This window comes from Enterococcus sp. AMC1157 (genome assembly GCF_058216555.1).
In genome coordinates, this window is record NZ_CM177099.1 from 288358 (window position 1) to 346028 (window position 57671).

Below are 57671 nucleotides of genomic sequence, written 5' to 3' on the forward strand. Positions count from 1 at the left end.
TCAGCACCAGCTTCAACAGCTTGATCAAATTTTTTGATCGTTGTACGCATTGTGCTCAATTGAGATGAATTTTTTGTGTTAGCGACTTCGCTAGTACGTACACGTTTAATTGCAGATTCAATGTTTGGCATTTGTTTCACCTCCGAATAAAAAGTTATTATACGAAAAACGTATAAATCAACACTAGTCATTATACATAAACAAAAGGGTCATTGCAATAATAAGTCGTAAAGAATTTTTACTTAACAGAAAAAAATTACTATTTACAGTAAAACCAGAGTGAAAATTTCAGCTGCTCTATCAAAAAAAGTTTTTCTTGTCTATTTTTAATTCGAATAACTAAAGATAAAACCTATAGTGAAAGAATCGAAAAAAAGAATCAAAAACCTGTAAATAAAGGTTTTTGATTCTTTAGAAATTTACATGAAAAATGCCGAATAACCGATTAAGATAATTCCCAATACGATACGATACCAACCAAATACAGTAAAATCATTTTTCTTAATATAATTCATCAAGAATTTAATCGCAATAATTGAGACAATGAAGGAAACAAAGGTACCGACAAATAGAATAATAATTCCTTCCATATCAAAGGTATTACCATCAATGATAAATTTGCCCACTTTTAAAAGACTAGCACCAAACATTGTTGGAATTCCTAAGAAGAACGAAAACTCCGCTGAAACAAAACGAGAAGCACCAATAATAATTCCGCCAAGAATAGTTGCTCCAGAGCGAGAGGTACCAGGAATAAGAGCCAGCACTTGGAACATCCCGACCATTAATGCAAATCGATAAGTAATGTCATTAAGATTGGTAATTTTTGGTTCACGTGTCTTATTTTTTTTCTCAACAATAATAAAGGCGATTCCGTAAACAATCAACATAATTGCGACGGGTAAAAATTTATGGAAATGTTCATCTAACCAATTATCTAAAGGTAAGCCAATAATCACAGATGGAATAATCGCTACGACAACTTTAAACCATAAGGACCAAGTATCTTTTTTCTCTTCTTTCGATTTTGAAAGAGCAAAGGGATTCAATTTATTAAAATATAATACAACAACGGCCAAAATAGCTCCTAATTGAATCACCACATTAAACATCGTCATAAAGGCTTCGCTAGCATTCAATTTGATAAATTCATCAGCCAAAATTAAATGACCAGTACTGCTGATTGGCAACCATTCAGTAATTCCTTCAATAATTCCTAGAATGATTGCTTTGATAGTATTCTCAAACATTTTATACATCCTTTCATTTCTTAATAACATGAATAAGTATACCTTTTCTGGTTTAGATTACCAACATTTTTACAAAAAAAAAAAGCAAACCTTTGTGTTTGCTTCTTGAAATGCTTAGTTTATCCATTCTATAATCATAAATAACTAACTTAACTTAAGAAATTTTTAGCAATTTCTTTTCCTTGGGCCTTATACAACACTGAACCAACTTCCTCACAGTTGAATCGTCCATTTTCATAAGTTAAACGAGTCACCGAGCCATTGTCCAAGTCCATACGAATGTTGTTTTCTTCTTTTACTAAATTTAATAAAAAGGCAATCGTTAAACCATGAGAGACAATCAAGGCATTTCCTCCACCATTTTTTTCCACTCGATGAGCAATATCTTCGAACCCTGTTAAAACACGATTTCTTAATTCCTCGTATGTTTCCGCCCAATTGGCTGTGTCTGCTTGATAAATGGCTTCACATATTTCTTTAAAACTGATATCTTTTTCTACCATCTGATCATAGTCAGGAAAATCTAAGATTCGTGGCAAGACGCCCCACATTTCGGCATCATAAGCTCCTTCTAACGAACCAAAACACCATTCGCGAATTCGTTGATCTACTCTGTAAGGCAATTCTGCACCTTGAGGATGTTCACTTAAGAGAATTCGCATGGTTTCGATTGCTCGACCACTGTCACTAGAAACAGCTTCGACAAAATCTATATCTTTTAAGCCATGGGATAAATCTTGAATTCCTGCGACTCCGAATTTTGTCAAAGGTGTATCACACCAGCCTTGCACACGTTGTAAAGTATTAAACATAGTTTTGCCGTGTCTGACGATATACAGTTCAGTTTTTGTCATCTTTTTTCCTCCTAATGATTAAAAAATGGGTTCGTTTGCTTTTCGTGTCCAATTGTCGTAGCAGGACCATGACCTGGATAAACAGTTAATGAATCATCTAAGGTAAATAATTGAGTTTTAATACTTGCTAAGAGCTGTTCTAGGTTCCCTGTATAAAGGTCGGTTCGACCAATGCTACCGTTAAAAAGAGCGTCGCCAGCAATCACAAAGTCATCAAAAATAAAACTAACACTACCAATGGAATGACCAGGTGTTGGAACCACTTTAAAGTGGATTGTTCCAATAACATACTCTTTCATTTCCCATTCAAATTCTGCAGGTCTAGCCGTAATCATTAGTGATCCAGATAAATTGAGTTGAGAATCTTGTAACCAAGTCTTTTCTAAGGGGCTAACATAGACAGGAACTTGGTAAAAATCTCGTAATTCATCCACAGCGCCAATATGATCGAAATGCGTGTGGGTGAGTAGAATAGCCACAGGTGTACTTTCGGTTTGTTTGATTGCTTGGAGGATCTTTTCACTGTCTGCTCCAGGGTCAACAATCAGTAAATCATGCTCAGTCCAGACAAGGTAACAATTTTCTTCAATGGTTCCAGTTGTAATTTTTGCGATGTTCATAGAAAACCTCCTCTATTTGTTCTTAAGTCAAGTATAACTGATACCAACAATTCTCACAAAAAAAATATCGGAGTTTAGCAGAAAGAGTGAGAGTTTTTCTAAAATCTGATTAAAGTTTTCTTCCGAAAATAAAAATTGCATGAAAATTGAAGCAAAAGAAAATATTTGTCTACATGATTTTGATATACTACCTCTAGATAGGAGGGATTCAGTTGAAAAAAGTCTATTCCATATTTATTATAAGTGCTTGTCTTTGGTTATTTACGGCTTGTAGAAATAGTCCGGAAGTAATTGATACAACGGAAGCATTAGTTGTTGAGAGTATTGAACTTTCTAAAGTTGATGGACCAACCAATGTACTTTTTGTTCAAAAAAATAATAATGGATTCCCTCAAAGTCAAGGAGTGTATGATTATCACAATGGCGATTTGACGATTGTAAAACAATATATTCCTAAACGTCAGCAAAAAGAATACCCTTCGCTTCAAGAAATACAGCTTAATCCAATTAAAACGGATTTTGAAAATACCTTTACTGAGATAGTATGGGCCAGTGATCCTTATCAAGTCTACGAGGAAACTCAAAAAGACACATTACTTGCAATTGATGAAGAGAAAATTGAATTTTATTATCAAGAGTTCCAGAAAATTTTCTATTTTGATAAAGAAGACAAAACAATTGTTAGAGATGATAATTATGTAGAATATACCGTCCAATATGACGATTAATTAGGAGCAGAAAATTGATTTTAATCAATTTTTCTGTTCCATTTTTATTCTTTTATTCGTTACTAGAATAAAAGGAGGAAAAAACTATGGAAATTTTTTTTAAGCGAATTGAGAGTTCGAATATTTTGTATGTCTTGTCATTATTAGGAATCGCGATGGTGATTGATTTTTTTAGTGGGATTATCGTAGCTTTCATCAAAAACGAAGTCACTTCTAAAATTGGCATACATGGGATTTTGCGGAAGATTGCAAGTATGGTTTTACTGGTATTTTTCTTACCAATAGCTTACCTTTTACCGAGTCATTCTGGTGTCTTAATGCTTTATGTATTGTATACTGGCTATTTACTTTTAGAGATTCAATCCATTTTAGAAAATTACCAAAAACTGGGAATTCAAATTGAATTTTTTGTGACAGTGCTTGAACAGTTAAAAGAGCTACTAAAGAAAAAGTAAAGCCTATACTTTTTTTGGTAAAGCTCTATAATAAGAAGTTGAAGAAGGTGAGATTCATGCATAGAGGAAAAATAGCGGTTCGAAAATTAGTAGAATTTATTTTACGTAAAGGAAGTATTGATAACCGTAAAGTCAGTAACCACACAGCACAAGAAGGTGCTCGTATTCATCGTAAGATTCAAAAAGAGAGTGGTGATGGCTATCAGAAAGAAGTATTTCTCAAAATAGAAACAAAAGTAAATAAAGATACGATTATTGTTGAAGGTCGTGCAGATGGAGTTTTTGAGAAAAATGGAAATTGGATAGTAGATGAAATTAAAACTTCCGAAGTGCAATTTGAAGACTTACCAAAAGACCAAATCGAGCTCTTTTTTTATCAGGGGATGGTTTATGCTTATATTTATGCTTTAGATCACGAATTGGATGAGATCAATGTGCAACTAACCTATTATCAAACGGTAGAAGAGTTGATTACTAGAGAAGTACGTCATTTCTCATTAGCCTATTTAACTACTTTTTTCAAAGAGTTACTGGAAGAATACCATAAGTGGTTATTGTTCCAAGAAAATTGGCGTAGAATTAGAAATACAAGTTTACAAGAGCTGCTGTTTCCATATGGTGAATATCGAAAAGGCCAACGTGAATTAGCAGTGGCCGCCTACAAAACGTTACGTAATCAGCAACGTCTATTTGTTGAAGCGCCCACAGGTACAGGGAAAACAATTTCCACTTTATTTCCAGCCTTTAAAGCTCTAGGTGAAGAAAGAGCTGATCGTGTTTTTTATCTGACCGCCAAAACGATTACTCGACAAGTTGCAGAAGATGCTATTACTGCTTTGAGTGAAAAAGGGGCGCAAGCCAAAAGTGTGACCTTAACAGCCAAAGACAAAATTTGTTTTTTGGATGAACGAAAGTGCAATCCGGATGATTGCATTTACGCAAATGGTTATTACAACCGGATCAATGAAGGTTTATGGGATTTGCTCAATCATGAGAATCAATTTACCCGACCAATTATTGAAGAGTATGCCAAAAAACACCAATTATGTCCTTTTGAATTATCTTTAGATGTTAGTTTATTTTGTGATGTCATCATCGGTGATTATAATTATTTGTTTGATCCGACAGTCTATTTGCGCCGTTTTTTTGAAGAACCCGAAGAGGAATATTATTTTTTAGTTGATGAAGCACATAATTTAGTCAATCGATCAAGAGAAATGTACTCAGCGACCCTACAACAGTCAGTTTTTAAAGAGTTGAAAAGAGAATTACCAGATCAGTATAAAAAATTTCATCGAGTGATTAATAAAGTCAATCGTGAATTTAATTTGATTAAAAAAATTGCTGAAGAAGATGGTTGGACCTATCATCATCAACAACCGGCAGCAGAAGGGCTTTTGGATCAGTTGTTTAAATTTAGTGAGGTTACTAAAGAATGGTTAGCAGCTAACCCAGAAGACGCTGCCCAAGAAAAAGTCTTGTCTGTTTATTTTGACAGCCTACATTTTTTAAAGATTAGTGAATTCTACGATGATCATTATGAAACAACCATTGAAATTACATCCTATGATATGTTAATCCGTCAATTTTGTATTGAACCGGCACCATTTTTAGAAAATCGTTTGGATAAAGGAGTTAGTAGTTTGCTTTTTTCTGCAAGTTTCAGCCCGATTTCTTACTATCAAGATACTTTAGGTGGTGGAGAGGAAGCCTTGCGTTATCGTTTGGAAAGTCCTTTTCCAATTGAAAATCAACGAATTTTGGTGGCTAACTACATTCAAACCACCTATCAAAAACGGCAAGAAAGTTTGCCTTTAATCATTGAAGCGATTATGTCGATGGTAGTTGAAAAAACAGGAAATTATTTAATCTTTTTTCCTTCATATCAATATATGGATGACGCGTATGCCTTATTCAAGGATTTATTTCCTCAAGTTAAAACAATTATTCAAGATTCAAAAATGAACGAAAGTGAGCGAGAGGCTTTTTTAACTAATTTCGTGGAAGCCCCTACCGAAAACTTTGTTGGATTTTGTGTTTTAGGAGGGATTTTTTCAGAAGGAATCGATTTGAAAGGCAGTCGATTGATTGGAAGTGCGATAGTAGGTGTCGGACTCCCTCAAATTAATCATGAACAAGAATTAATCAAAGAATATTTTGATGAACGCAATCATCAAGGCTTTGAATACGCCTATCAATTACCCGGGATGAATAAAGTTCTACAAGCTGCTGGACGAGTAATCAGAGATTTAACTGATCAAGGAGTTGTTTTATTATTAGATCAACGATTCACCTCTCCAAGATATCGACAGTTGTTTCCACCACATTGGCAACAAGCCAAGATTTGCTACAAACCTCAAGAATTGGTCAAAGAACTAAAATTGTTTTGGCAAGAGAAAAACCATCTGTAATTGACCACAGATGGTTTTTAGTTTAGCGATAGTTTGTAAATTGTAATTCAATCGGTAAATCAAGTTTTCTCAATAATTGAATGACTTCTTGTAAATCATCTCTGTTTTTACCTGTTATGCGGATTTGATCGTCTTGAATTTGTGCTTTGACTTTAATTTTAGAATTTTTAATCGCAGTAGTTACTTTCTTAGCATTTTCTTTATCAATCCCACTAACTAAATCAGCGTGTTGTCGAGCTTTGGCACCTAAAGCATGTTCGGTTTCTGAGAAATGGATATTTTTAGTAGGTACGCCACGTTTCACGAATTTCCCCATCAGTACATCTTTGATTTGTTCTAACTTAAAATCATCATCCCCCACAATGGTTAATTTCTGATTATCAAATGAGATGTCTACAGTCGAACCTTTAAAGTCAAAACGATTTTTTAATTCTTTTAAGGTCATTTGAATTGCATTTTTTACTTCTTCCATATTCATTTCCGAAACTACATCAAAACTGGCATCTTTTGCCATAAGTATTTCCTCCTTTAAAAATTTCATTACTGCTAGTATATCATTTTTCTTTCAATGAATCGCTGATTTTGTGGATTGCAATTTCAAAGATTTACAAATGCCTAGAAACAAGGTATTATTTCAATAGAACAAAATGAGGAGGGAATGAGATGAGCGAAACAAGAACACAAGAAGAAGTGGAAGAAATTAAAGATCGCATCTTAACTGCCTTGGAAACAGTTATTGACCCGGAATTAGGGATTGATATTGTTAATTTAGGTTTGATATATGACGTTGCTTTTGATGGCGAGACCGGTGAGTCTATCATCAAAATGACACTGACTACCATGGGTTGTCCTTTAGCGGATGTTATTACTGAAGAAATTCATGACGCACTAAAAGATGTACCAGAAGTAGAAAAAATTGAAGTAAAATTAGTGTGGTATCCAGCTTGGACGACTGATAAAATGAGTCGTTATGCACGGATTGCTTTGGGGATTAGATAGAATAGGCTTTAAATGAAAGACTTTCTAACTTGTTTTTTACAAGTTGAAAAGTCTTTTTTACTAATATAACTGGAATGGAGTACCATGAATAATCGAACGAATCAATTATTGAAGTTTTTATCTAAGGGTTATGCAGGCATTTTGAAGGCAAATCTAGTTGGAATTTTTTTGCATGGATCTTATGTTTTAGGAAGTTACAATGAACAGATAAGTGACTTAGACTATTTAGTTGTGGTTCATCAAAAGCTAAAAGATTTTGAAAAAATTGAATTAATGGACTATACGTTAGAAAAGCTACTTCTTTTGGCTCCCAATAAAGGACGGAATTTCATATCTTGGAACTGACTAAGACACAAGGATCTAAGTTTCCTATGTCTTTTGATTTTCATTATTCAAATATGCATAAATTTAGCTATTTGGAGAATAGGCAAGATTTTATAAATAGCATGCAAGGTCAGGATGAAGATTTGGCTGCTCATATCATGATAACTAGATTATATGGTGAAATATTGATAGGTACTCCGATTAAAAATGTATTTGGCACAGTTGATAGGGAAATCTTTTTGAAAAGTATTTTTTCAGATATTAGTGATGCTGAAGCAAATATAGTAAAAGAACCTATGTATTTCATTTAAAATTTATGCAGAGTCTTAGCCTTTAAATCAGACAATTTGGTTCTTTCGAAAAAAGCTGGTGGACAATGGGGATTAAAGAATCTACCCATAAAATATAAAAAGCTCATTAAGTTAGCATTAGCTGATTACACGGGTGATTCATTAGTTTCTGCTAGTTATAATACTGAGGAGTTAAAGAAGTTTGCCAGAGATTTGATTGCATTAATTTTTGATGATTCTAAAGAATGATGAATGATTTTATTGATTTTGTCTATTGATAAAGATAAACTAATAAAAAGAATCTACAGCATTATCTTGTGGACTTTGTTGCTAAGAAAGCAGCGTGGAAAATTGAGGAGGAGTAATAGATGTTAGAAACAAATTTTGTTGATTATAATTTTGAAAATCCTTTTATGAATGCTTCAGGTGTTCATTGTATGACTCATAAGGAAATGGACGAATTGTCTGAATCTGTGGCAGGTGCTTTTGTAACGAAAAGTGCAACGATGGAACACCGTGATGGGAATCCTGAACCACGTTATTTCGATTTATCATTAGGAAGCATCAATTCTATGGGTTTACCGAATTTTGGTTTGCCGTATTATTTGGAGTATGCATTGGATCGTCAAGAAAAATTTGAAACACCTATGTTTTTCTCGATTGCCGGAATGAGTGTAGAAGAAAATATTGAAATGTTAAAAGTAATTCAAGAAAGTGACTATAACGGAATCACTGAATTAAATTTATCTTGTCCTAACGTTCCTGGAAAACCTCAAGTTGCTTATGATTTTCCGCTGACAGAAGAAATCTTAACCAAGGTGTTTAGTTTTTTTACAAAACCTCTAGGAATAAAATTACCCCCTTACTTTGACTTAGCTCATTTTGATGAAATGGCAGCTGTTTTGAATAAGTTTCCACTAACTTACGTGAACTCTGTGAATTCAGTTGGAAATGCACTTTATATTGATGTTGATGAAGAGTCAGTGGTGATTAAACCCAAAGATGGTTTTGGAGGTTTAGGTGGCGAATATATCAAGCCAACTGCTTTGGCAAATGTTCGTGCCTTTTATACTCGCTTAAATCCAAGTATTAAAATTATCGGTACTGGTGGAATTAAAAACGGAAAAGATGCCTTTGAACACTTACTATGCGGTGCAACAATGTTACAAATTGGAACAGAGCTGCATAAAGAAGGTCCAGCAATTTTTGAACGTATTACTAGAGAGTTACAAGAAATTATGACTGCCAAAGGATATACTAGCGTTGATGAATTCCGTGGAAAGTTAAAATCAATTACCGATTAGAGAGGATAGTAATATGGAGTTTAGAAGAGCCGAGCTAACTGATTTACCAGAAGTAATGAAAATAGTAACAGATGCGATTCATCTTTTAGGAAGTCAAGGATCCCCTCAGTGGCAAGCTGGGTACGGTCCTGATGAGGAAAAAATCAGAACTGATATCGTAAATCAGGAATTATATGTACTAGTTAAAGAGGAAATATTAGGAATAATCGCTTTAGTGTCGGGCGTGGATCCAGTTTATTCAGCAATCAAAAATGGTAGTTGGATTGGCAATGGACCATACGTTTCCTTGCATCGAGTGGCAGTTGCTATTAAATCTTCTGGTAAAGGAGTTGCTAAACAACTATTGCGTCACTCTATTGATGAATGTATCAAAATTGGAATCATCGACATCCGAATTGATACTCATGAATTAAATATTGGGATGCAAAAAGCTATTTTAGCGTGTGGTTTTGAATTCCGAGGTGAAGTATGTTTCCCTATTCCTCATGGAGAAAGAAAAGCCTATCAATTTATTCCTAAATAAGAATAGCTTACACGGATTTGTCCTTGGTAGTTTCATTTTTTTCTACTAAAACATAATCTCAGTCTTGTCACCGGTTAAAAGTCTTTTTAAGATAAGAAACGAAAAAAACGCTTAAAAAAGAAAAAGATTACTAAAAAATAATTTAAAAATATTATTGAGAGATATGAAGCAATGATAGAACATCCTGAGATTAATGAATGAACGTTTTTTTATCTAGAAGAAGAAACAATTCTAAAAAGAGAGGAGAATAATATGGAATTTAGAAGAGCCGATTTGACTGATTTACCAGAAGTAATGAAAATAGTAACAGATGCGATTCATCTTTTAGAGAGACAAGGAACACCTCAATGGCAAGCTGGGTACAGTCCTGATTAGGAAAAAATCAGAACGGATATCGTAAATCATGAGTTGTACGCACTGGTTGAAAAAGAAATATTAGGAATGATTGCTTTAGTTCAAGGGATTGATCCATTTTATACAGCTATCAAGAATGGTAGTTGGTTAGGCAATGACACCTATGTTTCTTTACATCGAGTAGCAGTAGCTATTGATGCATCGGGTAAAGGCATAGCAAAAAACTTTTGCATTATTCTATTGAAGAAAGTATAAAACATGGACTGACAGATATTCGAATTGACACCCATGAATTAAATATAGGTATGCAAAAAGCTATTTTAGCTAGTGGATTTGAATTTCGAGGGGAACTTTATTTTCCTATGCCTCACGGGGAAACACAAGCATATCAATTTATTGCGAAATAAAAAATTTTTTTAGAGTTCAATCCTAATACTCAAATTTTTCCTATTAAAAGCTATTTTCAGACTTGTCACCAGATAAAAGTCTTGTTAAGATAGGAAACGAAAAGGACGGTGCAAGGATGAAAAAACGTTTAAAAAAGAAAAAAGCTTATAAGAAATACATTAAAGATATTTTTGAGGGATATGAAGCGATGCTAGAAAATCCTGAGATCAATGAATTGAAGTTTTCTTATCTAAAAGAAGAAACGATCCTGAAAAGAGACGACGAACGAAACATTCGTTTTAGAACTAGAGATGCTGTCTAAATAAAAAAAGGAAAGTATGGCTACTGATTAGCTAAACTTTCCTTTTTTTATTTATAAATACCATAGTAGATAAAGGAAATTGATTCGTTTAATAAGTTTCATAGAACTATTTTAAAAAAATATAGGATTATAGTTGACGTAAATCTGATTTTTTGTTATAGTTACTTAGTTGCTGAAAACAGTAGATCAGTTAGTTGAAAAACTTCTGAAAAAAAACTTTTATAAAATGGTTGACATTTACTTGGTCAGCTGATATGATATAAAAGTTGCTAACACAGCACAACGTAGACCTTTGAAAACTGAACAAAGCAAGCAAACGAACCAAATGTGTAGGATGCTTCTTTTATAGAAGCAAACAACAACAAGCAAGCAGTAATGCTAGCAACGTTAATTTTATGAGCTTAACAATCGCAAGATTGTTTTCAAATTTTTTTATGAGAGTTTGATCCTGGCTCAGGACGAACGCTGGCGGCGTGCCTAATACATGCAAGTCGAACGCTTCTTTTTCACCGAACTTCGGTTCATCGAAAAAGAGGAGTGGCGAACGGGTGAGTAACACGTGGGTAACCTGCCCATCAGAAGGGGATAACACTTGGAAACAGGTGCTAATACCGTATAATGCTTTTTCTCGCATGAGAGCAAGCTGAAAGGCGCTTTTGCGTCACTGATGGATGGACCCGCGGTGCATTAGCTAGTTGGTGAGGTAACGGCTCACCAAGGCCACGATGCATAGCCGACCTGAGAGGGTGATCGGCCACACTGGGACTGAGACACGGCCCAGACTCCTACGGGAGGCAGCAGTAGGGAATCTTCGGCAATGGACGAAAGTCTGACCGAGCAACGCCGCGTGAGTGAAGAAGGTTTTCGGATCGTAAAACTCTGTTGTTAGAGAAGAACAAGGATGAGAGTAAAATGTTCATCCCTTGACGGTATCTAACCAGAAAGCCACGGCTAACTACGTGCCAGCAGCCGCGGTAATACGTAGGTGGCAAGCGTTGTCCGGATTTATTGGGCGTAAAGCGAGCGCAGGCGGTTTCTTAAGTCTGATGTGAAAGCCCCCGGCTCAACCGGGGAGGGTCATTGGAAACTGGGAGACTTGAGTGCAGAAGAGGAGAGTGGAATTCCATGTGTAGCGGTGAAATGCGTAGATATATGGAGGAACACCAGTGGCGAAGGCGGCTCTCTGGTCTGTAACTGACGCTGAGGCTCGAAAGCGTGGGGAGCAAACAGGATTAGATACCCTGGTAGTCCACGCCGTAAACGATGAGTGCTAAGTGTTGGAGGGTTTCCGCCCTTCAGTGCTGCAGCTAACGCATTAAGCACTCCGCCTGGGGAGTACGACCGCAAGGTTGAAACTCAAAGGAATTGACGGGGGCCCGCACAAGCGGTGGAGCATGTGGTTTAATTCGAAGCAACGCGAAGAACCTTACCAGGTCTTGACATCCTTTGACCATCCTAGAGATAGGACTTTCCCTTCGGGGACAAAGTGACAGGTGGTGCATGGTTGTCGTCAGCTCGTGTCGTGAGATGTTGGGTTAAGTCCCGCAACGAGCGCAACCCTTATTGTTAGTTGCCATCATTTAGTTGGGCACTCTAGCGAGACTGCCGGTGACAAACCGGAGGAAGGTGGGGATGACGTCAAATCATCATGCCCCTTATGACCTGGGCTACACACGTGCTACAATGGGAAGTACAACGAGTCGCGAAGTCGCGAGGCTAAGCTAATCTCTTAAAGCTTCTCTCAGTTCGGATTGTAGGCTGCAACTCGCCTACATGAAGCCGGAATCGCTAGTAATCGCGGATCAGCACGCCGCGGTGAATACGTTCCCGGGCCTTGTACACACCGCCCGTCACACCACGAGAGTTTGTAACACCCGAAGTCGGTGAGGTAACCTTTTTGGAGCCAGCCGCCTAAGGTGGGATAGATGATTGGGGTGAAGTCGTAACAAGGTAGCCGTATCGGAAGGTGCGGCTGGATCACCTCCTTTCTAAGGAATAGTACGGAGACTACACAGTCGATTGCAACACGCTTTGTTCAGTTTTGAGAGGTTTACTCTCAAACGATTGTTCATTGAAAACTGGATAGATAAAGCAACAAATAATCAAAACAAACCGAGAACACACCGCGTTGAATGAGTTTTTTAAGAAGTTCAATTGCAACTTTTTCTTGATAAAGCTTCTATCGCTAGAAGTACTTTATCAAAACCCAACCGTAAGGTTGATAAGGTTAAGTGAATAAGGGCGCACGGTGGATGCCTTGGCACTAGGAGCCGATGAAGGACGGGACGAACACCGATATGCTTTGGGGAGCTGTAAGTAAGCTTTGATCCAGAGATTTCCGAATGGGGGAACCCAGCATCTTTGATAGGATGTTACTATTAAGTGAATACATAGCTTAATAGAGGTAGACGCAGAGAACTGAAACATCTAAGTACCTGCAGGAAGAGAAAGAAAATTCGATTCCCTGAGTAGCGGCGAGCGAAACGGGAAAAGCCCAAACCAACAAGCTTGCTTGTTGGGGTTGTAGGACTCCGATATGGTAGTCTTTTCAGATAGTCGAACAACTTGGAAAAGTTGGCCAGAGTGGGTAAAAGCCCCGTAGGCGAAAGATGGAAAGCACCTAGGAGGATCCTGAGTACGGCGGAACACGAGGAATTCCGTCGGAATCCGGGAGGACCATCTCCCAAGGCTAAATACTCCCTAGTGACCGATAGTGAACCAGTACCGTGAGGGAAAGGTGAAAAGCACCCCGGAAGGGGAGTGAAATAGAACCTGAAACCGTGTGCCTACAACAAGTTAAAGCCCGTTAATGGGTGATAGCGTGCCTTTTGTAGAATGAACCGGCGAGTTACGATTGCATGCGAGGTTAAGTTGAAGAAACGGAGCCGTAGCGAAAGCGAGTCTGAATAGGGCGAATGAGTATGTAGTCGTAGACCCGAAACCATGTGATCTACCCATGTCCAGGTTGAAGGTGCGGTAAAACGCACTGGAGGACCGAACCCACGTACGTTGAAAAGTGCGGGGATGAGGTGTGGGTAGCGGAGAAATTCCAAACGAACTTGGAGATAGCTGGTTCTCTCCGAAATAGCTTTAGGGCTAGCGTCGAAGTGAAGAATGATGGAGGTAGAGCACTGTTTGGACTAGGGGCCCATCTCGGGTTACCGAATTCAGATAAACTCCGAATGCCATACATTTATATTCGGCAGTCAGACTGCGAGTGATAAGATCCGTAGTCGAAAGGGAAACAGCCCAGACCACCAGCTAAGGTCCCAAAATAACTATTAAGTGGAAAAGGATGTGGGGTTGCACAGACAACTAGGATGTTGGCTTAGAAGCAGCCACCATTTAAAGAGTGCGTAATAGCTCACTAGTCGAGTGACCCTGCGCCGAAAATGTACCGGGGCTAAATAGTTTACCGAAGCTGTGGAGTGCACCTTAAGGTGCATTGGTAGGAGAGCGTTCTAAGGGCGTTGAAGGTAGATCGTGAGGACTACTGGAGCGCTTAGAAGTGAGAATGCCGGTATGAGTAGCGAAAGACAGGTGAGAATCCTGTCCACCGTATGACTAAGGTTTCCTGGGGAAGGCTCGTCCGCCCAGGGTTAGTCGGGACCTAAGCCGAGGCCGAAAGGCGTAGGCGATGGACAACAGGTTGATATTCCTGTACCCGTCTCTTTTGTTTGAGCAATGGAGGGACGCAGGAGGCTAAGGAAAGCAGACGATTGGAAATGTCTGTCCAAGCAACGAGTCTAAGTGAGAGTCAAATGCTTTCATTTGTGAAGGATGAGTTGTGATGGGGAGGGAAATAATAGTACCGAAGTTCCTGATGTCACACTGCCAAGAAAAGCTTCTAGCAAGAAAGAAACGGCCCGTACCGCAAACCGACACAGGTAGTCGAGGAGAGTATCCTAAGGTGAGCGAGAGAACTCTCGTTAAGGAACTCGGCAAAATGACCCCGTAACTTCGGGAGAAGGGGTGCTGCTCTAAGAGCAGCCGCAGTGAATAGGCCCAAGCGACTGTTTATCAAAAACACAGGTCTCTGCAAAATCGAAAGATGAAGTATAGGGGCTGACGCCTGCCCGGTGCTGGAAGGTTAAGAGGAGTGCTTAGCGTAAGCGAAGGTACGAATTGAAGCCCCAGTAAACGGCGGCCGTAACTATAACGGTCCTAAGGTAGCGAAATTCCTTGTCGGGTAAGTTCCGACCCGCACGAAAGGCGTAACGATTTGGGCACTGTCTCAACGAGAGACTCGGTGAAATTTTAGTACCTGTGAAGATGCAGGTTACCCGCGACAGGACGGAAAGACCCCATGGAGCTTTACTGTAGTTTGATATTGAGTGTCTGTACCGCATGTACAGGATAGGTAGGAGCCGAAGAATTCGGGACGCAAGTCTCGAAGGAGGCAATGGTGGGATACTACCCTTGCGTTATGGCCACTCTAACCCGCACCACTAATCGTGGTGGGAGACAGTGTCAGATGGGCAGTTTGACTGGGGCGGTCGCCTCCTAAAAGGTAACGGAGGCGCCCAAAGGTTCCCTCAGAATGGTTGGAAATCATTCGAAGAGTGTAAAGGCAGAAGGGAGCTTGACTGCGAGAGCTACAACTCGAGCAGGGACGAAAGTCGGGCTTAGTGATCCGGTGGTTCCGCATGGAAGGGCCATCGCTCAACGGATAAAAGCTACCCTGGGGATAACAGGCTTATCTCCCCCAAGAGTCCACATCGACGGGGAGGTTTGGCACCTCGATGTCGGCTCGTCGCATCCTGGGGCTGTAGTCGGTCCCAAGGGTTGGGCTGTTCGCCCATTAAAGCGGCACGCGAGCTGGGTTCAGAACGTCGTGAGACAGTTCGGTCCCTATCCGTCGCGGGCGTTGGAAATTTGAGAGGAGCTGTCCTTAGTACGAGAGGACCGGGATGGACTTACCGCTGGTGTACCAGTTGTCTCGCCAGAGGCATCGCTGGGTAGCTATGTAGGGAAGGGATAAACGCTGAAAGCATCTAAGTGTGAAGCCCACCTCAAGATGAGATTTCCCATTTCTTTAAGAAAGTAAGAACCCTGAAAGATGATCAGGTAGATAGGTCAGAAGTGGAAGTGCAGTGATGTACGGAGCGGACTGATACTAATCGTTCGAGGACTTAACCAAAGAAAAAAAGTAAAATTGCCGTTCGAAGAACGTTTTGATTATCGTTTTATCATCCAGTTTTGAGTGAGCAATCACTTAAAAATCAAATAGTGTGGTGGCGATAGCGAGAAGGATACACCTGTTCCCATGCCGAACACAGAAGTTAAGCTTCTTAGCGCCGATTGTAGTTGGGGGTTTCCCCCTGTGAGAGTAGGACGTCGCCACGCAAATATAAAAGACTTGATCTGAGGATTGAGTCTTTTTTTGTTTTTAAATAACCTTAAAATAACAAAAAAGCACATGGAATCTGATATTATTGATTCCGTGTGCTTTATGTTTTTTAAAAATGTCGATATAAACCTACGACCAGACCTAATATTTTAACGTTGGGTAAAATGATAGGTTCCATATAATCATTTTCTGGTTGTAAGCGTATATGAGTTGTTTCTTTATAAAACCTTTTACAAGTGGCTTCATCTTCATCAGTCATGGCAATAACAATGTCTCCATTACGTGCAATATCTTGTTTACGAATAATTACTTGATCCCCATCTAAAATACCAGCATTAATCATGCTCTCTCCTCGAATAGTCAACATAAATAATTGTCCACTATCATTCATTAAATTGGGTGGGATCGGAAAGAAATCTGAAGCTTCTTCGATCGCTAAGATAGGCTCTCCGGCAGTAACGATTCCTAGTAATGGAATATTTTGTTGTTGCGCACCGATAGCTTCCAATCCGCTAGCAGTTAATTCAATTGCTCGTGGTTTAGTAGGGTCTCTTTGGATAAGTCCCTTTTTTTCTAAACGGGATAAGTGACCATGAACCGTTGACGTTGAAGAAAGTTGAACAGCTTCTCCAATTTCTCTAACAGTGGGTGGGTAACCTTTGGCATTGACACGCTCATGAATAAATTTAAGTACTTCCAGCTGTCTATTTTCTGTACGTTTTGCCAAAATAAGCACCTGCTTTCTTATTTATAATAAATTTTTAAATGAAATAAAATTCTTTATTTGACTAAATTTAGTGTAACATAACTATAATTAAAATTCAAACAGATGTTCGCTTTTTTGTTTTGATTGTATTTTCTTACTCTTTTGTATAATATAGTAGAGAAAGGGGTAGAGCCATGTTATCAAAAGAAAAAATCGAACGAATTAATGAATTAGCGAAAAAGAAAAAAGCAGAAGGTTTAATGGAGCACGAACAAAAAGAGCAACATGAGTTAAGACAAGAATATCTTCAAGCCTTCAGAGGTGGAATGAAACATCATATCGAGGGAATGAAAATCGTTGATCTGGAAGGTAAAGATGTAACACCTGAAAAATTAAAGGAACTTCAAAAGAAAAAAGGCCTACACAATAGAAAATAGATCTGCTTGTTGGAAAACTATTGCTAAATGGTAGGGTATCTTTTATAATAGAACAGTAATATAGGTAAAAAAAACCTAAATAGGAGGCGTTAATATTGTTTGATAAAATTGACCAGCTAGGTGTTGATACGCTACGTACTTTGAGTATTGATGCTGTTCAAAAAGCAAATTCTGGACATCCAGGATTGCCAATGGGAGCTGCTCCAATGGCTTATGCATTATGGACAAAACATTTGAAAGTAAACCCAAAAACTTCTCGAAATTGGGTGGATCGAGATCGCTTTGTATTGTCAGCAGGACACGGATCAGCGTTACTATATAGCTTGTTGCATTGTGCAGGTTATGATGTTACGACAGACGATTTAAAAAATTTCCGTCAATGGGATAGCCGCACACCTGGACATCCAGAAGTTGGACATACTGATGGTGTAGAGGCAACTACTGGTCCACTTGGACAAGGAATTGCAATGGCTGTTGGTATGGCAATGTCAGAAGCACATTTAGCTGCAACTTATAACCGCGATAATTTTAATGTTGTAGATCACTACACTTATTCATTATGTGGTGATGGTGATTTAATGGAAGGTGTATCTCAAGAAGCTGCTTCTATGGCTGGACATATGAAATTGGATAAACTAATCGTTTTATATGATTCAAATGACATTTCTTTAGACGGACCAACTTCAAAAGCCTTTACTGAAAATGTTGGTAAACGTTTTGAAGCTTATGGTTGGCAACATATTTTAGTAGAAAAAGGTACAGATTTAACAGCAATTTCAAAAGCAATTGATGAAGCAAAAGCAGAAACAACAAAACCAACATTGATTGAGATAAAAACAGTCATCGGGTTTGGTGCTCCAAATCAAGGGACTTCTGCCGTACATGGTGCTCCTCTAGGTGCTGAAGGAATTAAAGCTGCCAAAAAAGCTTATGCCTGGGAAACACCAGAATTTGAAGTTCCAGAAGAAGTTGCTACTCGCTTTAAAGAGACAATGGTGGACAAAGGTGCTGAGTATGAAGCAGCTTGGAATGAATTATTTGCTGAATATGAAAAAGCTCATCCTGAATTAGCTGCACAGTTTAAACAAGCTTTTTCTGGTGAACTTCCAGAAAATTGGGATGCTGAATTACCAACTTATGAAGTTGGGTCAAGTCAAGCGAGTCGTGTTTCAAGTAAAGATATGATTCAAGCTTTATCAAAAGCTGTTCCAAGTCTATGGGGAGGATCTGCTGATTTATCTGCATCAAATAATACAATGGTAGCAGATGAGACAGATTTCCAACCTGGCCAATACCAAGGTCGTAACATTTGGTTTGGTGTTCGGGAATTTGCAATGGCAGCGGCTATGAATGGGATTCAATTACATGGAGGAACTCGCGTATATGGAGGAACATTCTTTGTATTTGTTGACTATTTACGTCCTGCAGTTCGTTTGGCAGCTATTCAAGGCGTACCGGTAACTTATGTGCTTACCCATGATTCAGTAGCTGTAGGGGAAGATGGACCTACTCATGAGCCTGTAGAACAATTATCTAGCTTGCGTGGAATTCCAAACCTACAAGTTATTCGTCCAGCAGATGGTAATGAAACAAGAGCAGCTTGGAAAATCGCAATGACAACCAATGATAAACCGACGATATTAGTCTTAAGTCGTCAAAATTTACCAGTGATTGAAGGTACAAAAGAAGCAGCTGATGAAAATGTAGCAAAAGGTGGCTATGTTATTTCTCCTCAAAAAGGTGAAAAACCAGAAGGGATTCTAATTGCAACTGGTTCAGAAGTAAATCTTGCTGTGGAATCACAAAAAGCTTTAGCTGAAGAAGGCATAGATGTTTCGGTTGTATCTCTACCAAGTTTTGATTTATTCGAAGCACAATCAGACGAGTATAAAAATAGTGTATTACCTAAAGGCGTGAAAAAACGTGTAGCTATTGAAGTGGGTGCATCATTTGGCTGGGCTAAATACGTAAAATGTCATGGTAAAACAGTCACTATTGATCGTTATGGTGCCTCTGCTCCGGGAGATAAAGTATTAGAAGAATACGGATTTACTGTTGAGAATGTTGTTTCTACATTTAAATCTATTTAAAAATCTTAAAATATTCGAAGTTATTTGAAAATAGCTTCGAATATTTTTTATTCTAAAAAACTTTTAAAAAACTCACTAAATAGTTATGACTGATGTAAAGAGAATTTAACAAGATTGTTAAAATATTGATAATCAAAATGATTGTTTTGTTTTTTAATATAGCATACAATAAAGTACAAGAAATGCTTTTGTAGTTTTTTTAAAGTTTTTAGGAGGATTTTATGACGTATAAAACACGTAGCGAAAGACATGAGAAAAAACATCAGAATAAAACGTTCGATAAAAAGACTTTATTACCATTGGTAGGTTCAACTTTGATTGTTGCTCCAACAGTGGCGATGTTAGCACCACAGACAGTTGATGCGCAAGAATATCAAGTATCTGAAAATAGCGCAGAACAATTAATTAATCAAATCGGCTGGACAGCGGCAGACATTGCAGCTAGTAATGATTTATATGCATCAGTTATGATTGCGCAAGCTATATTGGAAACAGGTAATGGAACATCCTTACTTTCCGCAGCACCATATTATAATTTGTTTGGTGTTAAATCTTACGGTGAAGAAGCAACTGTTTGGTTGCCAACGCTTGAATTTTTAGAAGGTCAATGGGTGACTTTAACTGAACCTTTTAGAGCGTATGGTTCTTATTGGGAATCTTTGCAACATCATGCAGCGATTTTAACGAGTCATAGCTATTCTACTGGTGTAGCAAATTATGCAGGTACATGGAAAAGTCAGACAACTAGTTACTACGATGCAACAGCTTATTTAACTGGACGGTATGCCACAGATCCTAGTTATAATCAAAAATTAAATTGGCTGATAGAAGCATATAATTTAACAAGATTTGATACACCTTCAGAAGCTATTAACTACACTTATACTGAAACTAATGTAAGTACAGCAAGCACAACGACTTCTGCTAGTGGCACTGGTGTTCACACTGTGGTCGCAGGAGACACCTTATGGGATTTAGCTACTAATTATGGTTATTCTGTTGATCAATTAATGGCTAATAATGGTTTAACAAGTGATTTAATTGTTGTAGGTCAACAATTAAGCGTTTAATTTCAGTGAACAATAAAATCAATCATGAACCATATTCTTTTCTTTATGTGAGAAAAGAATATGGTTCTTTCTTGCTCTTTGAAGGATAATAATTGATAGATGAAAACTATCACTACCTCTAAAACACAGCAAACCGCTGATAGTGCGGAAATTAACGTTTGCTAAGCGAAATCCATTTCGATAAAATAAGTAAAAGAGAGAGTTATTAATTCGCTTTGAAGGATGAAGCTTTATTTTTTAAACTTTAGATTTTAATACAGCAAATAGAAATACGGAGGAATCAAACATGACAAAAATTTATCAAACTGCAACAGAGCTTGTAGGAAATACTCCCGTTGTGAAATTGAACAATATTGTTCCAGAAGGAGTAGCAGATGTTTACATTAAATTAGAGGCATTTAATCCAGGAGGTAGCGTTAAAGATAGAATTGCGCTTAATATGATTGAAAAAGCGGAAGAAAGTGGTCTGTTAACGGAAGGTGCAACAATTATTGAACCAACTTCTGGCAATACTGGAATTGGTCTAGCGATGATTGGTACTGCTAAGGGATACCGTGTTATATTGGTGATGCCTGAAACAATGAGTATCGAGCGTCGTAAATTAATGAAAGCATATGGAGCGGAATTAATTTTAACTCCTGGAGCAGATGGAATCTCTGGTTCTATCAATAAAGCAAAAGAGCTTGCAGAGGAAAAAGGATATTTTATGCCACTTCAATTTGATAATCCAGCAAATCCTGAGATACACGCCAAAACAACAGCAAAAGAAATTATAGAGGTTTTTGGCGAAGATCTAGATGCTTTTGTTTCAGCAATTGGGACAGGAGGAACTATTACCGGTGTAGGACATGAGTTAAAGGCTGTCAATTCTGAAACTAAAATCATAGGTGTTGAACCAACTGAATCATCTGTATTAAATGGTAACCCTCCTGGTCCACACAAAATTCAAGGGATTGGTACTGGTTTTGTTCCAGCAGTGTTAGATGTTAATGTTTATGATAAAGTGTATGTTGTTTCTAGTGAAGACGCGATTAAGACGGCTCGAGAAGTCGGATTTAAGGAAGGGATTTTAGTCGGAATTTCTTCTGGGGCTGCGATTAATGCAGCCATTCAAGTGGCTCAAGAGCTGGGAGAAGGAAAAAAAGTTTTAGCTATTTCTGCAGATAACGGAGAACGTTATTTGACAACAGTTCTATACGATTTTGAAGACTAATTAATTTTTATTAAAACCTATTCTGTCAGTAGATAGAATAGGTTTTTTGTTAAAAGAATAATAAAGGCAGAAGATTTGAAGAAATGACTCAGCATTGTAAGTTTGAAAAATGATAAGCTATCTTAGGAAATAGTGATAAATAAGTAGAGTTTTTATTAATCGCTGCAAAAGAATTAAAATCCTTTATTCATATTGTAAAATTAGGTATAAAAAACTAGAAAAAATGGATAACTCATAGTATGATTAAAAGGATAAAAGAATGGAGGAAATCCTGTGACGACATTTGATGATGCACTAAAACATCTAAAAGAGGAAAATATTCGCATCACACCACAGCGAATTGCCATTTTAGAGTTCTTAGCAAGTGCTGAGAGTCATCCAACTGCCGAAGATATCTATCGTGCGATTGAAATAAAATTTCCTGGTATGAGTGTGGCAACTGTCTATAATAATTTGCGACTTTTTACCGATATTGGTTTTGTCAAAGAGATGAGTTATGGCGATGCTTCTAGTCGCTTTGATTTTCATACGGATCCTCATTACCATGCTATTTGTAAAAAATGTGGGAAAGTGGCAGATTTCCATTATCCTGGATTAGAGGATGTTGAAATGGCTGCCCAACAATTGACAGGCTATATAATTAGTTCACATCGTTTGGAAGTTTATGGACTGTGTCCAGATTGTACTGAAGGAGGAAATAAATAAATGCGTATTATTCAAACAGAGAAAGCCCCTCAAGCGATTGGTCCTTATGTTCAAGGTAGAATTGCCAACGGATTTTTATTTGCATCAGGTCAAGTTCCTCTTGATCCTGTGACAGGGGAAGTAGTTGGTACCACAATTCAAGAACAGACGGAACAAGTATTAAAGAATATTTCCGCTATTTTAGAGGAAGCGAAATTAACGGCGGATCAAATTGTTAAAACAACTTGTTTTCTGAAAAATATGGATGATTTTGTCGTCTTTAACGAAGTCTATAGTACCTTGTTTACAGAGTTTTTACCGGCTCGTTCAGCTGTAGAAGTAGCACGTTTACCGAAAGATGTTTTAGTAGAAATTGAAATTATAGCGACAGTTTCTGAAAAATAACCGTAAAAGAGGTGCGACATGTAAATGCTGCACCTCTTTATAAATGAAGAAATAAGGAGTGAAAGAAAATGATTTCACTTAAAGATTACTTGGCAAGTGGTCAAACAGTATTATCTAATCAACTGATTGATCATTATCATGATTTAGGAATGTCTAATCATGAATTTTTATTATGGATGCAATTATATCGTTATCATGAAGCTGGAGAAGGATTCCCTGATTTAGCAGCTGTTGCTGAAGTGATGTCTATTAGTCAGGAAGAAATTTATCGTTTATTAAACCAATTAGTCCAAAATAATTTAATTAGTATCGAATCCAAACTGGTAGCTGGTAAGAGAAGTGACTATTATGATTTTTCTCCAACTTATGAAAAATTGGGTGCTTTACAACAACAACGCAATAAGAAAGATGAACAACAAAACTTTGAGTTCAAAGTTCAAAGTTTGTATCAAATGTTTGAAACAGAATTTGGTCGGGCTTTGTCTCCAATTGAATATCAAAGAATTGGACAATGGTTGGAAGAAGATCAATACAAACCAGAATTAATTCAATTGGCCTTAAAAGAAGCGGTTCTTAATCAGGCGTATAGTTTGAATTATATTGATCGAATTCTACTTAGTTGGGAACGTAAAAATATTACGACACAACAACAAGTAGAAGAAGAAAGTAAACGACGCAAACGTCAAATGTTGCAAAAAGAAACATCAAATACTGAAAAAAAATTACCAAAAATTTCCATGCACAACTGGTTAGAAGAGGAGTAATCAATGATAAGTAAAGAAAAAACAATGCTTGCTTTAGAAAAAATGTATGCAATGTTTCCAGAAGCTCACGGCGAATTGAACTATGAGACTCCTTTTCAACTATTGATTGCTGTAATTCTTAGTGCACAGGCAACAGATGTTTCTGTAAATAAAGTAACACCTGCTTTATTTGAGGTGTTTCCTACACCAGAAACTTTAGCAGAAGCACCTTTAGAAGAAATTACCGAAAAAATTCGAACGATTGGGTTATTTAGAAATAAAGCTAAAAATATCAAAGCATGTGCCCAACAGTTATTAGAAAAATTCGATGGACAAGTTCCACAAACAAGAGAAGAGTTGATATTACTTCCGGGAGTGGGTAGAAAAACTGCAAATGTCGTATTGGGAGATGCTTTTGATATCCCTGCAATTGCTGTAGATACTCATGTAGAACGGGTATCCAAACGTTTAAGAATTTGCAAGTTAAACGCCAATGTTATTGAAGTCGAAGAAACGCTTATGCGTAAAGTACCGGAAGAATTATGGGTTAAAACTCATCACACGATGATATTTTTTGGTCGCTATCATTGTATTGCACGCTCTCCAAAATGTGAAAAATGTCCATTATTAGACATGTGTCAAGAAGGAAAAGAACGTATGCGAGTATAAAAAAAGTGATTCACTCAGCAATATCTGCTGGGTGAATCACTTTTTTAGTTCAAGTCTTTTTCTAAGTTGTGATTTATTGCCCGTCCTCAGAAGGTGGATTTTCCTCAACCGGTGCTTCAGATGATTCAGGTGGTGTTGGTTGCTCCTCCTCCGAAGAGCTTGGAGGTGTGGTCTCTTCGGAGCTTTCCTCAGTTGGTTCTGGTTCCACTTCAGTCTCGCTAGTTTCAGAGGTAGATTCCTCAGTCGTACTTTCCTCAGTCGTACTTTCCTCAGTGGTAGAAGTCTCGGTAGTACTTTCTACAGTTGAAGAATAAGAAGGTTGAGGTTGCTCGTAATGATCTTCCAAATACAATTCATTACCCACACGAATCAATCCATCTGGCATTGTCCAATCCTCATTTACTAAAGAGGAAGAGACGTATTGCATCAATAAACGATAAACAGTAGCTGCAATATGAGAAGATTGACTAGTGATCGGTGTATTTTGTTCACGATAACCTGTCCAAACTGCCAACGAATAATGTGGTGAATAGCCAACAAAGTTTGAATCTGGTGAAGGAGAATCTACATTTGTCAAATTAGCTAATTGCTCATCTGTGTAATTAGATGTTCCAGTTTTTCCAGCATGGTATAAGCCCGGAATGGTCGCGTTTGATCCATTTGCTGGAGCGACAACTCCTTTAAGCATATCAGTAATCATGTAAGCAGTGGTTGCTTTCATCGCACGACTACTTTCAGATTGGAAAGCATTGACTTCCTCAGAACCGTCATGATAAACAACTCGGTTAACGTAACTAGGTTTGTTATAAATACCACCGTTAGCAAAGGCTGCATAAGCTGCTGCCATTTTCAAACTAGAGACACCATAATATTTTTCCTCATCCAAGACACTTGTATTACTTGAAATGGCATTAGATTGCTCTAGATTCTCATAGTAGATTCCTAAACCGGATAAGAATTCGGAAATCTTGTCAGCACCAACTTCCCAAAATAATTTAGCAGCAGGTACATTCCGAGATAAAACAAGGGCTTGGCGCATCGTCATACTGCCCATATAACGACGATCCCAGTTATTAATGGCAATATTGGTTCCTTCATAATTATAAGGCTCATCCACAATGATTTTTCCAGTCGAATAATTCAAATACTCAATTGCTGGACCATAATCGACAATTGGTTTAACAGTAGAACCGAAGTCACGACGATTATTAGTAGCAAGATTTTCATTTAAGATACTAGCCTCATCAAAGTTACGACCACCAATTTGTGCACGAACTTTTCCGGTATCAGCTTCAATTAAGGTTGCTGCAACTTGCATTTCGTCATCAGGATAGTCAGTTACGTATTCGTCAGTGTTTACGATATCATACAAGCGTCTTTGGGCATCCATATCAAGGTTAGTATAGATATCTAAACCACCTTGATAAGGATCTTGCCCAGTTTTTTCATATACTTCTTGTAGTACTTCACTTAAATAATTATCAAAATATTTCCAGTTGTTATTCTTAGTAGAAATATCTTGTAATCCTTCAGTAATTGGCACAGCAACTGCTTGATCATATTCTGTTTGGGTAATTTTTTCATTTTGAAGCATTGTTAATAGAACAATATCTCGTCTATATTTAGCATTTTCTTCATAAGCATAAGGATCAAAATCAGAAGGGGCGTTAGGAATCCCAGCGATAAGAGCAGTTTGTGCTAAGTCAAGCTCGCCCAAAGTTTTTCCGTAAAAAGCTTCTGCGGCGGTCTCCATTCCATAAAGGCCGTTTGACATATACACTTTATTAATATAATAAGTTAAAATTTCTTGTTTTGATTTTTCTCTTTCTAATTGAACGGAAAGAACCGCTTCTTGTGCTTTGCGTTTTAAAGTTTGATCCTCGACACCTGTCGAGAAATAAGAAAGTTTGATTAATTGTTGGGTAATAGTACTTCCGCCTTGCATGCCTCCGCGAAGAACATTGTTAAGGGCTGAGCCGACAATACGAATTGGATCCACACCAATGTGATTATAGAAACGGCGATCTTCTACTGAAATAATCGCGTCTTCTAAAAGCTGAGGAACCTCATTAGGGCTGATTGTTTCTCGTTTTTCATTTCCAAGTTCGAGTAAGAAATCATCATTGGCAGCAAACATACGAGAGGTGCTAACAGTCTCTAACCGTTCATCAGATAATTCTTCGACATCACTGGCGTAATACCAAAATAGACCGATCCCTGACAGTAAAAAAACACATCCTAAGAAAAAGGCGCCGACAAAAATTTTGAAAAGAACGGAACCTATGTTTCTTTTCTTTTTTGGTTTTTTCTTTTGTTGCTTTTGGCCAGATCTTGAATTTACATCATTTGCCATTAGTTAGTTGTCTCCTTTTCATACAAATATTGATCCACCGCATCTAAATAAGGGATACGAGGAGCAATTTTTGGTGTTATTTCTATTCCTAGTTCTTCAATTAGAACTAAGGGTAATGATTTTTTGCCATTTTGTTGTTCTTCCCACAGTTCAACTAAGTGGATACTTGGAAAGAAAAAACAACGATTTAAAGTGGAAAACCAAAGTAAAACAAATGTAATTCCATCTTGTCGCAAACAATTTTTCATGTGAAGGATTTGATGCTCATGAAAATTTTTGAATGGGAAAGAAGTTTTATTTTTGGTTTCCTTTGCTTCAAAATCTAAGTAGTGTCCGCGATAAACACCATTGTAATCTGTTGTTGAAGCTTCTTTAAAATAGGCTTCTTTGATTACGGCAGCACTTCGTTTCGGATAATCCACATGAACAATTTGCACTGGTGTGGGCTTTTTATGAATGACCGCTTTTTCTCGAGTGAGATAGTATTCATTGCTCGAGTTAATGGCTTCCTCAAAGCGCATGCCCCGATTAGCAAAAGCAGATTTTTTTTCTTTTGCTTGCTTTTTTATTTTATTCGTTCCATCATAGTTATTAGGATGGCCATTTGGGTATCGAAAAACCATGGTATTCACACTCCTAGGGCACATTATACCAAAAAGACAATTAGAAAGAAAAGAGAAGGATATGCAAACCATTCAAACATTAGTCATTACAGGATATCGGAGCTTTGAATTAGGCGTTTTTCAAGACAAAGATCCGAAAATTAAAGTTATTAAGAAAGTGATAAAAAATTCTCTCCAGCAGTATGTTGAAGAGGGGTTAGAATGGGTATTAGTTTCTGGTAATCTTGGTGTCGAGATTTGGGCAGGAGAAATAGTGCTAGAATTACAAAAAGAATATCCAGAGTTAAAGTTAGGGATTATTTTCCCTTTTGAAAAATTTGGCGAACAGTGGAATGAAAAAAATCAACAAGTGTTAAATGAATTGAAGACACAGGCAAATTACGTGAATGCAACCAGTCATTCGATATATAATAACCCAGGTCAATTAAAAATTCATTCAAAATTTTTATTAGAACATTCCGGGGGAGCGCTTGTAATATATGATGAAGAATACCCTGGTAAGACGCAATTCTTCTTTCGAGATGCACAAGTTTATGCGGAAGAAAATGCCTATTTAATTGATCAAATTTCAATGGATGATTTACAAAATACGTCTTTTGATAGCGATAGTGTTTGATTTATTCAATTTTTTTGGATAGAATAGGAATGAAAAGCTAGTAGTAGCAGAATATAATCTAATGAGGTGTAATTATGGCAAATTTATTGTATAGTCCCAAAGATATTTTACAACAAGAATTTAAAACCAAAATGCGTGGATATGATCCAGTTGAAGTAGACGAATTTTTAGATGGTATCATCAAAGACTATGAAGCATACAACAAAGAAATTTTAATGTTACAAGAGGAAAATGATCGTTTGAATGCAAAAATTGCTCAATTGAGCAAGAGCCAAGCAATTAGTTCTCGTATTCAATCAGAAGCTCCTAAGAGTCAAGCAGTGACAAACTTCGATATTTTGAAACGTTTGTCAAATCTTGAAAAAGAAGTTTTTGGTAAAAAATTAGATCAAGAATATGTACCAGAATCTCGTGCGTCTCGTAGTTTTAATGAGAACTATTCACAAGCAGATGATGATTTGGAAAAAACACGTCAATTTTAATTAACGTTATTTCTGTGATTTTCGGATAATCGCGGCTTGTTTATGCAAGCTGAGGAAAGTCCATGCTCACACAAGCTGCGATGCTTGTAGTGTTCGTGCCTGGCGAAACCATAAGCTAGGGTACTTTATTAAAAGTAACGGCAGGAAAAACGGCTAAGGCTTTTTGCTATGCTCAAGTATCCTTGAAAGTGCCACAGTGACGAAGTAATAACGGAAACGTTATTAGTGGAACGCGGTAAACCCCTCGAGTGAGCAACCCAAACAATGGTAGGGGCACTTTTTGTAACGGAAATGAACGGGACAAAGAGGCAATTTTTTGATTGCAGATAGATGATTATCCAAATTATTTTGCTCCCTGTAAAATAATTGGACAAAACATGGCTTATAGAAAATCACAGTTAATCAGGGAATCCTTCCATTATGGGAGGTTTTTTTTATCAGACAATACGAACTATTTAGATAGCAAGGACCAAAATCAAAGGAGTGCAGAATGAAAGAAAATCAAGAATTTCAATTAGTTGCAACAGCTGCCAGTGGATTAGAAGCATTAGTTGGAAAAGAATTGCGTGACATGGGGATTGAATGTCAGGTTGAAAATGGAAGAGCTAGATTTAAAGGAACGATGGAGACGATTGCTAAAGCCAATTTATGGTTGAGAACAGCTGACCGGATTAAAATTGTTGTAGGTGAGTTTGATGCCTTTAGCTTTGACGAACTGTTTGAAAAAGTTAAAGCTTTGCCATGGGAAGATTTTTTACCACTAGATGCAGAATTTCCAGTCGCAGGAAAATCAATTAAGTCAAAGCTTTATAGTACACCAGATTGTCAGGCAATCACTAAAAAAGCGATTGTTAATCGTTTGAGAGATTATTACCATCGACCAGCAAGTGTTCCTTTGGCAGAAACGGGCGCTTTATTTAAGTTGGAAGTGGCTTTATTAAAAGATCATGTTATGGTGACTTTAGATACAACGGGTCCAAGTTTATTTAAGCGTGGCTATCGTTTAGAAAAAGGTGGCGCTCCATTAAAAGAAAATATGGCGGCAGCATTAGTCATGCTGACAAATTGGCGTAAAGACCGTCCTTTTGTAGATCCTGTGTGTGGTTCAGGAACGCTTTGTATTGAAGCTGCATTAATTGGACATAATATTGCTCCTGGTTTTAATCGTGAATTTGCTTGTGAATCGTGGGATTGGTTCAAATCAGAAGTCTTTGAAAAAGTTCGCGACGAAGCTGATCAAGCTGCTGATTATGACGTGGAATTAGATATTATGGGAACTGATATCAATGGTAGAATGATTGAAATTGCTCGTTCGAATGCAGAAGAAATTGGCTTAGGGGATTCGATTAGCTTCAAACAACAAGCCTTAAAAGATTTTAAAACAGAAAAAGACTACGGAGTTATTTTAGCCAACCCACCATATGGAGAACGTTTGGGGGAAGAAGAAACTGTTCGCCGTCTATATAAGGAAATGGGTGAGGTTTTCCGTCCATTAAAAACTTGGAGTAAATATATCTTAACAAGTGATTTACTTTTTGAAGAATTTTACGGAGCCAAAGCAACGAAAAAAAGAAAATTGTATAATGGAGCTTTACGAACTGATTTGTTCCAATATTGGGGAACAAGACCTCCTAGAAAACCAAGAGTTGAAGAATAATTTCCTTTGAAAATTTGATTACATCAAAGCGAAGTAGCCTAGTATATTAAAGGAGTCTACACGATGAAAGAACAAGAATTTTTACAAGAGTTAAAAGAAATTGATTTGTTACAGCAAGCGTATTCTATTTTAGAGTGGGATTCGCAAACTGGTATGCCTGAAGAAGCTAGTGATTATCGTGGCGAGGTCTCAAGTTATTTGTATGGCAAGTATTTTGAGAAAAAAGTGGGACCAACAATTACGGAAGCCATTTCTTATTTTAATGATCATCCAGAAGAATTGTCTGAAGTTGGCGAAGCAGCATTTAAATTGGTAAAAGAAGAATATGAATTAAATCATGCAGTACCAAATGAATTAATGACTGAATATTCTCGTGCTACTTCAACGGCTCACAGTGCTTGGCAGAAAGCGAGATCTTCTCGTAATTTTGATGTGTTTAAAGAAGCACTTTCTGAAAATATTCGTTTAACAAAAGCTTTAATTCCTTACTGGAAAAAAGATGAGGCAACGAATTATGACGTACTATTGAATCAATATGAACCTAATATGACAGTAGAAGTTTTAGATCCTGTTTTTTCAGAAGTAAGAGACGGCATTATGGCTATCCGTGAAGAGTTGGCGGAAAAAGGAACAGAACCAGATACAGAATTTTTATCTCGATTTATGAGTGCCGAACAACAGCGTAAATTTATTGTGAAAGTGATCGAAGATTTAGGTTATGATATGAACCGTGGTCGTTTAGATTTAACGATTCATCCTTTCGCAACAGGTATTAACCATAATGATGTTCGTATTACGACTCGTTGGAATGAGTATGATTTTTCAATGGGAACATTTGGTGTGATTCATGAAGCTGGACATGGGATGTATGAGCAAAATATTGACGAAAAATACGAATATACGCCTGTTCACGAAGGGGCTTCTATGGGTATTCATGAGTCTCAATCTTTGTTTAACGAAATTATCATCGGTAGCAATCGCTCTTTCTGGGAAACTCAATACCCATTCTTTAAAGAATGTGCAGAAGGTACATTTGATGATGTTAGCTTTGAAGACTTTTATCGTGGCTTAAAACGTACCAAAGCAAGTTTGATTCGGATTGAAGCAGACAGTTTAACTTACGTTCTGCATATTATTATTCGTTATGAAATTGAAAAAATGATTTTTAACGGTGAAGTTAATGTAGAAGACTTACCAGCAATTTGGAACGATAAATATGAAGAATATTTAGGAATTCGTCCAGAAAATGATTTGGAAGGAATTCTGCAAGATGTTCATTGGTCTGGTGCAAGTTTTGGGTATTTCCCATCTTATGCTTTAGGATATATGTACGCTGCACAATTGTTGCATGCGATGGAAAAAGAGTTAGATGTCAACCAAATTTTAGGCTCTGATGATTATTCAGCTATTAAAAACTGGTTAACAGAGCATATCCATCAATTTGGAGCGTCTAAAAAACCAAACCAAATTATTTTGGATGCTACTGGAGAGACGCTTAATCCGACCTATTTATTAACTTATTTACGAAAAATTTATTTTGACGTTTATCAAATAAATGAGTAAAACAATTTGTTTTATTACAGATAATGATTAGGGTAAATGACTCGAGCATTCTAAAAAGAAACCCTTTTTTTAGAATTGTTCGGGTCATTTGTTGGGAAATCACAAATAACTGATATTAGGGAGGAAGAAATGGAACGTTTAGATCAAGTGATAGCATTTACTAAAGAAAAATTAAATAATGAAAAAACAGGCCATGATTTTCTCCATGTTGAGCGAGTGGCACATTTATCAGCTAAAATTATTCAAGAAGACCAATTAAATGTGAATCAAGAAATTGTTTTGGCCAGTGCTTATTTACATGATGTCATTGATGATAAAGTAGTGGAAAATGAAGAATTGGCTGTAGCTGAATTAACATCTTATCTCGCATCTCTTTTATTTTCTGACGAAGAAATAACTGCTATTTTATCGATTATTCAAAATTTATCCTTTTCAAAAGAGATTGAACAAGGGAAACAAAAATTGTCTTTAGAAGGGCAAATTGTTCAAGATGCGGATCGTATTGAAGCTTTAGGTGCGATTGGTATTCTTAGAACAGCCTATTTTGGTGGCGGTCATGGTCATCCAATTCATGACGAAGACTTGGCACCAACTGCTTTTCAATCTAAAAAGGAGTATCGCAAAGGAACAACGGTAATTAATCATTTTTACGAAAAGCTATTTTTACTACCTGAAAAAATGAATACAAATGCTGCCAGAAAAGAAGCCACACGCAGAAAAAACTTTATGGAAGACTTTTTAAAAGAATTCTATGATGAGTGGAAAGTTTAATAAAATTTAATTTCAAAAGCTATTTTTTTCCATTTTGTCAGATTTTTCATATAATAGAAGAGGAAAGGAGTCAGACCGTAACATGTTTTTTCAGCATAAACTTAAACCAAAAGAACTCTCTAAAGTTATCAGTAATGTAGAAGAGTGTTTTTTTACCATTTCAGCAAAATCACTGACTCGTTCGTATCAAGTGGCAGTTTATAAATATCAAGAGGAGTACTTTGTTTTAAAAGATCCTCGAGTCTTTGAGCAAATAGAAGAAATTTGCAGTGAACTTCATGGTGATGAAGAAGAAGTTTTATCTTATATCGAACAAGCAATGGAGGACAATTTGTACTTTGTTGTCAAAGAAGACTATGTTCGATTGGATTTAGACATTTTATCCCATGGCAAACCAGTCAGACCCATAGAGGTTAAGTATTACGAATTTTTTGATATTTAAAAGCAGGATAGTGGTCGGTTTCGACCTTCTGTCCTGCTTTTTAATCGTATTATTTCGTTTGTAGACGAATGACTTTTAATCGTTTATATCCACGGTAAGCATTCAAGATAATTAGCAAAATACCTATTGCTAGTGGAATGAGCAGTAGATAGAGGGGATAACCATATGTGTCTTCTAGGAAAGACTGATTCGTGTTGGTCATTTCAGTTATAGCTTGCTGAATGACCTGAAGACTAAAGGCAGTCAAAAAGCCTGCAATCGTAAAAAGAACAAAACCTAAATAAGGAATTTGCGTTTTTTTTCTAAAAATACTAAAACCTATATATAAAATAAGTAAAAATAAAGGAACGCCAAAAGCGAAGAAACTTGTTAACATCAAAAACAACCCCTTTGTTTAATAATAGTTCTTTGAAATAAACCCTCTAGAACTATGATACTGCAAAATAATCTATTTGAAAAATATTTACGAAGAAACTACATTCATCAAGTAATCACAATGATCTTTGCTATTTATAGTCAAAGAAAAATCTGATAACCTTCCAGTCCATCTGTCCCGAAAACCACACATTGTAGGAGACCGGTTTGAGCCTCTAGCGAGTCTCAAACCTTTCGGAGTTTAAATGCAGAGTAGGAAGTAGAAAAACACTCCTTCCAACACTGCATAATTCATCCTCATCTTTAGTCTACAATGAAGATTTTCTTACCAGATTGGACTTACAGTCTTGAAATTGAATTCTCTTAAACTGAAAATTGCTGTATTGTTTATTTAGGAGAGTAAATTTACTTTTAGAAACTGGAAGAAGAATGCGGAAAAAATTCATGGATCGTGTTTTAAAGAGCTGAATGAATTATTCTGACTTAGTGTGTGATAACACTTAGTCAGAATTTGAAGGTCAGCAGCCAAAGAGACTCTTAAGAGGCTCGTGGCGGTCTCACATGACCCATGAGCTTTTGGAGCTTTATTCTGGAAGTTTCAAGTTTCATTTGGCTTTGACGTTAAATAATAATTGATTATAATATAATTTTATTGTATAAAGTAAATCTTCATAGGATTATTGCTAGCAGTATGCTATACTTTGAAAGATTCCAAAAAGAAAGAAGGTGCTAAAATGTCATTCGAAGGATTTGCATTTCAGCCATTTATTTATCAAGCACTACAAGATAAAAATTTTACAGAGCCAACTGAGGTACAGGAAAAATTGATTCCTGTTATAAAAAAAGGCACTAGCGTCGTTGGACAATCACAAACAGGTAGTGGGAAAACTCATACGTTTTTGTTACCTTTGATGAACAAAATCAATCCTAATAAAGATGAAGTTCAAGTGGTAATTACGGCTCCAAGTCGTGAACTAGCAACACAAATTTATCAAGCAGCAAAACAAATTGCTCAATTTTCAACACCAGAAATTAGAGTAACAAATTTTGTTGGTGGAACTGACAAACAACGTCAATTAGACCGTTTGAAAAATCAGCAACCTCACTTAGTTATCGGGACACCGGGTAGAATCTTGGATATGATGAACGAAAGAGCTTTGGCTGTTCATACAGCATTTGCATTTGTTATTGATGAAGCTGACATGACATTAGACATGGGCTTTTTAGCAGAAGTTGACCAAATTGCTGGCCGCTTACCAGAAAAATTGCAAATGCTCGTTTTCTCAGCAACTATTCCGGAAAAACTGCGTCCGTTTCTTAAAAAATATATGGAAAATCCATTGATTGAAGAAATTCGACCTAAGGCAGTTATCTCAGAAACCATTGATAACTGGTTGATTCCAACAAAAGGAAAAAATACCAATGCCTTAATTTATGATTTATTAACGATCGGTCATCCTTATTTAGCGATAGTCTTTGCAAATACAAAAACTAGAGTGGATGAGATTACTGATTATCTACGTGAACAAGGATTAAAAGTTGCCAAAATTCATGGAGATATTACCCCTCGTGAACGAAAACGTGTGATGCGTCAAGTTCAAAACTTAGATTTTCAATATGTCGTGGCAACGGACCTTGCTGCACGAGGAATTGATATTGAGGGTGTCTCTCATGTAATCAATACAGAAATTCCTGATGATTTAGACTTTTTCATTCACCGAGTGGGAAGAACTGGGCGTAATCAATTATCTGGAACTGCAATCACTTTATATGGACCAAGTGATGAAGAATCGATTGCTGCTATTGAAGATTTAGGGGTAACTTTTAAACCTAAAGAAATTAAACAAGGCGAAATCGTAGATAGTTATGATCGTAACCGTCGTAAAAAACGTGAAAAAAACCGTGATGAACTAGACCCAACGTTAAAAGGGTTAGTTAAGAAGAAAAAGAAAAATATCAAACCAGGATATAAGAAAAAAATTCAATGGGAAATTGATAAGAGTAATAAAGCAAAACGTAAAGTGGAACGTCGTCAACAAACACGTACAGCTCGTAAAAACAAAAAAAATTCAAATAGTTAACATTAAAAAAACGGATGCGTGTTTGCATCCGTTTTTTCATTTTCTTCAATTTTTGGATATGGTAGCATTTGTGTCAGTACTGTACAGTAGAAAGGGCTTGGAAAAAGGTTTTGTTAAAAAATATGAACTATGTTTTTGGAATAGAAAGGAAAAAAGATGAAGGACTTTATTTTTATTAATGGACCAACGGGAGTAGGTAAGTCAACTTTAGCAAAGGGATTTGGAGTTTATATTGAACAACATATGATACCCGAATTTTATAACTATGTGGAAGATGTAAATCAGGCGGCTGTTTTAGAAGAGGAGACTTGATGGAAATCACTACTTTCTTGAGTAAATAATTTCCATAGTTTAGGCTATAAATATATCATTTGTTTAGATTACGATGACTGGAGAGCCAGAGAAATTCCATTACTTTTCAAAGGTAAAGATTTTATTTGTCTTAAATTATTTTCATCTGATATGAAACAAAATCGTAATCAAATGCTTCACAGAGACCTTCCGGGCTTAGTGGATGTTGAGACATTGGAACGAGCGACTAGAAAAATGAATCAACGTCCGTTACTTCCAAATGAAATTCTTATAGACATCAAAGGAAAGACAATATCTGAAGTGTTGGACGAAGCAATTTTTATTATTGACAATTTTAATTCTGCGAAAGATTATTCTTATCAGCCAATGCAAATAAAAATGTTTGATTCATGGGTCCAAAGCATTCGTAGACAAATGGAAGAATGATTATTTATCATCATTGTCATGTCTTTTGCTGATTAGAGCCGCATTCCATTGAAGTTGGCGTTCTTTCATACGGGCATTATTTGCTCCGCTGGTTGAGAGACAAGGGATGACTTCAAGAGTTTCAAACAACTGATTTTGCTGAATTTCTTCAAAGGCTTTTTTCCCATTGGCAATGATTTTTTTAATGGGTGCCTGTGTGAGAATTTCTTGAAAATTATTTAAAGTACTGCTGCTGAAATGATGATCCATACTTCCTTTACGCTCAAAGCTATGGTAGACATCCCAAATTCCAATTTTATTGACTTTTAAGAGTTGGAGACGCTCTTGATAATTTACTGGATCAGGGACATCTAATGCTTGAAAGACGGTTTTCCAAAATTGATTTCCCTTATTACCATAGTATTCTTGTATTTTTAAAGATATTTGACTTGGTGCACTACCTAAAATTAAAATCTCTGTTTGTTGGTCATATACTGGTGCTAAACCTTGTTCCATTTTTTCACTCCTATTTTAAATAATATGAAGGATTTCAGAAAAAGCTGCTGCATTTTTCTTTTTGATGTTATACTAATTTTATCAGAGAACAAGAAGAAAAGGAGAACAACAGTGAATCTTTTTGAAGCATTGGAATGGAGCAATTGGAAAAACTTATCTATTGAAGTAAAAATTCAAGTTATTAGTCAGGTTTTGATGTACTTTGTCAGTCCTTTAAAACAAGTTGGCGAGGTAGAATATTGTGAGTTTGAATTAGCTGGTGTGAAGTGCGGAACTTTTGAGTGTTCCATCGATGGTGAACGTTTTGTTTTGATTCCCGGAAATCAGAAAGCAATTCTAGGCTGGGATTTAGGTGTTCAAGGATTACCAGTAATATCTTGGGATTGTGAACCAGAAACAAAGACTGCCTATTTTGAACAGTTAGCTGAGAGCTACGGATTTAGCAATGCGGATGATTGGGAAATTTTTGTTAATGAATCTACTAGTCCTTTAAGGAAAGTAAAAATTCCGCCAATGTTAGTTCAAAAAGAAGCTTTACCAACAGGTACTACTTTTATTGGGAACTTTGATACAATCACTGGAGAATTTACTGGCTTGGTTGAAGCATTTGCACCCATTGAAAAAGATTTTCGCAGTTACTTTAAACAACCAACAAGCTTTGAAGAAAGTTTGACTTGGCAGTTACCGGATGAACTTTATGAAGCCAATCATTTTTATGCTTTCTTGCAAGCTGAAACGGAAACTTATCGTGTGTACCTGCATCAAACTTGTAGTCGTAAAATATTACTTAAAAAGACACACGATGAAGTGTTTGATTTATTGGATGAAGATCAATGGGAATATGCAGTGGGGGCTGGAACGAGAAAATTATTTCGTTGGGGCAATGAAGTTGAGCAAGACCTGAGCTTTTACGGTAAAAAGACCTTAAAAAAAATGCAACAGGAAAACATGTTTGGTTTGCTTATTGACAGCCAGCGAAAACGTTGGGAAGTTACAGATTCAAAACGATTAAAGCTTGAAAAAATGGAATTAACAGGGCATCCTTTATTTGATACCATGCCGTTATCGTCTTATTATCATTCTCGAAAAATGATTGCCGATGAAGAACAATTAGAGCCTTGTGATTACAGTTATCGTAAAGCGATCATTATTCGCTCAGAATGAATCTTTTAAAGTCTATCTTTACATGGTAATCTTCAAAACGACAGACTTGGAGCAGTTTCTGACTGTACTAAGTGAGACTTCTCGCAGTGAAGTTACCCTGCACAGTTATCTTTCTAATCCATGCGTTACACTACCCAACGAAGTCTACTTTTGTCGACCGTGGGACAAACTGGAGCCAGTAGTCTCCAGTCTGCCAAGCTTCAAACTGTAACTAATCGCTTAAGCGTTAAGTTACAGTAGTTCACATTGGCTCCTCTTTCACGGTGACGGAGCAGCTTCCGTTGTTCCGTTACGCTAGTTAGCTTTCAAAAATTTTTATATTTAAGTGACACAGAGGAAAAAATAATGGCATAAATAAGTACAACAGATACTGTTAATCAATCTTCAGCGTAACGAAGAGAGAGGCTTGGAGCGGTTCCGGGCTGACCTAAGCAAGACTCTCTCGTAGTGCAGCGCCAAATTCGCAGTGAGGTAGCAAATTTTGAAAAGAACAAAGAAAAAAATTGACTTTTTAGCTGATTTTGCCTATACTTTGTGAAGTAGAAAAGGTCATAATCAATAGTATTTAACTTTACAGAAAGTTTTTCAACGCTGAGAGAAAAACAAGTGATCTATTTGGTTGCTCCCTTGAATTTTTTGGTAGAAATATCAACGCTTCTCAGCGTTATCGAGCTTAAGAGGTAATGATCCGACATCATTGCAACCAAGGTGGTACCGCGTGTAAACGTCCTTGGCTTGCAGAGGTGTCTTTTTGTTTGCTTCAAAAAATACTATTTAATTGAAATAAAGGAGAGAAAAAAGAATGAAACAGTTAACAAGTGCCGAAGTTCGCCAAATGTTCCTAGATTTTTTTAAAGAGAAAGGACATAGTGTTGAACCTAGCGCTTCATTAGTTCCAGTAGAAGATCCAACTTTACTTTGGATTAATTCTGGTGTTGCTACGCTAAAAAAATATTTTGATGGTTCGATTGTTCCAGAAAATCCTCGCATTACGAATGCTCAAAAATCAATTCGTACCAATGATATTGAAAATGTAGGACGTACAGCTCGTCATCATACGATGTTTGAAATGTTAGGAAACTTTTCAATTGGTGATTATTTTAAAGAAGAAGCGATTCATTGGGCGTGGGAATTTTTAACTTCTCCAGAATGGATTGGATTTGATCCTGAAAAACTATATGTAACAGTTTATCCAAAAGATACAGAAGCAAAACGTATTTGGTTAGAAGAAGTTGGTTTGCCAAATGACCATGTTGTCGAAGTTGAAGATAATTTTTGGGATATTGGTGCTGGACCAAGTGGACCAGATAGCGAGATTTTCTATGATCGTGGAGAATCTTTTAATAATTTAGCAGAGGATGATCCAGAAAATTATCCAGGTGGCGAAAATGAACGTTATTTGGAAATCTGGAACTTAGTATTTTCTGAATTTAACCACAAACCCGATGATACCTACGAACCATTACCTAATAAAAATATTGATACGGGAATGGGATTGGAACGAATGGTTTCTGTTATTCAAAATGCACCAACCAACTTTGAGACAGACTTATTCTTGCCAATTATCCATGAAATTGAAAAAATTAGTGGTCAAGTTAAATATGGGGCAGATGCAACAACGGATGTCTCTTTTAAAGTAATTGCTGACCATATTCGTGCTTTATCATTTGCGATTGGTGATGGTGCGTTGCCATCTAATGAAGGAAGAGGATACGTCTTACGCCGTCTATTGCGCCGTGCGGTGATGCATGGTCAAAAATTGCAAATTCAATCAGCTTTCCTATATAAACTAGTTCCTATAGTTGGCGAAATTATGGAAAGTTATTATCCTGAAGTACTAGAAAAACGTGAATTTATTGAAAAAGTGGTTCGTAACGAAGAAGAGCGTTTCCACGAAACAATTAATGAAGGTTTAGAAATTTTAAATCACGTCATTTCAAATGTGAAAGCTGAAAATAAAGATACCTTAAATGGTGCCGATATTTTTAAACTTTATGATACTTACGGTTTCCCTGTTGAATTAACGGAAGAAGTTGCCGAAGAAGCTGGTTTAAAAGTAGATCATGCAGGCTTTGAAAAAGAAATGGAAGCACAAAGAGAACGTGCTCGTGCGGCTCGAAATACAGAATTATCAATGGGTGAGCAATCAGCCTTATTGACGGATATTAAAGTCGAGAGTCAATATGTTGGTTATGAACGTTTGCAAGCAGTTAGTGAACTATTAGTGATTGTTCAAGAAGAAGCATTGGTTTCTAAAACTTCGGAAGGAACGGCTCAATTAATTTTTGCTGAAACACCGTTTTATGCTGAAATGGGAGGACAAATTGCTGATACAGGTTCTATTCTTGACGAATCTGGGAAAGTGCTTGCAACTGTCGAAAATGTTAAAAAAGCTCCGAATGGACAATTTTTACATCAAGTAAGCATTCATGAAACAGTAGAAGAGGGTAAAATTTATTCATTAGTGGTAAATGCGGCTCGTCATAATCGCATCATCAAAAATCATACAGCAACTCACTTATTGCATAAGGCATTAAAAGAAGTTCTAGGTGCACATGCAAATCAAGCAGGTTCTTTAGTTGCTCCAGGTCATTTGCGTTTTGACTTTACTCATTTTGGTCAAGTAACTGCAGATGAATTACAACAAATGGAACAAATTGTGAATGAAAAAATCTGGGAAGCTTTACCTGTAACAACAGTTGAAACAGATATTGATACTGCTAAAGAAATGGGTGCAATGGCTTTATTTGGTGAAAAATACGGTCATGATGTACGTGTTGTGAACGTAGCAGATTGGTCAATTGAGCTTTGTGGTGGGAATCATGTAGTAAATACAGAAGCTATCGGTATTTTCAAAATTGTTTCGGAATCAGGAATTGGTGCAGGTGTACGTCGGATTGAAGCTGTAACTAGTCAAGAAGCTTATCAATTATTACGTCAAGAGGAACAACGTTTACGTGAAATTGGACAAATCGTTAAAGCACCTCAATTAAAAGAAACAGTATCTCGTGTGGAACAACTACAACAACAATTGCGAGAAGCTCAAAAAGAAAACGAAGCTTTAGCAAGTAAATTGGCTAATCAACAAGCTGGCGACATTTTTAAAGAAGTTAAAGAAGTACAAGGTGTTTCCTATATTGCCGCTCAAGTCAACGTGAAAGATATGAATCAATTAAGACAATTGGCTGATCAATGGAAACAAAAAGCAACTTCTGAAGTCCTTGTTTTAGCAACAGTAGCAAATGACAAAGTTAATTTATTAGCGGCTGTTAGTCCTGAAGCTATTGCCAAAGGCTTAAAAGCTGGCGATTTAATCAAAGCAATTGCTCCTAAAGTTGGCGGTGGCGGTGGTGGCCGTCCTGATATGGCACAAGCTGGTGGGAAAAATCCAGCAGGAATTGCTGACGCATTGGCAGAAGTAGCAAATTGGCTTAACAAGTAAAAAGGAATAGAAAATATATTAAAAGAAGCGGGATTTTTCCCGCTTCTTTTTAATGTTAAAGATTAGGTGCTTCTCTCATTTCCAAAAATCTAAATAGGATAAAATCATTTTATGTGCATTTTAGTCATTAAATTTGCTAGCTATAGATGATTAAAAAGCTACTTTTAGCGGAAACAAAGGTTGAAATTCGTTGCCTATGACGTTCATTTTTCGAGCAGCCTAAAACCTAAAAATATTCAAATTTTTGACTAACTGAATGTTTATTCATGTATTATTTTATTTCTAATTATTCGTAATTTAGTATGAGTGGTTGTCATTTCTATCTAAAAAAAGTGTTTAGTAGTTTTAAATTTGTAGAAACTAGTAGTTTCGGGGTAAAATAACATGAAGTGTAAAAAGGAGTTTTGAGTCATGGTTCAATTTTTATTAAATAGAATAAATAAGCGTTACGTTAAAAAAAGACAGCGAACAAAAATTGGTGAATTAGCGGGTATTTTAGGCTTAATTTCTAATCTACTTCTTTTTATAGGAAAATTTTTAATTGGTTTTACAGCAGGATCGGTATCGATTATGGCGGATGCAATGAACAGTTTGTCTGATTTTATTGCTTCTATTTTGACTTTGATTGGTTTTCGAGTAGGAGCAAAACCAGCAGATAGTGACCATCCATTTGGACATGAACGTTTTGAATATATCAGTGGTTTAGTTATCTCTTTGATTATTACGTTTGTTGGTTTTCAGTTTCTAACGTCATCTGTAAGCAAAATGATTCAACCAGAACCAGTGAGAATTTCTAAATACCTATTTATTGTGTTAGTTCTTTCTGTTTTAATCAAAATTTGGCAAGGAAGAATGTACTTAAAGCTAGCTAAAAATATTGACTCAGAGACGTTAAAAGCTTCTAGTAAGGATAGCTTTAATGATGTTTACACGACTTTAGCTGTGTTATTCTCTGCATTATTCGAATGGTATACAGATGTCTTAATAGATGGTTATGTCGGATTTTTATTAGCACTTTATATTATTTATAGTGGGTTTTCAATGGTACAAGACTTTGTTCGTGAGTTATTGGGAAGTCGTCCAAATCAAGAAGAAATACAAGAAATGGAAGCGAGACTTTCTAGTTATTCTAACATTTTAAGCTACCATGATTTATTGGTACACAACTATGGTCCTCGAAAACGCTTTGCTTCTGTACATATTGAAGTAGATTCTTCTTGGACACTGATGCAGGCTCATCAAGTAATTGATACGATTGAAAAGGATTTTCAAGAACAATTAGGTGTGGATTTAGTTTGTCATCTAGATCCAGTTGCGATTCAAGACATTCACTACTTAACCATCGCTAATACTATGAATTCAATTATTTTTCATATTGACCAAGGCCTAAGAATTCACGATTTTCGCGTGATTGATAAAACCTTACAGTTTGATTTGGTTATTCCTGAAGCTTTTTCTTTATCTGAAAAGGAACTACGTCGCAGTATTCAAAGAGCTGTTCTAGACACTTTAGGCGAATACAAACTAGATATTACGTTTGATCATAATTATTTATTATAAAATAAAGCTGAAAAAGCATTTTAGGAGGATTACATGGAAGTAATGTTGGATATATCAATCGCTTATCAAGTGTTTTGGGGATTACTGACTGTCAACACAATTATAGCGATTGTGACAGTTTTTAGAAAACCTCGTTCGATTGCAAGTGTATTAGCTTGGATGATGACGTTGCTTTTTCTACCGGGGATTGGTTTTATTTTGTACGCTTTTGTAGGGAGAGGAATAGATGGAGAGACGGTCTACCGCTTTAGTGAAGACCATCAAAATCGAATTGCTGAAATTAATGAAATTATAGAAACAAATAACCGATTATTTCCACCCTCACCCCGAGTAAAAGATGTCGGACCTTTAAAAAAGTATTTCGCTAATATGGAAGAATCACCTGTAACTCGTGGAAATCACGTTGAGTTTTTTACGGATGGACAAGAAAAATTCGCACAATTATTTGCAGATATCAGACAGGCAAAGGATAATGTCCATGTAGAATATTATGCATTTTTTGATGATAAAATTGGCAATCAGTTTCTAGAAGTATTAATCGAAAAAGCCAAAGAGGGGATAGAAGTTCGTGTGGTATTTGACCCTTGGGGAGGAAAAACGACTGAGAAGTTTTTCCGACCACTTGTCGAAGTTGGAGGGAAAGTGATTCCATTCATTACTTCACGAAATATTATTCGTAAAACACGGTTAAATTATCATTTACATCGCAAAATAGTTGTCATTGATGGAATGATTGGTTGGACTGGAGGCTTTAATGTTGGCGATCAATACTTAAATGTCACTCCTAAATTTGGTTACTGGAGAGACACACATGGTAGAATCACTGGAACTGCTTCTTTCTCCTTACAAGAAATTTTTATTCGAGACTGGAATGCTTCTATTTTAAATCCCGAAGATGCTTTAGAATACGAAAACCGCTATTTTGTAGTTCCTGAAAAGGATAAAGCGGGGGACGTTACTTTACAAGTGGTTGCGGATGGTCCAGAATCAGAAGAACAAATTTTAAAAGGTGGATTTGTTAAAATGTTATTGGCCGCGGAAGAGCGGGTTTGGATTCAGACACCGTATTTGATTCCGGATGATTCAATGACAAACGCTTTATTAATTGCAGTTCGATCAGGAGTTGATGTTCGAATTATGATTCCATCAAAACCAGACCATCCATTTATATATCGAGCAACGCAACACTATGCGAATTATTTACAACGTCGGGGAGTAAAAATCTATATTTATGAAGGTGGATTTCTTCATGCAAAAACCTTTATTATGGATGATTATGTGTCATCTTTTGGAACGACCAACCAAGATATCCGAAGTTACGCTTTAAACTTTGAAGTCAATGTGTTTGTTTATAACGAAAAGATTACACAAGATTTAGCAGCTATTTTTGAAGAAGATATCAAAAAATCGACATTACTAACCGAGGAAATGATTGAAAATCAATCCAACTGGCTACGCTTTAAACAAAATTTCTCTCGTTTACTTTCACCGATTTTGTAATTTTAAAGCTTTCTGGAGCCCTTGTCTAGCTAAGTTATCGGCTCCTTTATTTTTACTTTCAGGAATCCATTGTAGAATTAACATTGGGAAAAACTTAAGTTTTTCTTGAATATCCTCTAAATATTTTTTGAAATCTGCATTATTGGTATAATTTTTATCGACAGTTTGTGCTAAAATTTTACTATCAGTATAAACCATGATTGTTTGATCGGTGTACTTACTTTCCTGTAAAAAGTCTAGCAATCGACAAAAGGTTGCAAATTCTGCCTGATGGTTACTGATGACAGGTAAAGGAAAGGACTCTTGAATATAGATGTTCTCACCAGTTAACATAATTCCACCACCACTAGGACCTGGATTACCTTTAGTTGCTGCATCGATATAAGCTTTAATCATAGGATAACTCCTTTTCACTAAGTTAGTTCAACTAAAAGTATTATACTAGATATTTAAATAAGGAGAAAGGAGAGACTAGATGGGAAAAAAAATTCCTTGGCAATTAGAAAATTCATTAGCAATTATTTATTGGTCAATCACTTGGATCTGTTTATTTTTAGGCTTAATATTTATTTTAGAGCGAGCAACTATTCACTGGAAAAGTTTCTTCTTTCTAATAATGTGTGTGTTATTGGTATATTTATCCCGAAAACGCAAGCTTGCATTTACTGAATCTGGTGTAGATGTTTCATTTGCTAGGTTTTGGAAAAAACAATTTATTTACTATAATGAAATCCAGGAGATACAAGTTCAAAATCTTAACATTCGCTTGATTTTTCAAGGCAAAGAACTTGATTTGAGATTAAAGAAAAAAGATTTTCCAGTATTTTTGTCAGTAATGAATCAGAAGCTTTCTTCTACGCAAATTACTACAAAAGAATACCTTCATTAAACAAACGAAGCGATGATGGCTAGTTTTTCTTGGTTAAAGAGGAAGCTACTATGTAAAGCTTCTTTTTTTGATGCAATTCAATAAGAAATTGGGTATAATAATATATATTCTGAACAACAGGAATACAAATGAATAGAACGTTCGTGAAAAGAGGGTTATTATGAAGTCAGATATTGAAATTTCTCAAGAAGTAGAGTTAAAACCGATTTTAGAAATTGCTGAAAAAATAAAGCTTGACGAAATGTACTTAGAATCATATGGAAAATATAAAGCAAAAATTGATATTACTCAGTTACCTAAAACTAACCATCAAGGAAAATTAGTTTTAGTGACTGCTATTAATCCTACTCCTGCAGGGGAAGGAAAATCAACTATCTCGATTGGTTTGGCAGATGGCTTAAATCAATTAAATAAAAATGCTGTCTTGGCACTTAGAGAGCCTTCACTAGGACCTGTGATGGGAATGAAAGGTGGTGCCACTGGAGGAGGATTTGCACAAGTATTACCAATGGAGGATATTAATTTACACTTTACTGGAGATATGCATGCAATTACAACTGCTAATAATGCTTTAGCAGCTTTATTAGATAATCATCTGCAACAAGGCAATGAACTGAATATTGATCCACGTCGCATTTTATGGAAAAGAGTTGTTGATTTAAACGATCGTGCTTTAAGACAAGTGGTGGTTGGCTTAGGTGGCCCATTACAAGGGGTACCTAGAGAAGATGGTTTTGATATAACGGTTGCAAGTGAAATTATGGCTATTTTATGTCTGGCAAATGATCTAACAGATTTAAAAGAACGATTGGGTCGAATATTGATTGCCTATACGTATCAAAAAGAACCGGTAACAGTGAGTGATTTAGGTGTAGCTGGTGCTTTGACTGTTTTATTAAAAGACGCACTGAAACCGAATTTAGTACAAACTATTGAAAAAACGCCAGCATTGATTCACGGTGGCCCATTTGCAAATATTGCCCATGGTTGTAATAGTTTGATTGCAACAAAAACAGCCTTACAATTAGGCGACTACGTAGTAACTGAAGCAGGTTTTGGCGCTGATTTAGGAGCAGAAAAGTTTTTAGATATCAAAGTTCCTAATTTAGGTAAAGCACCAGATGCTGTGGTAATTGTAGCAACTATTCGTGCCTTAAAAATGCATGGTGGAGTAGAGAAAGAAAAACTATCAGAAGAAAATGTTGAGGCAGTTGTTAGTGGCTATCTTAATTTACAACGTCATATTCAAAATATCCAAAAATATGGAGTGCCTGTAGTTGTTGCTATTAATGAATTTGTGACAGATACTGAGGCAGAATATACGAAATTAGAAACTCTCTGCTTAGAAGAAGGAGTTCGGATTCGTCGTGCCTCTGTCTGGGCGAATGGTGGACTTGGTGGAACAGAGTTAGCAGAAGCGGTAGTAGAAGCTATTGAAGATCAAACAGGGAACTTTACCCCATTATACGATCCAGAACTTTCTATCAAAGCAAAAATCAGCAAAATTGTTCAAGAAATTTATGGTGGAACGAATGTGAGTTTTGAAGGAAAAGCTCAAAATCAACTGAAAACACTGAAAAAAAATGGCTGGGATAAATTGCCGATTTGTATGGCCAAAACACAATATTCTTTTTCAGATAATCCACAATTATTAGGAGCTCCGGAAAACTTTACAGTTACTATCCGAGAATTGATTCCTAAATTAGGAGCAGGATTTATTGTCGCTCTAACGGGAGACGTAATGACAATGCCTGGACTACCTAAAAAACCAGCAGCCTTAAATATGGACGTTGATCCAAATGGTAAAATTAACGGATTATTCTAAATAACTACTAAGGATGTGGCATAGCTGTCACATCCTTTTTAAAGTAAATTGAACTTGAAACTTCCAGAACAAATCTCCGAAAACTCAAGAATCGTGTGAGATCGCCACGAGCCTCTTACAGAGTCTCTATGGCTGCTGACGTTCAAACTCTGACTAAGTGCTAATTGCACTAATTTAGAGTAATTCATTCAGCTCTTTTAACACGACTCTTGAGTTTTCTCCGTTTTGTTCATCCAGTTTCTGATTGTAAAATTTACTTTCAAATAAACGAGTTATTCTAATTTAATATAAAAGAAAACAAATTCAAAAAAACTGGAAGTTCAGCTGGGAAAAAAATTCTCATCGCAGGTTAAAGATGAGGATGAATTACGCAGAGTAGGAAGGAGAAATTTGCTGCTTCCTACTCTGCGTTTGAACGCCGAAAGCTTTGAGACTCCCTAGAGGCTCAAAGTGGTCTCCTGCAATGAGAGATTTTTTGGACAGATGAGCTGAAAGTCTTCATTATCTTGTTTAACTACAAATAGTAACATTCACAAAAGAAATAAGTTATAATAAATAAACAATCTATTTCGAAAAACGATTGACTAAGTTATAATAGGAAAGTTGAGTTTGTTATGGATATTTATTTGCAACGTACTACTGGATTTTATGCAATGGCCAGTCCGCTAAGTGTCTACTTAGATGGTCAAAAAACAACAACCATTAACCATAATCAAAGAATAAAACTTGTAGCATCAAAGGGGGCAAGTCTTCAAGTCGGATTTTACTGGTTAAAAAGCCGACCTTTCGTCGTCGAAGAAAGTCAAGATTTAGTGATAAAAATGAATCTTAAAGTAGTCCAACTTTACGTATTATTTGTAATGCTATTTTTTGTCTTAGCTCTTGCAAGTAATCAATTTATTTTAATCTTAATATTATTGATTACATATTTATTAATATTACCATTTTTAATGAAAAAAGTTTATGTGATAGAGGAGGCTTAAAATGGGCGAAGCAGCCGATATTTTTTTGAGTAGTTTTAATAGAATTGAAAAATGGTTGAAAAACGAATTAAACAATCCCAAAAACATGGGATTCAGCCAAATGGTCAGGAAACTTTCTGCAAGACAGGACTTACCCGTTCAAAAGTATGAAAATGATTTATTGCAAATTTCTCAATTACGAAATGCGATTGTTCATGAAAAAATTGGTGAAAACTTTGTCATCGCTGAACCAAATCAATGGTTGATTAATCGCATTCGCAAAATAGAAATGGAATTATTAGAGCCTGAACTAGTCTTACCAAGATTTGCCAAACACGTGACAGGTTTTGAAGAAGATATTGCTATCAAAGAATTATTAGAAATTATTGCTAAAAAGCGATTCTCTCAATTTCCTTTGTATAAGCAGGGGGAATTTCAAGGTCTGATTACATTGCGTGCTCTTGGGTATTGGTTTGCTAAGGAAAGTTTAAAAGGTGAGATTAACCTAGAAAATCGTCAAGCAAAAGAGTTAATTATTCACGATGGAAAGAAAACAAATTATGTTTTCGTTTCTCGTTATACACCAATAATCGAAATTGAAAGTCTATTTCATGATCAAGGGACCTTGGACGCGATTCTGATTACTAAAGAAGGTAATCCAAATGGAAATCTTTTAGGAATTATTCGACCTAGAGATATTTTTAAATTATAAGCAGAAAGAGTTGAAGTAGTATGTTAATCGTTAGTTTTTTAATTAGTGCATTAGTTATTAGTCTTGATCAATGGCTAAAATTTTGGATAGTAGCTAATATCGGTTTGGGAGAAACCCTGCCTTTTATCACCAATTTTATTTCTCTAACCTACATCCGCAATACGGGTGCTGCGTGGAGTATTTTTGAAGGCCAAATGGTTTTCTTTACTGTTATCACAATCATTGCTGTCTCGGTGGTTAGTTTTCTTTTGATTAAATATCGTAAGGAGCATCCATTATTTTTAATCGGTTTATCGTTAGTATTAGGTGGGGCAATCGGTAATTTTATTGATCGACTACGCTTATCTTATGTAATCGATATGTTTCAAACAGAATTTATGAATTTTCCTATTTTTAATATCGCTGATATGTCATTAGTAATCGGTGTTGGGTTAATTTTTATCTATACCATGTTTGAAGAAAAGTTGAAAGGAAAGTAGTATGACAAAATTAACAGTAACAATTACAAATGAAAAAGGACGACTAGATAAAGTTTTAACGGAACAATTATCTGATTATACACGTTCCCAAATTCAGCAATGGCTAAAAGAAGACGCAGTATTGCTCAACAATCAACCGATGAAAGCTAACTACAAAGTTAAATCAGGGGAAGTTTTTCAAATTGTTATTCCTGAACCAGTAAGTTTAGATTTACTGCCAGAAAATCTTCCTCTAGATATTGTCTATCAAGATGAAGATGTCGCTGTAGTCAATAAACCTCAAGGAATGGTCGTCCATCCATCAGCAGGACATCCTGATGGAACGTTAGTGAATGCTTTGCTTTATCATTTAAAAGATTTATCTAGTATTAATGAGGTGATCCGACCAGGGATTGTTCATCGGATTGATAAAGATACTTCTGGTCTATTGATGATTGCTAAAAACGATGTTGCGCATGAAGCATTAGCTAAACAATTAAAAGACAAAACATCATTAAGAAAATATATTGCTTTAGTACACGGTAATATTCCTCATGACAAAGGAACGATTAATGCGCCGATTGGGCGTTCAAAAAGCGATCGTAAAAAGCAGGCCGTGATTGAAGAGGGTAAATCAGCAGTTACTCATTTTACTGTATTGGAACGATTTGGTGAATTTACTTTGGTTGAATTACAATTAGAAACTGGACGTACCCATCAAATTAGGGTGCATATGCAATATATTGGTTTTCCAGTTGCTGGAGATCCTGTATATGGTCCGAGAAAAACACTGGCAGGTAATGGTCAATATTTACACGCTAAATTATTAGGCTTTAAACATCCAAGAACGGGAGAACAAATGGTTTTTGAAGCTCCTTTACCAGAAATTTTTGAAAAGAACTTAGAAAATTTACGAAATATCGATTGATTTTTTTATGAAAGAAATGTATAGTGGTTTTAACAAATGAATATGTATCCTTTAAATTAGTCCCGTGAGGCTAAGAAGGAAGTGTGTCAAGTAGCTAGATTATCTGCGGATAATAGAAGACTACTTGCAAAGTTGCGCTATCTTACACAGCAAATGAAGCTGAAACTTTCACTCCTACCTTTCACGGGTAGGAGTTTTTTTATGCTTAAAATATTAGTGCAGTAAAACACTTAAACTAATTGAAAAGGAATCGTATTTAATCAAGTAAAAATTATGAAATGAGGGAAAGAACAACATGTCAAAAAAAGAAGTTATCGATGAAGTAACAATGAAAAGAGCACTAACAAGAATTACCTATGAGATTATTGAAAGAAATCGTGGGATTGATAATTTGGTTCTCGTTGGAATTAAAACAAGAGGAATTTACATTGCTCAAAGAATTGCTGATCGTTTAGAGCAATTAGAAGGTGTAAAGGTTCCAGTAGGAGCATTAGATATTACTTTGTATCGAGATGATAAAAAGCGTCATAAAGAAGAACCAGAATTAAACTCTTCAGATATTGCTGTTTCTTTAGAAGGAAAAGAAGTCATCTTAGTAGATGATGTATTGTTCACTGGTCGCACAATCCGAGCTGCCTTAGATGCGGTGATGGATTTTGGAAGACCAAGAAGAATTTCTTTAGCTGTACTAGTAGATAGAGGTCATCGTGAGTTACCCATTCGAGCAGATTTTGTAGGGAAAAATATTCCCACTGCTTTAACTGAGGAAATTATTGTTGAAGTAGAAGAGACGGACGGCCAAGACCGAATTTTAATCAACAGCGGGGAGGAATAGTATGTCGAAAGAAAAATTTCGTAATCCAGAAGCTATTTTAGATGTTCACGATCGCCCAAGTTTGTTTGCTTGGTTAGGCTTAAGTCTACAGCATTTGTTCACAATGTTTGGAGCGACTGTCTTAGTACCTTTCTTAGTCGGATTAGAACCAAGTATTGCTTTATTCAGTTCCGGTGTCGGAAGTTTATTGTACATTTTAATCACCAAAGGAAAAGTTCCAGCCTATTTAGGAAGTAGTTTTGCTTATATTACAGCGATGCAGTCCTTGATGAGTACCTCAGGTTATCCAGCTGTCGCACAAGGAATTATCTACTCTGGAATTGTTTATCTAATCGTAGCTGTTATTATTGCCAAAGTCGGTTCGGCTTGGATCGATAAAATTTTACCACCCATTGTAGTAGGTCCAGTAATTATGGTTATTGGTTTAGGATTAGCAGGTAACGCTGCTGAAAATGCCATGTTTAATGACGGTCTATACGATCCTACATTTTTCTTAGTCGCTTTGGTTACATTAGGAATTACTATTTTCTTCAATATGTATTTAAAAGGTTTTCTAAGCCTGATTCCAATTCTATTAGGAATTGTGGGAGGATATTTATTTGCCTTTGCAATGGGGATTGTTGATTTAGAGCCAGTCAAAGAAGCGGCGTGGATTGCTGTACCGAATTTTCAAATAATGTTTGTCGATTATTCTTTTGAATTTTCGATGGCGGCTTTAATTAGCATGGCACCAATCGCTTTTGTTACAATGACCGAACATATGGGCCATTTAATGGTTTTAAGTAAAATTACGAAGCGTGATTTTTTTGAAGAACCAGGGTTAAAAAGAACCTTATTTTCGGACGGTTTATCAACGATTATCGGTGGTTTGATTGGTGGGCCTCCAACCACAAGCTATGGTGAAAATATTGGTGTCTTGGCAATTACAAAAGTTCACAGTGTGTTTGTTTTAGGTGGAGCTGCTGTGTTAGCAATTATGTTTAGTTTTATTGGCAAAATAAGTAGTTTAATCAGTAGTATTCCTACGCCAGTTATTGGTGGAATAAGCTTTCTATTGTTTGGTGTTATTGCTTCAAGTGGTTTGAGAATTTTGATCGATAATAAGATTGATTTCGATGAAAAACGAAATTTAGTTATTACGTCAGCAATTTTAGTTATCGGCATTGGTGGAGCTTACTTGAAAATTGGAAACTTTGAATTGACTAGTATGGCATTAGCCACGGTAATTGGAATTGGCTTGAATTTAATTTTACCTAATAAGGCAAGAAGTGAAGTGTAATTTCAAAAAGATTTTCTACGAATTTGGAGGAAGACAGAGTGATTATTAAATCTGAACGAGTGAGTATCAAACATCTGTTGACTGTTGAATCTTTATCAGATCAAGAAGTTATGGGATTGATACGTCGAGGACAAGAATTTAAACGAGGCGCTAAATGGACACCGGCCAAAGATCAATATTTTGCGACAAACTTATTTTTCGAAAATAGTACCCGGACTCATAAGAGCTTTGATGTAGCAGAAAAAAAATTAGGTTTGAATGTTATTGAATTTGATGCTTCGACTAGTTCGGTACAAAAAGGTGAGACGCTTTATGACACGGTGCTTACGATGTCAGCGATTGGTGTTGACGTTGCGGTAATCCGCCATTCAGATGAAAATTACTATGATGAACTTATCCAAAGTCCAACCATTCAATGCAGTATTGTAAATGGAGGGGATGGGAGCGGGCAACATCCGACGCAATGTTTGTTAGATTTATTAACCATATATGAAGAATTTGATTCATTTGAAAATCTAAAAGTTGCTATTGTTGGAGATATTACCCATTCGAGAGTAGCAAAATCCAATATGCAAATGCTTAAACGTCTAGGAGCTCAAGTCTATTTCTCGGGTCCTGAAATTTGGTATGATCCTTCTTTTGAAGTCTATGGTCATTATTTACCATTGGATGAGTTAGTTGAAGAAGTCGATGTGATGATGTTATTAAGAGTTCAGCACGAACGACATGATTCCAATGAAAGTTTTTCAAAGGAAGAGTATCATCAAAAATATGGTTTAACCATAGCTCGTGCAGCAAAAATGAAAGAAAAAGCAATTATCATGCATCCAGCACCGGTCAATCGAGATGTAGAAATTGCCGACTCGCTAGTTGAAAGTTATAAATCAAGAATTGTCACACAAATGTCTAATGGTGTGTATGTACGTATGGCTATCTTAGAAGCTATCTTAGAAGGAAAATCATAAATAACAAGGGGGAACTGTGATGGATACTTTAATTAAAAATGGCAAAATTATTTCTCATGGCAATCAATTGACAACGGTGGATGTATGGCTTAAAGAGGGGAAAATTCACGCAATCGGTGAAAGTTTTGATGAAACAAGTTTTGAGACGATTATTGATGCAAAAGGGCAGTTAATTACTCCTGGTTTAGTCGATGTTCACGTTCACTTTAGGGAACCTGGCTTCACTTATAAAGAAACAATTGAAACGGGAAGTAAAGCAGCAGCCAGAGGTGGATTTACGACTGTTTGTGCGATGCCGAACCTTGATCCAGTTCCAGACACAGTTGAGAAATTCAAAGCAGTGCAAGAAATTATTGATCGAGATGCAGTTGTTAATGTATTACAATATGCACCAATTACCGAAGAATTACGCAGTGAAGTATTAGTTGACCAAGCGGGATTAAAAGCAGCAGGAGGCTTTGCTTTTACCAATGATGGTGTTGGTGTGCAAACCGCAGGTACGATGTATCTAGCGATGAAAGAAGCAGCAAAAAATAATATGGCAATTGTAGCCCATACAGAAGATGAATCCCTATTATTTGGAGGTGTCATGCACGCTGGCAAACGTTCAGAGGAATTAGGATTGCCAGGAATTATCAGTGCAACCGAATCTTCACAAATTGCCCGTGATTTACTTTTAGCAGAAGAAACGGGTGTTCACTACCATGTTTGTCACGTTTCAACTAAGGAAAGTGTTCGTATAATCCGTGAGGCAAAACAAGCAGGTGTACACGTTACTGCTGAAGTTTGTCCACATCACTTACTTTTGACGGATCAAGATATTCCAGAAGACAATGGTTTTTGGAAAATGAATCCTCCATTGAGAGCAAATGATGATCAACAAGCTTTAATTGAAGGACTATTAGACGGCACAATTGACTGTATCTCAACCGATCATGCCCCTCATGGACTAGAAGAAAAATGTCAATCTTTCTTACATTCACCATTTGGGATTGTAGGTTCGGAATATGCTTTTCAAATGGTTTACACAAACTTTGTTAAAAAAGGTATTTTCACTTTGGAACAAGTTATTGATTGGATGGCAGTTAAACCAGCTGAGATTTTTGATTTAGAAACAGGTCGCTTAACAATTGGAGCAAAAGCAGATTTAGCCATTTTCGATTTAGAAAATGAGTATATCGTAGATGATAAACAATTTTTATCAAAAGCGGTGAATACACCTTTTGTAGGTTGGAAATTATATGGCGATACAATGTATACCTTTGTAAAGGGAAAACTTGTGTGGCAAAAGGATGGGGAATAACATGAAGCGTTGGCTAATTTTAGAAGATGGTACTTATTTTGAAGGAGAAGGATTTGGTTCAGAAACAAACGTTTTTGGAGAAATCGTCTTCACTACAAGTATGACAGGTTATCAAGAAACTATTACGGACCAAAGTTTTAATGGACAAATTATTACTTTTACCTATCCGATGGTCGGAAATTATGGCGTCAATCGAGATGACTATGAATCAATTGCCCCAACATGTAAAGGTGTTGTTGTAAAAGAACATGCGCGTCTAGCAAGCAATTGGCGAAATCAAATGACCTTAGATGAATTTTTGAAGCGTAAAGGTATTCCGGGCATCTCTGGAATTGATACAAGAGCTTTAACCCGTAAAATTCGTGAACATGGAACGATGAAAGCGAGTATTGTTGATAGTGGAGATGAATTTAATCATGCGTACGACCAATTAAAAGCCGCTGTTTTACCAACCAATCAAGTAGAGCAAGTATCAACGGCGAAACCTTATCCAAGTCCTGGAACGGGTCACAATGTTGTAGTTATTGATTTTGGCTTGAAACACAGTATTATGCGTGAATTATCTAAAAGAAACTGTAATCTAACAGTTTTACCATACAATACGACCGCAGAAGAAATTTTAGAATTATCACCAGATGGTGTCATGTTAACAAACGGACCAGGAGATCCCAAAAGTGTTCCCGAAGCCATCGAAATGGTTCAAGGTATTCAAGGGAAAGTGCCAATCTTTGGCATTTGTTTAGGTCATCAACTATTTGCTCTAGCAAATGGGGCAGATTCTTATAAAATGAAATTTGGTCATCGTGGTTTAAATCATCCTGTTAGAGAAATAGCAACAGGTAGAATTGACTTCACTTCACAAAATCATGGCTTTGCGATTGACGAACATTCGATTGACACTGAAAAATTGATGATTACTCATGTTGAAGTGAATGATGGAACGGTTGAAGGAGTTCGCCATCGTCGTTACCCAGCCTTTAGTGTTCAGTATCATCCAGATGCTGCACCAGGACCGCATGATGCGGCACATTTATTTGATGAATTTTTAGAAATGATGGATGCATGGAAGGAGCAGAACTAAATTGCCAAAACGTACAGATATTAAAAAAATTATGGTTATCGGTTCTGGACCAATTGTCATTGGACAAGCCGCGGAATTTGACTATGCAGGTACACAAGCATGTCTTGCTTTAAGAGAAGAAGGATATGAAGTTATCTTAGTGAATTCGAATCCTGCAACGATTATGACGGATAAAGAGATTGCCGATCGCGTGTATATTGAACCAATTACTTTCGAGTTTGTTTCTAGAATTTTAAGAAAAGAGTTGCCAGATGCCATTTTACCAACACTTGGTGGACAAACAGGATTAAACATGGCGATGGAATTAGCGAAATCAGGGATTCTAGATGAATTAAAGATTGAACTACTTGGAACTAAATTAACAGCGATTGATCAAGCTGAAGATCGTGATTTATTCAAAAAATTAATGGAAGAATTAAATCAACCGATTCCTGAATCAGAAATCGTGACAACCGTGGAAGAAGCTGTTACTTTTGCAAATAAAATTGGCTACCCAATTATTGTTCGTCCAGCCTTCACTTTAGGTGGGACTGGCGGAGGAATGTGTGACAATGAAGACGAATTACGCCACGTTGCCGAAAATGGCTTGAAATTATCACCAGTGACGCAATGTTTAATTGAACGAAGTATTGCTGGATTCAAAGAGATTGAATACGAAGTAATGCGTGATTCGGCAGACAATGCGATTGTTGTTTGTAACATGGAAAACTTTGATCCAGTAGGAATTCATACTGGAGATTCAATTGTTTTTGCTCCAAGTCAAACTTTATCCGACCATGAATATCAAATGTTAAGAGATGCATCTTTATCAATTATTCGTGCTTTAAAAATTGAAGGTGGCTGTAACGTTCAGTTAGCCTTAGATCCACATAGCTTTAACTACTATGTGATTGAAGTAAACCCACGTGTTTCTCGTTCATCTGCACTTGCAAGTAAAGCAACAGGTTATCCGATTGCTAAATTAGCCGCAAAAATAGCTGTCGGTTTGACATTAGACGAAATGAAAAACCCAGTAACGGAAACAACATATGCTGAGTTTGAGCCGGCTTTGGATTATGTCGTTGCAAAAATTCCACGTTGGCCTTTTGATAAGTTTGAAACAGGCGAACGCCTATTAGGAACTCAAATGAAGGCAACAGGAGAGGTTATGTCAATTGGTAGAAATATCGAAGAATCTCTGCTAAAAGCGGTACGTTCACTAGAAATTGGTACTCATCATATTGAAATTCCTGAATTTGCCGAAGTAACAGATGTTGAATTGACAGAAAAAATGGTCAAAGCACAAGATGATCGTTTATTCTATCTAGCAGAAGCAATTCGTCGTGGATATACGATCCAAGAGCTTGCAGATCTGACTAAGATTGATTTATTCTTCTTAGATAAAATTTTACACATTGTTGAAATCGAACAGGAATTGGCAAAATCAGTGAATGACTTGTCTGTTTTAAAAACAGCAAAACAAAATGGTTTTACTGACCGTAAAATTGCTGAATTATGGGGAACAACTCAAAATGACGTTCGAACCTTACGTCAAGAAAATAAGATTGTTCCAGTTTATAAAATGGTGGATACTTGCGCAGCGGAATTTGAGTCAGCAACGCCGTATTTTTACAGCACCTATGAATTTGAAAATGAAAGCTTACGTAGTGAGAAACCATCTGTGCTTGTTTTAGGATCGGGTCCAATTCGAATCGGTCAAGGGGTCGAGTTTGACTATGCAACTGTTCACTCAGTAAAAGCCATTCAAGCAGCTGGTTATGAAGCGGTTATTATGAATAGCAACCCGGAAACAGTTTCAACAGATTTTTCAATTTCAGATAAATTATATTTTGAGCCATTAACGATTGAAGATGTAATGAATGTCATTGATTTAGAACAACCAATTGGTGTCATCGTACAGTTCGGTGGTCAAACAGCAATTAATTTAGCCGAACCTTTAGTAAAAAATGGGGTCAAAATTTTAGGAACTAGCATTGAAGATTTAGACCGTGCGGAGAATCGTGATTTATTTGAACAAGCATTAAAAGCTTTAGATATACCACAACCTCCTGGTGATACAGCAACCAATACCGAAGAAGCTGTAACGATTGCCAATCAAATTGGTTACCCTGTACTGGTTCGTCCAAGTTATGTCTTGGGTGGTAGAGCGATGGAGATTGTCGAGAATCAAAAAGATTTAGAAGACTACATGAAACATGCTGTAAAAGCTTCACCAGAACACCCTGTGTTAGTCGATCGTTATTTATTAGGTCGTGAATGTGAAGTAGATGCAATTTGTGATGGAGAAACTGTATTAATTCCAGGTATTATGGAACATATTGAACGTGCAGGGGTTCATTCAGGTGATTCAATGGCCGTTTATCCGCCGCAAAGTCTTTCTGAAG

56 protein-coding genes, 3 rRNA genes and 1 other RNA gene (2 of these 60 only partly in view) are annotated in these 57671 nt (G+C 36.5%); 49 read left to right on the top strand and 11 right to left on the bottom strand.

Annotated features, from left to right (window positions below; genetic code table 11):
- The 4 genes from rpsT to AC4BBX_RS01420 form a co-directional block, all read right to left on the bottom strand.
- A protein-coding gene (rpsT, locus tag AC4BBX_RS01405) for a 30S ribosomal protein S20 (RefSeq protein WP_490454695.1) crosses the window boundary here: on the bottom strand, positions 1–131 show its 5' portion. The gene continues 124 nt to the left of window position 1, outside the view; the window shows 131 of its 255 coding nt (coding positions 1–131); the start codon lies at positions 129–131; the stop codon falls past the left edge of the window.
- A gap of 288 nt (positions 132–419) precedes the next feature.
- Positions 420–1250 (bottom strand): undecaprenyl-diphosphate phosphatase, encoded by an 831-nt coding sequence (locus AC4BBX_RS01410; protein WP_490454696.1) that lies wholly within the window; start codon positions 1248–1250, stop codon positions 420–422.
- Between the two features lie 149 nt (positions 1251–1399).
- Positions 1400–2104, bottom strand: coding sequence for a histidine phosphatase family protein (locus AC4BBX_RS01415; RefSeq protein WP_490454697.1), 705 nt, complete (start codon positions 2102–2104; stop codon positions 1400–1402).
- Between the two features lie 11 nt (positions 2105–2115).
- Positions 2116–2724, bottom strand: coding sequence for an MBL fold metallo-hydrolase (locus AC4BBX_RS01420; protein ID WP_490454698.1), 609 nt, complete (start codon positions 2722–2724; stop codon positions 2116–2118).
- A gap of 212 nt (positions 2725–2936) precedes the next feature.
- Here AC4BBX_RS01420 and AC4BBX_RS01425 point away from each other — a divergent pair, with 212 nt between their 5' ends.
- The 3 genes from AC4BBX_RS01425 (at position 2937) to AC4BBX_RS01435 (ending at position 6318) form a co-directional block, all read left to right on the top strand.
- Complete coding sequence (locus AC4BBX_RS01425; protein WP_490454699.1) at positions 2937–3452, top strand: hypothetical protein; 516 nt, start codon at positions 2937–2939, stop codon at positions 3450–3452.
- 86 nt (positions 3453–3538) lie between these two features.
- Entirely contained in the window at positions 3539–3907 is a 369-nt protein-coding gene (locus tag AC4BBX_RS01430) for a phage holin family protein (RefSeq protein WP_490454700.1), read from the top strand.
- Between the two features lie 56 nt (positions 3908–3963).
- Complete coding sequence (locus tag AC4BBX_RS01435; protein ID WP_490454701.1) at positions 3964–6318, top strand: ATP-dependent DNA helicase; 2355 nt, start codon at positions 3964–3966, stop codon at positions 6316–6318.
- Between the two features lie 22 nt (positions 6319–6340).
- On the opposite strand, the gene AC4BBX_RS01440 is transcribed toward AC4BBX_RS01435, so the two are convergent.
- Positions 6341–6832 (bottom strand): YajQ family cyclic di-GMP-binding protein, encoded by a 492-nt coding sequence (locus tag AC4BBX_RS01440; protein WP_490454702.1) that lies wholly within the window; start codon positions 6830–6832, stop codon positions 6341–6343.
- A gap of 149 nt (positions 6833–6981) precedes the next feature.
- On the opposite strand from AC4BBX_RS01440, the gene AC4BBX_RS01445 reads away from it, so the two are divergent.
- The 12 genes from AC4BBX_RS01445 to rrf all read left to right on the top strand — a co-directional run bounded on the left by AC4BBX_RS01445 (position 6982) and on the right by rrf (position 16167).
- Positions 6982–7317, top strand: coding sequence for a metal-sulfur cluster assembly factor (locus AC4BBX_RS01445; protein WP_490454703.1), 336 nt, complete (start codon positions 6982–6984; stop codon positions 7315–7317).
- Between the two features lie 84 nt (positions 7318–7401).
- Positions 7402–7662 (top strand): nucleotidyltransferase domain-containing protein, encoded by a 261-nt coding sequence (locus AC4BBX_RS01450; protein WP_490454704.1) that lies wholly within the window; start codon positions 7402–7404, stop codon positions 7660–7662.
- The gene (locus tag AC4BBX_RS01455) at positions 7653–7952 is read left to right on the top strand and encodes a hypothetical protein (RefSeq protein WP_490454705.1); all 300 of its coding nucleotides are present in this window, start codon (positions 7653–7655) and stop codon (positions 7950–7952) included. The genes AC4BBX_RS01450 and AC4BBX_RS01455 overlap by 10 nt, the downstream gene beginning before the upstream one ends.
- A 36-nt stretch (positions 7953–7988) precedes the next feature.
- Entirely contained in the window at positions 7989–8180 is a 192-nt protein-coding gene (locus AC4BBX_RS01460) for an aminoglycoside adenylyltransferase domain-containing protein (RefSeq protein ID WP_490454706.1), read from the top strand.
- Positions 8181–8299: 119 nt separating this feature from the next.
- Positions 8300–9235, top strand: a complete 936-nt coding sequence (locus tag AC4BBX_RS01465; RefSeq protein WP_490454707.1) for a dihydroorotate oxidase — start codon at positions 8300–8302, stop codon at positions 9233–9235.
- Between the two features lie 13 nt (positions 9236–9248).
- Entirely contained in the window at positions 9249–9758 is a 510-nt protein-coding gene (locus AC4BBX_RS01470) for a GNAT family N-acetyltransferase (protein ID WP_490454708.1), read from the top strand.
- Positions 9759–10010: 252 nt separating this feature from the next.
- Complete coding sequence (locus AC4BBX_RS01475; protein ID WP_490454709.1) at positions 10011–10133, top strand: hypothetical protein; 123 nt, start codon at positions 10011–10013, stop codon at positions 10131–10133.
- A gap of 33 nt (positions 10134–10166) precedes the next feature.
- Positions 10167–10367 (top strand): hypothetical protein, encoded by a 201-nt coding sequence (locus AC4BBX_RS01480; protein WP_490454710.1) that lies wholly within the window; start codon positions 10167–10169, stop codon positions 10365–10367.
- Positions 10368–10635: 268 nt separating this feature from the next.
- Positions 10636–10821, top strand: a complete 186-nt coding sequence (locus AC4BBX_RS01485) for a hypothetical protein (protein WP_490454711.1) — start codon at positions 10636–10638, stop codon at positions 10819–10821.
- Between the two features lie 430 nt (positions 10822–11251).
- Positions 11252–12809, top strand: a 16S ribosomal RNA gene (locus tag AC4BBX_RS01490).
- 237 nt (positions 12810–13046) lie between these two features.
- Positions 13047–15961, top strand: a 23S ribosomal RNA gene (locus AC4BBX_RS01495).
- A gap of 90 nt (positions 15962–16051) precedes the next feature.
- Positions 16052–16167 (top strand): 5S ribosomal RNA (gene rrf / locus AC4BBX_RS01500).
- The 16S, 23S and 5S rRNA genes sit together here, the layout of an rRNA operon.
- 113 nt (positions 16168–16280) lie before the next feature.
- Here the strand turns inward: rrf and lexA are convergent.
- The gene (lexA, locus tag AC4BBX_RS01505) at positions 16281–16898 is read right to left on the bottom strand and encodes a transcriptional repressor LexA (RefSeq protein ID WP_490454712.1); all 618 of its coding nucleotides are present in this window, start codon (positions 16896–16898) and stop codon (positions 16281–16283) included.
- 173 nt (positions 16899–17071) lie between these two features.
- On the opposite strand from lexA, the gene AC4BBX_RS01510 reads away from it, so the two are divergent.
- The 8 genes from AC4BBX_RS01510 (at position 17072) to nth (ending at position 24188) form a co-directional block, all read left to right on the top strand.
- Positions 17072–17314 (top strand): DUF896 family protein, encoded by a 243-nt coding sequence (locus tag AC4BBX_RS01510; RefSeq protein WP_490454713.1) that lies wholly within the window; start codon positions 17072–17074, stop codon positions 17312–17314.
- Between the two features lie 95 nt (positions 17315–17409).
- Positions 17410–19404 carry a transketolase gene (gene tkt / locus AC4BBX_RS01515; protein ID WP_490454714.1) on the top strand — a complete coding sequence of 665 codons (1995 nt, stop codon included), beginning with the start codon at positions 17410–17412 and terminating at the stop codon, positions 19402–19404.
- Between the two features lie 221 nt (positions 19405–19625).
- The gene (locus tag AC4BBX_RS01520; protein ID WP_490454715.1) at positions 19626–20474 is read left to right on the top strand and encodes a glucosaminidase domain-containing protein; all 849 of its coding nucleotides are present in this window, start codon (positions 19626–19628) and stop codon (positions 20472–20474) included.
- A gap of 286 nt (positions 20475–20760) precedes the next feature.
- Complete coding sequence (gene cysK / locus AC4BBX_RS01525; RefSeq protein ID WP_490454716.1) at positions 20761–21687, top strand: cysteine synthase A; 927 nt, start codon at positions 20761–20763, stop codon at positions 21685–21687.
- Positions 21688–21960: 273 nt separating this feature from the next.
- Positions 21961–22392 carry a Fur family transcriptional regulator gene (locus AC4BBX_RS01530; RefSeq protein WP_490454717.1) on the top strand — a complete coding sequence of 144 codons (432 nt, stop codon included), beginning with the start codon at positions 21961–21963 and terminating at the stop codon, positions 22390–22392.
- Positions 22393–22776: a RidA family protein gene (locus AC4BBX_RS01535; RefSeq protein WP_490454718.1), complete on the top strand. Its 384-nt coding sequence runs from the start codon at positions 22393–22395 to the stop codon at positions 22774–22776. It begins immediately after the preceding gene.
- A gap of 68 nt (positions 22777–22844) precedes the next feature.
- Entirely contained in the window at positions 22845–23540 is a 696-nt protein-coding gene (locus AC4BBX_RS01540; RefSeq protein WP_490454719.1) for a DnaD domain protein, read from the top strand.
- 3 nt (positions 23541–23543) lie between these two features.
- Positions 23544–24188, top strand: a complete 645-nt coding sequence (gene nth, locus AC4BBX_RS01545) for an endonuclease III (protein ID WP_490454720.1) — start codon at positions 23544–23546, stop codon at positions 24186–24188.
- A 73-nt stretch (positions 24189–24261) separates the two neighbouring features.
- On the opposite strand, the gene AC4BBX_RS01550 is transcribed toward nth, so the two are convergent.
- Positions 24262–26541: a PBP1A family penicillin-binding protein gene (locus AC4BBX_RS01550; RefSeq protein WP_490454721.1), complete on the bottom strand. Its 2280-nt coding sequence runs from the start codon at positions 26539–26541 to the stop codon at positions 24262–24264.
- Entirely contained in the window at positions 26541–27164 is a 624-nt protein-coding gene (gene recU / locus AC4BBX_RS01555) for a Holliday junction resolvase RecU (protein WP_490454722.1), read from the bottom strand. Before recU ends, AC4BBX_RS01550 begins: the two co-directional genes overlap by 1 nt.
- 61 nt (positions 27165–27225) lie before the next feature.
- On the opposite strand from recU, the gene AC4BBX_RS01560 reads away from it, so the two are divergent.
- From AC4BBX_RS01560 to AC4BBX_RS01590, 7 genes are all read left to right on the top strand, one after another.
- Positions 27226–27780 carry an SLOG family protein gene (locus tag AC4BBX_RS01560; protein ID WP_490454723.1) on the top strand — a complete coding sequence of 185 codons (555 nt, stop codon included), beginning with the start codon at positions 27226–27228 and terminating at the stop codon, positions 27778–27780.
- Between the two features lie 74 nt (positions 27781–27854).
- Positions 27855–28262: a cell division regulator GpsB gene (gene gpsB, locus AC4BBX_RS01565; RefSeq protein WP_490454724.1), complete on the top strand. Its 408-nt coding sequence runs from the start codon at positions 27855–27857 to the stop codon at positions 28260–28262.
- 17 nt (positions 28263–28279) lie between these two features.
- Positions 28280–28652: RNase P RNA component class B (rnpB, locus tag AC4BBX_RS01570), an RNA gene on the top strand.
- A gap of 100 nt (positions 28653–28752) precedes the next feature.
- Entirely contained in the window at positions 28753–29919 is a 1167-nt protein-coding gene (locus AC4BBX_RS01575; RefSeq protein WP_490454725.1) for a THUMP domain-containing class I SAM-dependent RNA methyltransferase, read from the top strand.
- Between the two features lie 63 nt (positions 29920–29982).
- On the top strand, positions 29983–31482 hold the full coding sequence (locus AC4BBX_RS01580) for a carboxypeptidase M32 (protein WP_490454726.1): 1500 nt from the start codon (positions 29983–29985) through the stop codon (positions 31480–31482).
- A 129-nt stretch (positions 31483–31611) separates the two neighbouring features.
- A complete protein-coding gene (locus AC4BBX_RS01585; RefSeq protein ID WP_490454727.1) occupies positions 31612–32253 on the top strand; it encodes an HD domain-containing protein in 642 nt (213 codons plus the stop codon).
- Between the two features lie 82 nt (positions 32254–32335).
- Positions 32336–32695 (top strand): hypothetical protein, encoded by a 360-nt coding sequence (locus AC4BBX_RS01590; RefSeq protein WP_490454728.1) that lies wholly within the window; start codon positions 32336–32338, stop codon positions 32693–32695.
- 49 nt (positions 32696–32744) lie between these two features.
- Here AC4BBX_RS01590 and AC4BBX_RS01595 read toward each other — a convergent pair whose 3' ends face one another.
- Positions 32745–33071, bottom strand: a complete 327-nt coding sequence (locus tag AC4BBX_RS01595) for a hypothetical protein (protein ID WP_490454729.1) — start codon at positions 33069–33071, stop codon at positions 32745–32747.
- 733 nt (positions 33072–33804) lie between these two features.
- On the opposite strand from AC4BBX_RS01595, the gene AC4BBX_RS01600 reads away from it, so the two are divergent.
- The 3 genes from AC4BBX_RS01600 (at position 33805) to AC4BBX_RS01610 (ending at position 35889) form a co-directional block, all read left to right on the top strand.
- Positions 33805–35151 (top strand): DEAD/DEAH box helicase, encoded by a 1347-nt coding sequence (locus tag AC4BBX_RS01600; protein ID WP_490454730.1) that lies wholly within the window; start codon positions 33805–33807, stop codon positions 35149–35151.
- Between the two features lie 156 nt (positions 35152–35307).
- Complete coding sequence (locus AC4BBX_RS01605; protein WP_490454731.1) at positions 35308–35463, top strand: ATP-binding protein; 156 nt, start codon at positions 35308–35310, stop codon at positions 35461–35463.
- Positions 35464–35613: 150 nt separating this feature from the next.
- On the top strand, positions 35614–35889 hold the full coding sequence (locus AC4BBX_RS01610) for a hypothetical protein (protein WP_490454732.1): 276 nt from the start codon (positions 35614–35616) through the stop codon (positions 35887–35889).
- Here the strand turns inward: AC4BBX_RS01610 and AC4BBX_RS01615 are convergent, their stop codons facing one another.
- Complete coding sequence (locus AC4BBX_RS01615; RefSeq protein ID WP_490454733.1) at positions 35890–36384, bottom strand: DNA-deoxyinosine glycosylase; 495 nt, start codon at positions 36382–36384, stop codon at positions 35890–35892.
- Positions 36385–36495: 111 nt separating this feature from the next.
- Between AC4BBX_RS01615 and AC4BBX_RS01620 the strand changes: the two genes are divergently transcribed.
- The 4 genes from AC4BBX_RS01620 to cls all read left to right on the top strand — a co-directional run bounded on the left by AC4BBX_RS01620 (position 36496) and on the right by cls (position 44050).
- Positions 36496–37548 carry a DUF7278 family profilin-like fold-containing protein gene (locus AC4BBX_RS01620; RefSeq protein WP_490454734.1) on the top strand — a complete coding sequence of 351 codons (1053 nt, stop codon included), beginning with the start codon at positions 36496–36498 and terminating at the stop codon, positions 37546–37548.
- Between the two features lie 802 nt (positions 37549–38350).
- Positions 38351–40990: an alanine--tRNA ligase gene (alaS, locus tag AC4BBX_RS01625; RefSeq protein ID WP_490454735.1), complete on the top strand. Its 2640-nt coding sequence runs from the start codon at positions 38351–38353 to the stop codon at positions 40988–40990.
- 411 nt (positions 40991–41401) lie between these two features.
- Complete coding sequence (locus AC4BBX_RS01630) at positions 41402–42550, top strand: cation diffusion facilitator family transporter (RefSeq protein ID WP_490454736.1); 1149 nt, start codon at positions 41402–41404, stop codon at positions 42548–42550.
- A 33-nt stretch (positions 42551–42583) separates the two neighbouring features.
- Positions 42584–44050, top strand: coding sequence for a cardiolipin synthase (gene cls, locus AC4BBX_RS01635; protein ID WP_490454737.1), 1467 nt, complete (start codon positions 42584–42586; stop codon positions 44048–44050).
- On the opposite strand, the gene AC4BBX_RS01640 is transcribed toward cls, so the two are convergent.
- Positions 44036–44446, bottom strand: coding sequence for a ribonuclease HI family protein (locus AC4BBX_RS01640; RefSeq protein ID WP_490454738.1), 411 nt, complete (start codon positions 44444–44446; stop codon positions 44036–44038). The two genes, cls and AC4BBX_RS01640, sit on opposite strands and share 15 nt — an antisense overlap.
- Positions 44447–44525: 79 nt before the next feature.
- On the opposite strand from AC4BBX_RS01640, the gene AC4BBX_RS01645 reads away from it, so the two are divergent.
- From AC4BBX_RS01645 to carB, 12 genes are all read left to right on the top strand, one after another.
- A complete protein-coding gene (locus AC4BBX_RS01645; protein WP_490454739.1) occupies positions 44526–44939 on the top strand; it encodes an EbsA family protein in 414 nt (137 codons plus the stop codon).
- Between the two features lie 160 nt (positions 44940–45099).
- The gene (locus AC4BBX_RS01650) at positions 45100–46764 is read left to right on the top strand and encodes a formate--tetrahydrofolate ligase (RefSeq protein WP_490454740.1); all 1665 of its coding nucleotides are present in this window, start codon (positions 45100–45102) and stop codon (positions 46762–46764) included.
- A gap of 614 nt (positions 46765–47378) precedes the next feature.
- Positions 47379–47747, top strand: a complete 369-nt coding sequence (locus tag AC4BBX_RS01655) for a hypothetical protein (protein WP_490454741.1) — start codon at positions 47379–47381, stop codon at positions 47745–47747.
- Between the two features lies 1 nt (position 47748).
- Positions 47749–48438 carry a CBS domain-containing protein gene (locus AC4BBX_RS01660; RefSeq protein ID WP_490454742.1) on the top strand — a complete coding sequence of 230 codons (690 nt, stop codon included), beginning with the start codon at positions 47749–47751 and terminating at the stop codon, positions 48436–48438.
- Between the two features lie 20 nt (positions 48439–48458).
- Positions 48459–48917, top strand: coding sequence for a signal peptidase II (lspA, locus tag AC4BBX_RS01665; RefSeq protein ID WP_490454743.1), 459 nt, complete (start codon positions 48459–48461; stop codon positions 48915–48917).
- Position 48918: 1 nt separating this feature from the next.
- Entirely contained in the window at positions 48919–49824 is a 906-nt protein-coding gene (locus tag AC4BBX_RS01670; protein ID WP_490454744.1) for an RluA family pseudouridine synthase, read from the top strand.
- A gap of 295 nt (positions 49825–50119) precedes the next feature.
- Complete coding sequence (pyrR, locus tag AC4BBX_RS01675) at positions 50120–50659, top strand: bifunctional pyr operon transcriptional regulator/uracil phosphoribosyltransferase PyrR (protein WP_490454745.1); 540 nt, start codon at positions 50120–50122, stop codon at positions 50657–50659.
- 1 nt (position 50660) lies between these two features.
- On the top strand, positions 50661–51938 hold the full coding sequence (gene uraA, locus AC4BBX_RS01680) for a uracil permease (RefSeq protein ID WP_490454746.1): 1278 nt from the start codon (positions 50661–50663) through the stop codon (positions 51936–51938).
- A 38-nt stretch (positions 51939–51976) separates the two neighbouring features.
- Positions 51977–52903 carry an aspartate carbamoyltransferase catalytic subunit gene (locus AC4BBX_RS01685; RefSeq protein ID WP_490454747.1) on the top strand — a complete coding sequence of 309 codons (927 nt, stop codon included), beginning with the start codon at positions 51977–51979 and terminating at the stop codon, positions 52901–52903.
- 19 nt (positions 52904–52922) lie between these two features.
- The gene (gene pyrC / locus AC4BBX_RS01690) at positions 52923–54206 is read left to right on the top strand and encodes a dihydroorotase (protein ID WP_490454748.1); all 1284 of its coding nucleotides are present in this window, start codon (positions 52923–52925) and stop codon (positions 54204–54206) included.
- A 1-nt stretch (position 54207) separates the two neighbouring features.
- Complete coding sequence (locus tag AC4BBX_RS01695; protein ID WP_490454749.1) at positions 54208–55287, top strand: carbamoyl phosphate synthase small subunit; 1080 nt, start codon at positions 54208–54210, stop codon at positions 55285–55287.
- Between the two features lies 1 nt (position 55288).
- Positions 55289–57671, top strand: partial view of a carbamoyl-phosphate synthase large subunit gene (gene carB / locus AC4BBX_RS01700; RefSeq protein WP_490454750.1) — the 5' portion only. It continues 800 nt past the right edge of the window; 2383 of the gene's 3183 nt are visible here — the first part of the coding sequence; its start codon is at positions 55289–55291; the stop codon falls past the right edge of the window.

What these genes read in the sequence shown, in the direction of transcription:
- AC4BBX_RS01410 (WP_490454696.1), bottom strand. Translation starts at nt 1,250, where the DNA reads ATGTTTGAGAATACTATCAAAGCAATCATTCTAGGAATTATTGAAGGA.
- AC4BBX_RS01415 (WP_490454697.1), bottom strand. Translation starts at nt 2,104, where the DNA reads ATGACAAAAACTGAACTGTATATCGTCAGACACGGCAAAACTATGTTT.
- AC4BBX_RS01420 (WP_490454698.1), bottom strand. Translation starts at nt 2,724, where the DNA reads ATGAACATCGCAAAAATTACAACTGGAACCATTGAAGAAAATTGTTAC.
- AC4BBX_RS01430 (WP_490454700.1), top strand. Translation starts at nt 3,539, where the DNA reads ATGGAAATTTTTTTTAAGCGAATTGAGAGTTCGAATATTTTGTATGTC.
- AC4BBX_RS01435 (WP_490454701.1), top strand. Translation starts at nt 3,964, where the DNA reads ATGCATAGAGGAAAAATAGCGGTTCGAAAATTAGTAGAATTTATTTTA.
- AC4BBX_RS01440 (WP_490454702.1), bottom strand. Translation starts at nt 6,832, where the DNA reads ATGGCAAAAGATGCCAGTTTTGATGTAGTTTCGGAAATGAATATGGAA.
- AC4BBX_RS01445 (WP_490454703.1), top strand. Translation starts at nt 6,982, where the DNA reads ATGAGCGAAACAAGAACACAAGAAGAAGTGGAAGAAATTAAAGATCGC.
- AC4BBX_RS01450 (WP_490454704.1), top strand. Translation starts at nt 7,402, where the DNA reads ATGAATAATCGAACGAATCAATTATTGAAGTTTTTATCTAAGGGTTAT.
- AC4BBX_RS01465 (WP_490454707.1), top strand. Translation starts at nt 8,300, where the DNA reads ATGTTAGAAACAAATTTTGTTGATTATAATTTTGAAAATCCTTTTATG.
- AC4BBX_RS01470 (WP_490454708.1), top strand. Translation starts at nt 9,249, where the DNA reads ATGGAGTTTAGAAGAGCCGAGCTAACTGATTTACCAGAAGTAATGAAA.
- AC4BBX_RS01475 (WP_490454709.1), top strand. Translation starts at nt 10,011, where the DNA reads ATGGAATTTAGAAGAGCCGATTTGACTGATTTACCAGAAGTAATGAAA.
- AC4BBX_RS01485 (WP_490454711.1), top strand. Translation starts at nt 10,636, where the DNA reads ATGAAAAAACGTTTAAAAAAGAAAAAAGCTTATAAGAAATACATTAAA.
- AC4BBX_RS01510 (WP_490454713.1), top strand. Translation starts at nt 17,072, where the DNA reads ATGTTATCAAAAGAAAAAATCGAACGAATTAATGAATTAGCGAAAAAG.
- AC4BBX_RS01520 (WP_490454715.1), top strand. Translation starts at nt 19,626, where the DNA reads ATGACGTATAAAACACGTAGCGAAAGACATGAGAAAAAACATCAGAAT.
- cysK (WP_490454716.1), top strand. Translation starts at nt 20,761, where the DNA reads ATGACAAAAATTTATCAAACTGCAACAGAGCTTGTAGGAAATACTCCC.
- AC4BBX_RS01535 (WP_490454718.1), top strand. Translation starts at nt 22,393, where the DNA reads ATGCGTATTATTCAAACAGAGAAAGCCCCTCAAGCGATTGGTCCTTAT.
- AC4BBX_RS01540 (WP_490454719.1), top strand. Translation starts at nt 22,845, where the DNA reads ATGATTTCACTTAAAGATTACTTGGCAAGTGGTCAAACAGTATTATCT.
- nth (WP_490454720.1), top strand. Translation starts at nt 23,544, where the DNA reads ATGATAAGTAAAGAAAAAACAATGCTTGCTTTAGAAAAAATGTATGCA.
- AC4BBX_RS01550 (WP_490454721.1), bottom strand. Translation starts at nt 26,541, where the DNA reads ATGGCAAATGATGTAAATTCAAGATCTGGCCAAAAGCAACAAAAGAAA.
- recU (WP_490454722.1), bottom strand. Translation starts at nt 27,164, where the DNA reads ATGGTTTTTCGATACCCAAATGGCCATCCTAATAACTATGATGGAACG.
- AC4BBX_RS01560 (WP_490454723.1), top strand. Translation starts at nt 27,226, where the DNA reads ATGCAAACCATTCAAACATTAGTCATTACAGGATATCGGAGCTTTGAA.
- gpsB (WP_490454724.1), top strand. Translation starts at nt 27,855, where the DNA reads ATGGCAAATTTATTGTATAGTCCCAAAGATATTTTACAACAAGAATTT.
- AC4BBX_RS01575 (WP_490454725.1), top strand. Translation starts at nt 28,753, where the DNA reads ATGAAAGAAAATCAAGAATTTCAATTAGTTGCAACAGCTGCCAGTGGA.
- AC4BBX_RS01580 (WP_490454726.1), top strand. Translation starts at nt 29,983, where the DNA reads ATGAAAGAACAAGAATTTTTACAAGAGTTAAAAGAAATTGATTTGTTA.
- AC4BBX_RS01585 (WP_490454727.1), top strand. Translation starts at nt 31,612, where the DNA reads ATGGAACGTTTAGATCAAGTGATAGCATTTACTAAAGAAAAATTAAAT.
- AC4BBX_RS01590 (WP_490454728.1), top strand. Translation starts at nt 32,336, where the DNA reads ATGTTTTTTCAGCATAAACTTAAACCAAAAGAACTCTCTAAAGTTATC.
- AC4BBX_RS01595 (WP_490454729.1), bottom strand. Translation starts at nt 33,071, where the DNA reads ATGTTAACAAGTTTCTTCGCTTTTGGCGTTCCTTTATTTTTACTTATT.
- AC4BBX_RS01600 (WP_490454730.1), top strand. Translation starts at nt 33,805, where the DNA reads ATGTCATTCGAAGGATTTGCATTTCAGCCATTTATTTATCAAGCACTA.
- AC4BBX_RS01605 (WP_490454731.1), top strand. Translation starts at nt 35,308, where the DNA reads ATGAAGGACTTTATTTTTATTAATGGACCAACGGGAGTAGGTAAGTCA.
- AC4BBX_RS01610 (WP_490454732.1), top strand. Translation starts at nt 35,614, where the DNA reads ATGAAACAAAATCGTAATCAAATGCTTCACAGAGACCTTCCGGGCTTA.
- AC4BBX_RS01615 (WP_490454733.1), bottom strand. Translation starts at nt 36,384, where the DNA reads ATGGAACAAGGTTTAGCACCAGTATATGACCAACAAACAGAGATTTTA.
- alaS (WP_490454735.1), top strand. Translation starts at nt 38,351, where the DNA reads ATGAAACAGTTAACAAGTGCCGAAGTTCGCCAAATGTTCCTAGATTTT.
- AC4BBX_RS01630 (WP_490454736.1), top strand. Translation starts at nt 41,402, where the DNA reads ATGGTTCAATTTTTATTAAATAGAATAAATAAGCGTTACGTTAAAAAA.
- cls (WP_490454737.1), top strand. Translation starts at nt 42,584, where the DNA reads ATGGAAGTAATGTTGGATATATCAATCGCTTATCAAGTGTTTTGGGGA.
- AC4BBX_RS01640 (WP_490454738.1), bottom strand. Translation starts at nt 44,446, where the DNA reads ATGATTAAAGCTTATATCGATGCAGCAACTAAAGGTAATCCAGGTCCT.
- AC4BBX_RS01645 (WP_490454739.1), top strand. Translation starts at nt 44,526, where the DNA reads ATGGGAAAAAAAATTCCTTGGCAATTAGAAAATTCATTAGCAATTATT.
- AC4BBX_RS01650 (WP_490454740.1), top strand. Translation starts at nt 45,100, where the DNA reads ATGAAGTCAGATATTGAAATTTCTCAAGAAGTAGAGTTAAAACCGATT.
- AC4BBX_RS01655 (WP_490454741.1), top strand. Translation starts at nt 47,379, where the DNA reads ATGGATATTTATTTGCAACGTACTACTGGATTTTATGCAATGGCCAGT.
- AC4BBX_RS01660 (WP_490454742.1), top strand. Translation starts at nt 47,749, where the DNA reads ATGGGCGAAGCAGCCGATATTTTTTTGAGTAGTTTTAATAGAATTGAA.
- lspA (WP_490454743.1), top strand. Translation starts at nt 48,459, where the DNA reads ATGTTAATCGTTAGTTTTTTAATTAGTGCATTAGTTATTAGTCTTGAT.
- AC4BBX_RS01670 (WP_490454744.1), top strand. Translation starts at nt 48,919, where the DNA reads ATGACAAAATTAACAGTAACAATTACAAATGAAAAAGGACGACTAGAT.
- pyrR (WP_490454745.1), top strand. Translation starts at nt 50,120, where the DNA reads ATGTCAAAAAAAGAAGTTATCGATGAAGTAACAATGAAAAGAGCACTA.
- uraA (WP_490454746.1), top strand. Translation starts at nt 50,661, where the DNA reads ATGTCGAAAGAAAAATTTCGTAATCCAGAAGCTATTTTAGATGTTCAC.
- pyrC (WP_490454748.1), top strand. Translation starts at nt 52,923, where the DNA reads ATGGATACTTTAATTAAAAATGGCAAAATTATTTCTCATGGCAATCAA.
- AC4BBX_RS01695 (WP_490454749.1), top strand. Translation starts at nt 54,208, where the DNA reads ATGAAGCGTTGGCTAATTTTAGAAGATGGTACTTATTTTGAAGGAGAA.